Here is a 56241-nt window from a genome sequence, read left to right on the forward strand (position 1 = left end):
GACGACACGCTGTTCGCCCTCGCCCCCGGCGCGGTCGAGTTCGGCTCGAAGCGCGGTCGCAAGACCGTCAACATCGTGCCGGTCGAGGCCAAGGTCGCCGCGTAGTTCGACCTGATTTCCCCGAGCGCCGTGTGTCCGCCAACGCGGACCCACGGCGCTCGGCGTTTGTCCCCTTCTTCGTTGATCCTTTGGAAGTGAGTTCCCGTGTCCCGGTTCGTCGACCGAGTGGTTATCCACGTCGCCGCTGGCGAGGGTGGCAACGGTTGCGCGTCGGTGCACCGGGAGAAGTTCAAGCCGCTGGGCGGTCCCGACGGCGGTAACGGCGGCAAGGGCGGCGACGTCGTCCTGGTGGTCGACTCCAACGTGCACACGCTGCTGGACTTCCACTTCCGCCCCAACGCCTCCGCCACGAACGGCAAGCAGGGCCAGGGCGCGAACCGCGACGGCGCGAACGGCGAGAACCTCGAACTGCGCGTGCCGGACGGCACCGTGGTCCTGACCGAGGACGGCAAGGTCGTCGCCGACCTCGTCGGCGAGGGCACCCGGATGATCGCCGCGCGCGGCGGTCGTGGTGGCCTCGGCAACGCCCAGCTCGCGTCCAAGGCCCGCAAGGCGCCCGGTTTCGCGCTGCTGGGTGAGCCCGGCGAGCGCGGCGACTTCGTCCTCGAACTGAAGTCCGTCGCCGACGTCGGCCTGCTCGGCTTCCCCTCCGCGGGCAAGTCGTCGCTGATCTCGGTCCTCTCCGAGGCCAAGCCGAAGATCGCCGACTACCCGTTCACCACCCTGGTCCCGAACCTCGGCGTGATCACCGCGGGCGCGACCGTCTTCACGATGGCCGACGTGCCCGGTCTGATCCCCGGCGCCAGCGAGGGCAAGGGCCTCGGCCTGGACTTCCTGCGCCACATCGAGCGCTGCGCGGTCCTCGTGCACGTCGTCGACTGCGCGACGTTCGAATCGGGCCGCGACCCGCTGTCGGACATCGACGCGCTCGAAGAGGAGCTCGCGAAGTACACCCCGTCGCTGGGCGGCGACCTCACGGACCGCCCGCGCCTGGTGGTACTCAACAAGATCGACGTGCCCGAGGCCCGTGAACTCGCGGAACTGGTGCGCCCGGACATCGAGGCCCGCGGCCTCCAGGTGCTGGAGATCTCGACCGCGACCCGCGAAGGCCTGCGCGAGCTGACGTTCGCGCTCGGCGCGGTCGTCGAGCAGTACCGCGCGACCAAGCCGAAGCAGGAGTCGACCCGCATCGTGCTGCGGCCGACCGCCGTCGACGACGAGGGCTTCACCGTCCACGACGACCCGGAGACCGAGGGCGGGTTCATCGTCAAGGGCGACCGCCCCGAGCGCTGGATCCGGCAGACGGACTTCTCCAACGACGAGGCCGTCGGCTACCTCGCGGACCGCCTCGCCCGCATGGGCGTGGAAGAGGTGCTGGTCAAGCGCGGTGCCGTGCCCGGAGCCCAGGTCACCATCGGCGACCTGGTGTTCGACTGGGAGCCGACGACGCCCGCGGGCATCGCGATGACCATGACCGGCCGCGGCACCGACCTGCGGCTGGAGAGCAACGACCGGATCGGCGCGCACGAGCGCAAGGCGCTCAAGAAGGCGCGCCGCCTGCCCGGTGTGTACGACGAGGACGACTTCGAGGAGTGATGATCGGCGGCGCGGAGGTCTCGTTGGCCCGCAAGGCGGTGGCTTCGGCCACCAGGGTTGTCGTGAAGGTCGGGTCCTCCTCGTTGACGACAGCCGAGGGCGGGCTCGACCCGGCCAGGCTGGACGCCCTCGTGGACGCGCTGGCCGCTCGCCGCGCCGCGGGCAGCCAGATCGTGCTGGTCTCCTCCGGTGCCATCGCCGCCGGCCTGGCTCCGCTGGGTCTGACCCGCCGCCCGAAGGACCTCGCGACCCAGCAGGCCGCCGCCAGCGTCGGCCAACTCGCCCTGGCCCACGCGTACGGCAACTCCTTCGGCCGCTACTCCCTGACGGTCGGCCAGGTCCTGCTCACCGCCGACGACGTGGTCCGGCGCTCGCACTACCGCAATGCCCAGCGCACCTTCTCCCGCCTGCTGGCCCTCGGCGTCGTGCCCGTGGTGAACGAGAACGACACCGTTGCCACCGAGGAGATCCGCTTCGGCGACAACGACCGCCTGGCGGCCCTCGTGGCCCACCTCGTCGGCGCCGACGCGCTGTTCCTGCTGTCCGACGTGGACGCCCTGTACGACGGCGACCCCCGCCTGGCCGACGCCCGCCGAGTCACTGAGGTGGGCGGCCCGGACGACGTAGACGGCGTCCGCGCAGGCACCGGCGGCGCCCTGGGCACCGGCGGCATGGCCTCCAAGCTCGCAGCGGCCACCCTGGCCGCCTCCGCGGGCATCCCGGTGCTGCTGGCGGGCGCAACCGACGCCGCCCGCGCTCTCGGCACCCCAACCTCCGGCACCCCAACCTCCGGGACCCCAACCCCCGGCACCCCAGCCGTCGGCACCGCCTTCGCCGCCACCGGCACCCGCCTGACCGCCCGCCGCTTCTGGCTCGGCTACGCCGCCGACGCCAACGGCACCCTGGTGCTGGACGACGGCGCCGTGGCCGCGGTCGTGAACCGCAGGCGCTCGCTCCTCGCCGCGGGCATCACCGCCGTCGAGGGCACCTTCGAGGCGGGCGACGTGGTCGAGCTGGCGAACCTCACCGGCCAGGTAGTCGCCAGGGGCGTGGTGGCCTACGACGCCGCAGAACTCCCAGCCCTCATCGGCCGCTCCAGCCACGAACTGCCAGCCGAACACCGCCGCGAGGTGGTCCACGCAGACGACCTGGTCTCCCTCCACCGCCCCTGACCCATCGCACGCCCGTGGCTTCCCAGTCCGGTCTCTGACCCACCGCACGCACGTGGCTCCCCAGTCCGGTCCCTGACCCACCGCACGCACCTGGCTTCCCAGTGCGGTCCCTGACCCATCACACGCATGTGGCCCCCAAGTCCGGTCCCTGGTCCGCCACAAGTTCGCGGCTCCTACGGGCTCGGCGAGGTGCTCGCCGTTTCGGCCCCGCCACAGGCTCGTGGCCCCGCCCACAGGCTCTGGGCCGCCACACCCGTGGTCTCGCCCAGAAGCTCCACCGCCGCTCGCTGCGTCCTGATCTCGCCGCACCAGGTCACTCCCGTGCGGCCATCAGGACCCTCCAGTAAGGTGAGCGAGGACTCAGGTTCAGTAGTCGTCGTCCACGAAGGGAACGCGATGCGCGCGGACGCCCAGCGCAACCGGGCACGCATCCTGGCCGCCGCCGACGAGGTCTTCGCCGCCAAGGGTGCCTCCGCGTCGACCGAGGAGGTCGCCGCCAGGGCGGGTGTGGCCATCGGCACCGTCTTCCGGCACTTCCCGACCAAGAACGACCTGCTGACCGCGCTGATGAGCGCACTCGTGCGCGAACTCGCCCAGGAGGTCGAATCCCTGGTCCGCCAAGGAGATCCGGCCACCTCGTTGTTCACGTTCTTCGCCCACCTGGTCGAGCGCGCGTCCTCGTGCCGGACCGTGGTCGACCTGCTCGGCGTCGACGTGCGGATCTCCGACCAGCTCCAACTGCTCCGCGAAGCCGTCGGCATCCTGCTCGACCAGGCGCAGGCGGCCGGGGTCGTGCGGGCGACCGTGCTGCTGGACGAGGTGATGGCACTGCTGGCGGCCACCAGTCAGGGCGCGCTGCACTCCGGCTGGGACCCCGACCTCCGCGAGCGCACCCTGGCGATCATCTTCACCGGTTTGCGCTCAGCGCAGCTCTGACCCCTTGGTCTCCGGCAGGGTCAGGATCACCAGGAACGCGATGGCCGCACCCGCCGCCACGTAGTAGAAGTACACGTCCGACAGACCCCGGCCCGCCAGCCAGGCGATCACCAGCGGAGCGGTGCCGCCGAACAGCGCGACCGTGAGGTTGTACCAGGCACCGATCCCGAGCCCGCGCAGCTCGGTCGGGAACAGCTCGCTCATCACCGCGGGCGCGATCGACGTCATCATCGTGTACAGCCCGAGCCCCACGCAGAACACGATCAGGGGTCCGGTCAGCCCCGGCTCCAGCAACGACGACAGCGGCACGACCAACACCGCCGTGGCCGCCGACCAGAACAGCAGCTGCGGCTTGCGCCCGAACCGGTCCGACAGCGCCCCCATCGGGTACTGGAGCGCGATGAACAGCACCGTCGCGATCGACAGCGCCAGGAACACGTCCACGGCGTCGACCCCGCGGTTCTTCACCGCGAACGGCGTCAGCGCGCTGAAGAACGTGTAGTAGCAGAGCGTGGAGAGCATCGTGAACCCGACCAGCCGCCCCACCGCCTTCGGGTGCTCCTTCACCGTGGTCAACAGCGGTCGGTGGACGCGCTCCGCCTTCACCTTGTTCTGCTCGAACTGCTCCGTCTCCTCCAGGCTGCGGCGCAGCCACAGCCCCAGCAACCCCAGCAGGCCGCCGACCAGGAACGGGATCCGCCACCCGAACGATTCGAGCTGCGCCCGGTCCATCGTCCGCGCGAGCGTGAACCCGATGAGCGACGCGATCAGCACCGCCGTGCCCGTGGAGATGTAGAAGAACGACGAGTACCGCCCCCGGCGCTCGGGCGGCGCGATCTCCGCCAGGTAGGCCGACGCGTTCGACACCTCCCCACCGAGCGACAGCCCCTGCGCGATCCGGGCGAGCAGCAGCAGTATCGGCGCCAGCCAGCCCACCAGCTCGTAGGTGGGCAGCAGGCCGATCGCCGTCGACCCGCCCGCCATCAGCACGATCGTCAGGATCATCGCGGGTTTCCGGCCGCGCAGGTCCGCGAACCGCCCCAGCAGGTAGCCGCCGAGCGGGCGGAAGAAGAACGCCAGCGCGTAGGTGGCCAGCGTGTTGAGCAGCGCCAGCTCCGCGTTGCCGGACGGGAAGATCGCCGTCGCGAAGTAGATGCTGAACGTCGCGTAGATGGTCCAGTCGTACCACTCGATCGCGTTGCCGATGCTCGCCGCGATGAGCCTGCGGACCGGAAGCCGATGCCTCTGCTGCTCCACCTCCACCATCTCCGGACCTTCCCACATCAGCCCCCGGTTGAGTAGGGACCCGATCACCGCCCGTGCCCTCACGAAGACGCAACAACCCGGCATCAGAACTTGTACACCGAATGGCCTAGTGGGATTGTGGGCCGAACGGTGTCATCGGTTTGTCGATCATCCCCCCGACGCAGCTGGAGCAGCCATGCGCGCCACTTCTGAGGCCGTCCGTCACCTGGTCAGAGCCGCGGGAGCGATCGCCGTGGTGGCGACCGCCGCCGCGGTCTTCGCCGGAGGCGCTTCAGCGGCCTCCCCGGCCGGGCAGCCGGGTGACAACAACGCCACCACGTGCCAGCAGGCCAGTCTGCCGGGGGAGACGATCGCTCCCGCTCAGGTCGTGTTCTCGATCTCTGGCAACAAGTACATCACCGTGACCAGCACCGGTGCCTACGTCGTCACCGCCGTCGTGGTCAAGGGCGGCCCCGCTTACAACACGTACCTCGCCTCCGACCTCGGGCCGCTGCCGTGGGTGGACCTGCACGCGCCGATCAACGCCAGCGGCAAACCCGCCGACATCAGCCACTGGTTCCTGTGCGGCACCACCACCACGACCACCACGACGACGACCACCACCACGACCACCACGACCGGAACGACCACGACGACGTCCGGTTCGACGACGACCACGGCCGGTTCCACGACCACGCCCGGCTCGACGACCACGACCACCGGGACCAGCACGCCCACGACCGCGACGACCGCCACCACGACGACCGCGCCCGCCGTCACGACGACCACCGCGCCCGTGCTGGCCGTCCGCGGCAACGACAACCTGGCCAGCACCGGCTTTGGCTCGCTGTGGCTGCTGTTCCTCGGCGGTGGCCTCCTTCTCGTGGGCATCGCCTTCGTGGCGGTGCCGAAGCTGCGCAACCTCCTGCGCCGCTGATGGTCGGTGGCGGAGGAGGGAACCTGTGGTTCCCCCTCCTCCGTCACCCCATCGGGTGCCGGTCCGCGGCGCGGCGGCGTTCGTGTCCGCCTTCCGGTGTCGGCTACCCCTTCATCACGTGGTGGCCTGAGGCGTCCGCACTCACCGGGCCTCCGCCTCCCACCGATGTGGCACCCCGACAGGGCTCGGTCGCCAGTGCTCCGCGCCACCTCACCGGCTGACCGAGAGCCACTCCTCGAAGTGGTTCGCCACGACGTCGGTCAACCCACCGACGCTGAGACTCCCGTCGACCTCGATCACCCGCAGTCCGTGCCGCCGCGCGTTCTCCACGACCTCGCGCGCCAGCAGCCTGTCCCGTTCCACCCGGTTCGCCTGTGCTCGAACCGGGTCGCTCACCTTCGCCGTGATCCGCCCCGCCCTCGGCAGTTCACGCAGCTGCCGCTGCCGGAACGTCTCCGTCGGCACCAGGAACACCGCCTGGCTGGGCGATGCCAGCAGCGGCGCCACCAGTTCCGGCCGCAGCCCCCACCCCTCGGCGATGATCGGCCGACTGCTGGACAGCCCCCGCAGGTCGTCCAGGACCATCCCGAACCGCTCGACGAAGCTGTGCCTGCTGTTCTCGGCCAACTCCTCCGGGGTCAACCGCACCCACGCCCGGTCCGGGTCGTGCGCGCCCAGCACCTGCCACGCGTGCCGGTACGGGTACCGGTCGGCGTGTGCCAGCGCACGGTCGGCGTGGCCTCTGCTGTCGTGGAAGTCGTAGTGGTACGCGGTCAGCCCGTGACGTCGGGACAGGAGCCAGGCGACGGTCGACTTCCCCGCCCACTGCGCTCCGCCGATCCACAGGACAGTGCTCAACCCACCTGAAGGTCCCCACCTCATGGTGACGAGGGTGAGCCGCGAAAAACCAAAGATCAAGTCTTGTTTTCGCAGCTCAGCAGTGGTTTCCTGGAATAGGTGGAGAGTTGTTTTATCGGCGCCTCCCCAGATCCAGCCGTTCTCGGTTCTCCGCTACCCAGCCGTACTGCGCCCGCACCTCGTCCACGGCCCCAGCGGCCCGCAACCGCTCACCCGAGGGCCCGGAGTCCGCGACGATCCCCCGCCAACACCGGTCCTGCCACCACAGGATCGTGTCGACCAGCGCGCCCCGGTCGGCCAACCCGTACGCGTCGCTGATCAGCCGGACACCCCGCGCCGCCGCGTCGACCTCGGCTCCGGGCCCCAGCCCCAGGTACTGCCAGCAGACGTGCGCCACGTCGTGCACCCGCCGACCGGGCGCCACGTGGTCCCAGTCGATGAACGCCACCGGCCGCAGTTCACCGTCGAAGCTCCGGTACACGGTGTTCTTGGGTGAGAGGTCGTTGTGGCACACGACCTCCTCCTCGCCCGCCAGGCCCGCGGTGAGGTCGTGGAACTCCCGCACCAGCCGGGCCACCCGCACGAGGCTCTCGTCCGAGGTCACCGAGGCGGGCTGCGGCGACTCCCACGCCACGTGCCCGTCGAGGAACTCCAGGACCTCCCGACCCCGTGAGTCCACGCCGAGGAACCGGGGCGCTCCCGGCCACCCGTCGAGGTGCTCCAGCACCCGGTGGACGAACTCGCCCGCCCTCGGCCGTCGAACGGTGTCGCCGACCCGGACGACCTCGTTCACGAACCCGCCGGGCAACCGCTGCTCCACCACCTAGGCCGTCACCGCCAACGTGAACGGCAACACGGCCGACGCCCCGGCCTTGCGCACGGCCCGCGCCGCGACCGTCATCGTCCAGCCGGTGTCGATCCGGTCGTCGACCAGCAGCACCGGACCGTCCACCGTGGACAGATCAGGTGCCTGGACCCCGTTCCACAGCCCGGCGAGGCGCTGCGCGCTGTTCGCCCGGTGCGTGGCCTCACCCACCCACACCTGGCCCAGCAACGGCAACCGGCCGATCTCCGAGATGCGCGCGCCGAAGCTGCCCACCAGGCTCGGCCTGCTCCGCGAGCCGACCGTCACCACACCCACCGGCCGCTCCTCCCAGCCCCACGCGCTCAACACCTTCACGCACGCCTGGAACACGTCGTCCGGGATCGTCTGGTCCTCGGCGGCGAACAGCGCCCGCAGCCTGTTGCCCCAGCCGATGTCGGTCAGCCTTCCCAACGCCCGCCCCGGTTCCGCGGCCTCGCCTGCCGCGATCTTGCCCGACAGCGACACGCCGATCGCCGCCATCCCGGTCGGCCACTGCTTGCGCGGCGCCACGTCCACGCCGGGCCGCAGCAGCCGCTCCCGCGCGACCGTGGCCGCACCGGACGAGACCTCGGCGGACGGCCGTTCACCCGTGCAGTTGTCGCACCGTCCACACGGGCTCGCGTGCGGATCGTCCAACTGCCGCAACAGGAACTCCATGCGACAGCCCGTCGTGTCCAGGTAGTCGAGCACCGCCTGCTGCTCGACCGCCCGAGCCTCGCCGATGCGGTCGTACCGCTCCCCGTCGTAGGACCACGGCTGCCCGGTCGACTCCCACCCGCCGCGCACCCGCTTCACCGCGCCGTCGACGTCGAGCACCTTCAGCACGACCTCCAGCCGGGTCCGCGACAGCTCGACCCTCGGCTCCAGCGCCGCCGTCGACAGCACCCGACCGGCGTCGGCCAGCGCGTCGAGCACCTGCCGGACGATCCGCTCCGGCGGGAACGCCAGCGACGCGAAGTACGCCCAGATGTCCTTGTCCTCCGGACCGGGCAGCAGCAGCACCTCGGCCCGTTCCACCCCTCGGCCCGCACGGCCGATCTGCTGGTAGTAGGCGATGGGGGAGGGCGGCGCGCCCAGGTGCACCACGAACCCCAGGTCCGGCTTGTCGAACCCCATGCCCAGCGCCGACGTCGCCACCAGCGCCTTCACCCGGTTCGCGAGCAGGTCCTCCTCCGCCCGCTGCCGCTCGGCCGGATCGGTCCGCCCCGAGTACGCGGCCACCTCGTACCCGCGCTCCCGCAGGAACGCCGCCACGTCGTCGGCCGCCGCGACGGTCAGCGTGTAGATGATCCCGGACCCCGGCAGCGCCGCCAGGTGCTCGCCGAGCCAGCCGAGCCTCGCCTCGGCCGTCGGCAGCCGCAACGCCGCCAGCCGCAGGCTCTCCCGGTCCAGCGGCCCGCGCAGCACCAGCGCGTCCGACCCGGACCCCAGGCCCAACTGCTCCGCCACGTCCCGCACCACGCGGTTGTTCGCCGTCGCGGTCGTCGCCAGCACCGGCACCCCCGGCGGCAGCTCCGTCAGCAACGTGCGCAGCCGCCGGTAGTCCGGCCGGAAGTCGTGGCCCCAGTCCGAGATGCAGTGCGCCTCGTCGACCACCAGCAGCCCGGCCGACGCCGTCAACGACGGCAACACCGTGTCCCGGAAGTCCGGGTTGTTCAACCGTTCCGGTGATACCAGCAGCACGTCGACCTCACCCGACGTGACCGCGTCCTGCACCCGTTCCCACTCGTCCGTGTTCGCCGAGTTGATCGTCGCCGCCCGCACGCCCGCACGCGCCGCCGCGTCGACCTGGTTGCGCATCAACGCCAACAGCGGGGACACGATCACCGTCGGCCCCTCGCCCAGCTCCCGGAGCAGAGCCGTCGCGATGAAGTAGACCGCCGACTTGCCCCACCCAGTGCGCTGCACCACGAGCGCTCTCCGCCGCTGCGCCACCAGCGCGTGGATCGCGGTCCACTGGTCGTCGCGCAGCACCGCGTCCGGACCGGCCAGGGCCCTCAGTCGCTCGTCGGCCATCTCCCGGAGGGCGAGTTCGTCCATGTGCCAACCATGGCACGGACCACCGACAGAAACTGGTTTCAGGATCCGGGATACCCGTACGCGATCGACGTCCGATTGGTCCTAAGCTGGACGACGTGACCGCTGAACTGCGCGAAGAGGTGCACTCCGCCGCCCGCCGAGCCCGTGTCGCCTCCGAGGAACTCGTTCTGGCGACCAGGGACCGCAAGGATGCGGCGCTGCGCGAGATGGCCGCAGCCCTGCGCGAACGGTCCGAGGAGATCCTCAAGGCGAACACCGCCGACCTGGAAGCCGGTCGTGCGGCGGGCCTCACCGAGAACATGCTCGACCGCCTGGCGCTCACCGAGCAGCGGATCGACGGCGTCGCCGAGGGCCTGCTGACGGTCGCGGGCCTGGCCGACCCGGTGGGCGAGGTGCTGCGCGGCGGGCTGCTGCCGAACGGCCTCGACCTGCGGCAGGTGCGCGTCCCGCTCGGCGTCGTCGGCATGGTTTACGAGGCGCGCCCGAACGTGACCGTGGACGCGGCGGGTCTCGCCCTGAAGTCCGGCAACGCCGCGCTGCTGCGCGGGTCGTCGTCGGCGGAGAACTCGAACACCGCGCTCGTCGCCGTGCTGCGCGACGCGCTGGAGTCCGCCGGGCTGCCCGCGGACTGCGTCCAGCTGCTGCCGTGCCACGACCGGGCGTCGGTGAACCACCTCATCACTGCGCGCGGCCTCGTGGACCTGGTGATCCCCCGCGGCGGTGCGGGCCTCATCTCCACCGTCGTCGCGAACGCCACCGTGCCGACGATCGAGACCGGTGTCGGCAACTGCCACGTGTACGTGGACGCGTCGGCCGACCTCGACGACGCCGAGCGGATCGTGCTCAACTCCAAGACCCGCCGCACCAGCGTGTGCAACGCCGCCGAGTCGCTGCTGGTGCACGCGGACGTCGCGGACGTGTTCGTGCCGCGCATCGCCGGGGCGTTCCGCGCGGCGGGCGTCACCGTGCACGCCGACCCGGTGTTCACCGGCCTGTCCGGCACGGAGGTCGTGCCCGCGACGTCCGACGACTGGGACACCGAGTACCTGTCGATGGACATCGCGGCGAAGGTCGTCGGCACCATCGACGAGGCCATCGCGCACATCAACGAGCACGGCTCGGGCCACACCGAGGCGATCGTGACGTCCGACGTGAAGGCCGCCCGCCGGTTCACCACGCGGGTGGACGCGGCGGCGGTGATGGTGAACGCCTCGACCGGGTTCACCGACGGCGCCGAGTTCGGCATGGGCGCCGAGATCGGCATCTCCACCCAGAAGCTGCACGCCCGCGGCCCGATGGGCCTCTCCGAGCTGACCTCGACCAAATGGGTGGTCTGGGGCGAGGGGCACGTCCGGCCGACCTCGTGACCGCCGAACCCGCTCGCCGCCGCGACTCGGCGGCCACCCGTGCCGCGCTCCTGGACGCCGCGACGGGGCTGTTCGCCGAGCGCGGGTTCGCGCGGACGACCGTGCGCGACATCGCCGCGCGCGCGGGCGTGAACCAGGCCCTGCTGTTCCGCTACTTCGGCAGCAAGGACGCGCTGTACGCGGCCGTCATGGCCGGTCAGGGGCGGGAGCTGCTGGAGGCCGAGCAGCCGGAGCGGCTGTTGGAGACCGTGCTGCGGCGGATGCTGGAGAAGACCCCCCGACCGGGTGACCACCTGCTGTTCACAGCGCTGCGCTCCGAGGGGATCGACAGCGCCGCCGCGGAGATCCGCAAGGCGCTGGGGGACGACTACATCCGCGTGCTGAGCACGTTGACCGAGGCCGAGGACGGCGACCTGCGGGCCGAGTTGGTCCTCGCCTGGGTGATCGGCATCAGCATGGTGCGGTCCACCTCGGCGAAGGAGCCGCTGAAGAGCGCGGACCCCGAGGAGATCGTCCGGCTGGTGCTGAGCGGCGCCCGCACGCTGCTGGAGCGCACCGAGGGGTAGTACTCACCGAGACGAGTCGTTGACGGTCCGTAGCGATTTCTCTATCGTCGAAATGTAAGCAGTTGCTTACATGGCGCTTTGGGAGGAGTGCGGGGGCATGACGACGAGTCAGGAACCGAGGAACTACCCGTTCGGCGAGGCGGAACGGCTGGAACTCGACCCCACCTACGAGGTGCTGCGCCGGACGGAACCGGTGGCCAGGGTCCGACTGCCCTACGGCGGCGACGCGTGGCTGGTCACCAAGTACGACGACGTGAAGACCGTGCTCAGCGACCTGCGGTTCAGCCGAGCCGCGGTGCTCGGCCAGGACGTGCCGAGGGCCGTCCCCATGATCCAGGAGCGGCAGTCGATCCTGAGCATGGACCCGCCCGAGCACGGCAGGCTGCGCAAGCTCGTGGCCAAGGGCTTCACCATGCGGCGCACCGAGCAGCTGAGGGAGCGGGCGCAGGAGATCGTGGACGGGCTGCTCGACACGATGGAGAAGGACGGCGCGCCCGCTGACCTGGTCGAAGCGCTCAACATGCCGCTGCCGATCACGATCATCTGCGAGATGCTCGGCGTTCCCTACGACGACCGCGCCGAGTTCCGGAACTGGTCGGACCGGGCACTCGCGATCACCGCGTTCACGCCCGAGGAGATCACGGCGGGGTTCGAGAACCTCCAGTCCTACATCGCCGAGCTCGTGGCCGAACGCCGCAGGTCACCGACCGACGACGTGCTCGGCACGCTCGTGACGGCCCGTGACGAGGGGGACCGGCTCTCGGAGGAGGAACTGGTCAACTTCGGCGTGACGCTGCTGGTCGCGGGGCACGAGACCACGGCGAACCAGCTGGGCAACTTCCTCTACACGCTGCTGTCCACCCCCGAGCGGCTGGCCGAGCTGCGCGCGGACCCCGACCTGGTGCCCGCGGCGGTCGAGGAGTTGCTGCGCATCACGCCGCTCGGCGGCTCGGCGGGCTTCCCCCGCATCGCCAAGGAGGACGTCGAGCTGAGCGGCGTGACGATCCCGGCGGGCGACGCCGTGTTCGTCGGGCAGGGCGGCAACCGGGACCCGGAGGTGTTCCCGCGACCGGACGAGATCGACTTCCACCGGGAGAACAACGCGCACGTCGCGTTCGGACACGGCGTGCACCACTGCGTGGGCGCTCCGCTGGCGCGGATGGAGCTCCAGGTCGCGATCGGCACCCTGCTGAGCCGGTACCCCGCGCTGGAACTCGCGGTGCCCGCGGACGAGGTGCCGTTCAAGAAGGGCAGGCTGGTGCGCGGCCCGCGGGAACTCCTGGTGAGGTGGTAGCCCCATGACCAGGTGGCAGGTCCAGGTCGACCGCGAGGCGTGCATCGGCACGGGCATGTGCGCGTCCAGCGCCGCGGCGTACTTCCGGTTGGAGAACGGCAGGGCCACCGCCGCGCAGGACTTCGTCGAACCCGACGACCTGGTGGTGGACGCCGCCGAGTCCTGTCCGATGGAGGCGATCCTGGTGCGCGACGGTGACGGAACGGTCATCGCTCCGGAGGTCTGATCCCGAAACGGTGAAATAAGACGCCCGACCGGCGTCATGAACCCCGGTGCGGCGTCGTCACCCCGGTACGCGGCTCCGCTTCGGGGTGGGCCGCGGACGGGGAGTCCGATGTGGGCAGGCGGCCGTTCACGGGAGCGGACGGTCGCCTGCCCACCGGCACCGTAGGCTGACCAGCCATGTCGAAGCGGCGCAGACTCGGGGTCATGGGTGGGACCTTCGACCCGGTGCACCACGGCCACCTGGTGGCGGCCAGCGAGGTGCAGGCGAGGTTCGACCTCGACGAGGTGATCTTCGTCCCCACCGGGGAGCCGTGGCAGAAGACGTCCCGTGTGGTCAGCCGCGCCGAGGACCGCTACCTGATGACGGTCATCGCCACCGCGTCGAACCCCAGGTTCTCCGTCAGCCGGGTCGACATCGACCGCGGCGGGCCCACGTACACGGTGGACACGCTCACCGACCTCTCGGCCGAACACCCCGAGGCCGACCTGTTCTTCATCACCGGCGCGGACGCGCTGGAGCAGATCGTGTCGTGGCGCCGCGCGTCCGACGTGTTCGACCTCGCGCACTTCATCGGAGTCACCCGACCGGGGTACGAACTCAACGGTCAGCACCTCCCCGAGGGCGCCGTGTCCCTCGTGGAAGTGCCCGCCATGGCCATCTCGTCGACCGCCTGCCGGGCCCGCACGGCCTCCGGACTGCCCGTCTGGTACCTCGTTCCGGACGGTGTCGTGCAGTACATCTCCAAGCGCTCGCTCTACTCGGTGCCGGACTAGCTCCGCGCGCCGGTACCCTCATTAACTCGTGCGGGCGTATCCGCGCGCATCGAAGTGATGTACGACCCGGATCCTCGGGTCGCTGGTGAGGAGAGATGTGGCAGCCACCGACGAGGCACGACGGTTGGCGCTGGTCGCCGCTAGCGCGGCGGACGAGAAGAAGGCGCACGATGTGATCGTGCTCGACGTGTCGGACCAGCTCGTGATCACGGATTGCTTCGTGATCGCCTCCGCTCCCAACGAGCGGCTGGTCGGCGCGATCGTGGACAACATCGAAGACAAGATGCGGGAGGCGGGCCGCAAGCCGGTGCGCCGCGAGGGCGCGCGCGAGGGCCGGTGGGTGCTGCTGGACTTCGTGGACGTGGTGGTGCACGTGCAGCACGTCGAGGAGCGCAGCTTCTACGGCCTGGAGCGGCTGTGGAAGGACTGCCCGCAGATCGAGTTCGAAGGGTCGGCGGACGCCCCCGCAGAGGACCAGACGGCGGAGGCGTGAACACCAGATGACCTTGAACCGGCTCGTGCTGTGGCGGCACGGTGAGACGGACTACAACGCCACGGGACGCTGGCAGGGCCACCTCGACTCGGCGTTGACCGAGACGGGGTGGAACCAGGCCAGGTTCGCGGTGCCCGTGCTCACCAAGTTCGCACCCGAGCTGGTGGTCGCGTCGGATCTGCGGCGGGCGACGAACACGGCGACGGTGTTCACCGACGCCGTCGGCATCCCGCTGCGGATCGACGAACGCCTGCGCGAGACCAACCTGGGCAAGTGGCAGGGGTTGACCAACGCCGAGGTCGAGGCCGAGTGGCCGGGAATGATCGACCAGTGGCGGGCCGACCCCACGATCGCGCCGCCGGACGGCGAGACCAGGGTCGAGGTCGCGGACCGGGCCTTCGAGGTCGTGGAGGCCGTGGACCGCGAGTTCGACGGCACGGTCATGCTCTGCGCGCACGGAGGCCTGATCTCCGCGCTGACCGGCAAGCTGCTGAACCTGCCCATCGAGTCGTGGGGGCAGCTCGGCGGCATCGGCAACTGCCACTGGACGGTGTTCAGCAGGCGACCGGAAGGCGACGGCCGCTGGCGGCTGTCGTCGTACAACGCCGGGCCCACTCGTTGAGGCTGCTGGTCCTCGCCGACTCGTTGGCGTTCCACGGTCCTGACGGTCCGCTGCCCGCGGACCACGCCGGCCTGTGGCCGAACATCGCCGCCAAGGCGCTGGACGGCCACGTCGAACTCGCGGCAGGCTTCGGGTGGACGGCCCGCGACGCCTGGTGGTCGCTGACCGGCGACCCGCGCGTCTGGTCGCTGCTGCCCCGCACGGACGTCATCGTGTTCGCCGTGGGGCACATGGACACGCTGCCGTCGCCGCTGCCGACCTACCTGCGGCAGGGGCTGCGGTACCTGCGGCCCGACGGCCTGCGCCGGTGGGCCCGCACCGGCTACAAGGCCGCCCAGCCCGCGCTGTCGCGGCTGCTGGGCGGTCGTCCGGTGGCGCTGCCGCCGCACCTGACCGTGCGCTACCTGGCCGACTCGGTGGAGGCCGTGCACCGGTTGGAGCCGGGGATCAAGCCCATCGGGATGGTGCCGTCCGTGCACCGCTCCGCCGCGTACGGCGGCGTTCACACCGGTCGACCCGCCGCCGTGCGCGCCGTGAGGGCGTGGGGCGAGCGGAGCGGCGTGCCGCTGCTGGACGTGGCCGCGGTCGTCGGCGACCACGTGCGGTCGGGGCGGGGCAACCCGGACGGCATGCACTGGGGTTGGGAGGGCCACGAGCTGATGGGTTCCGCGATGGCGGATCTCGTCAGGTCCGTGGCGGTGAGCCACTCGACCGAGTGAGAGCCGTAATGTCCGGTCCCGTGCCCACCACCGTTGTCACCGACTCGACGGCCTACCTGCCGGAGGGGTTCGCCCGACGCCACCGCGTCCGCGTGGTGCCGCTGCACGTGGCGGTGGACGGCCGCAGCCGGCTGGACGGCCTCGACTTCGGCCCCGCGGAACTCGCGTCCGCGCTCGGCGAGCACCGCCGCGTGACGACGTCCCGGCCCACACCCGGCGAGCTGGCCGAGGTGTACCGCTCCGTGCTCGACGGCGGCGCGACGTCCATCGTGTCCGTGCACCTGTCCCGCGAGCTGTCGGGCACGTGGGAGGCCGCGCGGCTGGCCGCCGAGGAGGTCGACCCGGTGCGGATCCGGGTGGTCGACTCGCGCGCGACCGGCATGGGGCTCGGTTTCGCCGTGCTGTCCGCGTGCGCCGCCTCGGAGGCGGGTGAGTCCGCGGAGGCCGTGGAAGCGGCGGCGGCGGGTGTGGCCAAGCGTTTGCGCGCGTACTTCTGCGTCGAGACCCTCGACCACCTGCGCCGCGGCGGCCGGATCACCGCGACCGCCGCGCTGGTCGGCACCGCGCTGGCCGTGAAGCCCGTGCTGCACGTGGAGGACGGCCGGATCGTGCCGCTGGAGAAGGTGCGCACGATGAGCCGCGCCATCGGGCGCCTGGTGGACCTGGCCGCGCTGGCCGCCGGTCACGGGCCCGTCGGACTGGCGGTGCACCACCTCGCCGCACCCGAACGCGCGGCCGAGTTGGCGACCAGGTTGGACGAACGGATCCCCGGCTCGTCGGGCTGCCTGATCTCCGAGGTGGGAGCCGTGATCGGGGCCCACACCGGACCCGGCGTCCTGGGCGTCGTGGTCCTGCCCGGAGACATCTGATCGTCCGGAGTAGACGGAGGGCGGCGGCATGATGCCACACCCCACCGACAAAACCGGTTTCAAGATCCGAAGTTGTCCACACCCCGACCACCTGTCCACAGTCCACGAACTCCTCCTTCGCACCGGACCCCCACCTCCCTAGCGTCGAACCCGTGTTCGACCACCGCACCACCTCTGACACTTCCCGGACCCGTCTCGAAGCACTGGCCGCGCAGGCCGCGGCGGAGCCTTCCCCGAAGACGGTCGTGTTCACCAGTTCCGACGGCGCCGCCGAGCCGCCCCCGCGGTTCCGCTGGGCCCGCCGCAAGGCGGACAGACTGGTGGAGCGCTGGCTGCCCGACTCCGCGCCACCACTGCGCAAGCGCCGCGCGCTCTACGCCTCCGTCGCGGCGACCACCGGCCTGGTGGTCCTCGTGGCCGTCTGGTGGCAGTCGCCGACCCCTGAGGCGCCTCCCGACCTGCCCGTGGCCGTAGCGGCCGTCACGTCGAGCCCACCCGAGCCCCTCGTCGTCAACGTCGTGGGCGAAGTCCCCTCACCCGGCCTGGTGACCGTCACCAGCGGTGCCCGGGTAGCCGACGCGATCAACGCCGCGGGTGGCGTCAACCCCGGCGTCCGTCCCCAGGGCTTGAACCTGGCCCGCAAGGTCGTCGACGGCGAACAGGTCTCCGTCGGCACCGCACCCGTCCCCGTGCCCGCCGAACCGAGCCCCGACGAGAAGCTCGACCTGAACACCGCCACCAAGGAGCAACTGGACGGCCTGCCGGGCGTGGGGCCCGTGACCGCACAGCGGATCCTCGACCGTCGGACCAAGCGCGGCCCGTTCACCTCACTGGACCAGTTGCGCGAGATCGAGGGCATCGGCGACAACCGCCTCGTCAAGCTCCGTGAGCTGGTGCGGTTGTGACCGCCCCGCCCCGCACCGGCCCCGCACCCTCGCAGGCCGCGATCACGCCGCAGACCCGCACCCTGCGCCGGCTCCTCCGCGGCTGGCGAAACCTCACCCGTGCACTCCGGTCGTCCGGCACCCGTCCCCGTGCCGCCCTCACCACGTCCGGCTCGCCTCGTCCCCACGCGACCGGTGCTCCCGCCACGAGCCCGGAGGGCGTGCCCACCCCGTTCGTCCTCCCCGTTCCCCGCTCGCCCGTCGCTCCCGCCTCGATCCACGATCTCCCGTCGTGGCTCGCACTCCCCACCACGAGCGCCGTCGTCGGCTCGTTCCCGCGTCCTCGAACGTCCTGCGTCCGCCTGCTCGCCGCGTCCACCACGGGCCACGACCGCGTGCCCGAGCCGGCCGCACCTCCCGTTCCCCGGCAGTCCGGTTCGACCCCGCGACCCACCCCGGTCACCTCGTGCCTCCGCCTCCGGCTGGGCACGTCGTGAACCCGAGGTACCGCCTGGTCCCCGCCGCTCTCGCGGTCTGGGCGGTGGCACTGGGCGGTCTCCTGTGGAACTGGCCGATCGCCGTCCTCACCGGCGTGATCGCGTGCCTGGTGGGTGCGCTGGCGATCCACAACGACTGGTGCGCGAGGTCGTGCGCGCTGGCGCTGGTGGTCGCCGCTCCGATCGCGGCCCTCTCCATCGGCTTCAGGGTCCACCAGTCGGCCGTGCACCCCGTCCGGTCCGCGGCCACCAACTCGGAAGCGGTCGTGCTCCGCGCGGAGCTCTCCACCCGACCGCGAGGGATGCGCACCGAGGGGTTCGCCGCCAAACCCGGTGGGGTGGACGCGGTGGTCGTCCACGCCGACGTCCACCGGCTCCTCGTGGCGGGCCGAACCCACGAGCAGGGAGGGCAGGTGGTCCTCGTGGCACCTGCCACCGGCTGGCGCGATCTGCTGCCGGGCCAACAGATCACGGCTCGCGGAGTCCTGGCACCGGCGAGGCGGGGTGAGCTGACGGTGGCGGTGCTGCGGGTCCGCGGCCCTCCGCAGGACGTCGGCCCCGCTCCGGTGTGGCAGCGAGCGGCCGAGACCTTGCGCTCCGGTCTGCGCGAGGCCAGCACCACCCTCGATCCCGAACCGGCGGGCCTGCTCCCCGCCCTGGTGGTCGGAGACACGTCCGAGCTCTCCCCGCGGGTCGTGGAGGAGTTCCGCACGGCTGGCCTGGCCCACGTCCTGGCCGTCAGCGGGGCCAACCTCGCCATCCTGTGCGGCGCGGTCCTGTTGCTGCTGAGAGCTTTCCGCGTCGGCCCGCGAGGGTGCGCGGTGGGTGCCGCCCTCGCGCTGGTGGGGTTCGTGATCCTGGCGGGTCCGGAACCGAGCGTGCTGCGGGCGGCCGTGATGGGTGCGGTGGCACTGCTCGCGCTCGTGCTGGGGCGCGAACGGTCCGCGTTGCCCGCCTTGGCCACGTCGGTGATCGTGCTGGTCCTGTACGACCCGGAACTGGGGGCCGATCCGGGGTTCGCCCTGTCGGTCGTCGCCACGGCCGCGCTGGTCCTCCTCGCTCCGAGGTGGGCGGCGTCGCTGAGGGAGCGCGGAGTGCCGATCGGACTCGCCGAAGTGCTGGCGGTGCCGGTGGCCGCGAGCCTCGCTACCGCGCCGCTGGTGGTCGGCATCTCGGGCCGGATCAGCCTGGTCGCGGTGGTGGCCAACATGGTGGTCGCTCCGGTGGTCGCGCCCGCGACCGTGCTGGGGGTGCTGGCCGCGGTGGTCGCGCCGCTGCACGGTGGTGCCGCCCGGCTGCTGGTCGAGTTGGCGGGGCCGGAAGCCCGTTGGCTGATCACGGTGGGCAGACGCGCGTCGGAGGTGCCCCACGCGTCCGTCCGCTGGCCCGGTGGCTGGTGGGGTGGAGTCCTGCTGGCGGTCGTCCTCCTGGTCGTCCACGGGCTGTTCAAGGCACGGCGAACCCGTGCGCTGCTGGCCGCCGCCCTGCTGGGTGGGGTGCTGGTGCTGGTCCCCACCAGCGTCGTGACACCGGGTTGGCCGCCGGTCGGCTGGTCGGCCGTCGCGTGCGACGTGGGCCAGGGCGACGCGGTTGTGCTGGCCACGGCGGAACCCGGTCGGGCCGTACTGGTGGACACCGGTCCTGATCCGGGACCGGTCACGTCCTGCCTGCGCCGCTTGGGGGTTCGGCGCATTCCGCTGCTGGTGCTCAGCCACCTGCACGCGGACCACATCGGCGGGCTCACGGCCGTGCTCGCCGACCGCAGCGTGGGAGCGGTCGCCGTCGGACCGTCGCACGAACCGAACTGGGCATGGGAGGAGGTCCGCCGCCAGACCCGAGCGGCCGACGTGGAACTGGTCGCACTGACCGCGGGCCAACGCCTGGAGTTGCCGGGCCTGGTCCTGGAAGTGCTGGGGCCCAGGGGAAGAGCGGTCCCGGACGAAGACGACAACACCGCGATCAACGACTCGTCGCTCGTGCTGCGCGCCCACACCGAAGCCGGTCGGGTGCTGCTGACCGGTGACATCGAACTGGAGGGTCAAGCGGACCTGCTCGGTGGCCACGTCGACGTGACCGCCGAGGTGCTCAAGGTTCCCCACCACGGGTCGAGGTTCTCGGTGCCCGAGTTCCTCGCGCAGGTCAAACCCAGGATCGCCCTGGTCAGCGTTGGCGAGGGCAACCGCTACGGCCATCCGAACGGCGCCGTGCTCGACGCGCTCACCGGGCGTGGGGCGCTGGTGCTGCGCACCGACCGGGACGGCGACACCGCCGTCCTCGGTGGAGAGACCGGACCGCGCGTCGTACGACGCAAGAAGTGAGGAGAAGGACGATGAACGGAACCTGGATCCGGCTGCGCCTCGGCTGGACCGTGCCGGACGGTCGGTCCGCGCTCAGCTGGGTGCTCTGGCAGCCGGGCTACGTGCCCTCCCCGTGGCCGACGGACGAACTGAAACCGGCGTTCACCTACTACGCCTGCGACGAGTTGCGCGGCGGTGGGCGCGGCGTCGTCGCCCGTGCCACCGTCACCGCCGTGCTGCGCCCGACCGAGGTGGTGTCACCCGACGCCGCCCACGAACTCGTCGCGGAACACCTCTTCGACGACACCCTGTCGATCGACGAACTCCCGTGGCACACCAACGCCTACAACCGTTCCAAGTCAGGAGCCCCGTGGCCCCAGCGGATCATGGCGTGGCGCACCGCCACCGAGTCCGTCGGTCCCCACCTCCTCCCCGAACTCACCCGGTTTCCCCGCACGGGGTGGCTGCGCAGCGACAAGATCGGCCTGTGATCACCACAGCGGGGCGAGAGGTCGGCGGAACGTTCAGGCGGTGGTGTCCAGGAAGGGCGCGCGGCCCGTGACGTCCGGGCAGCGTCCGGGATCCACCCGGCGGCAGTTGAACGACCGGTTCACCACCCAGGTCGAGGCCGGAGCGTTCCAGTGCCGGCGGTTGCCTGCGAGACCCGCGATGCGCTGGAAGAGGCACCGACCGAGGAAAGGAGACTCTGTCGCCCGAACAGCAGCGGGTGATCAGCTGCGGGCCATGCCGGGCAAGAACGGCGCTGACACGTCTGCCGATCAGGATCGCGCTGCTGCCGCGAGGCGCGGTGGCGGCAGGGTCGTCCGGGTTGAGCAGCAAGATCCACGCCGTGGTCGGCGCGGCGGGAGGCTGCCGCCGCTCGTGCTCACGTCCTGTCGGGCTCCGGACTCCGTGCTGAACCGGCTGCGCGGCCGGTCGGCCCGCAGCCGTCCGGGTGCGGTGAGGATGGTCGGCTCGTTCGAGCCCGCGCGCTACAGCCGGCGCTGGTTGTCAGACCGCGGAACTGCGTGCGGCGGTTGAGGCAGCGCCTGACCACGTTGTGGTGCTTGTAGTTGCCGGGCTCGAAGGTGGGCGGCCTACCACCGGCCGAGCCCTGGGCGTTGTCGGCGTTCATCCGCCGACCCGCACCCGCTGCCCGTCCACGTCGGTGTCTCGGATCTCGTCCAGCAGTCGCAGCGGTTGCGGGTCGTCGCCGGCCTGGCCGGGCGTAAGGATCACCGCCAGCGGCAGGTCCGTGGTCCGCTTCCGCAACCGCTCGCGCACGGTCTTCCACGGCCCACACCGTTCGGGAAGATCACGCCAAGGCACGCAGGTGCGTTCCCGCAGGACACACCCTAGAACCGGACAGGTCTAGACCATATTTGTTAAGAACCCTTGTCAATGGCTCGCGGTAGCTCTTACTCTCCGCGACAAACCAGTGACTTGGAGGCGTCAGTGCGCGGTCGGAGCGGTGGACCCCCGAGGAGAACAGTCGTCGTACTCGTCGCGGGTGCCTTGATCATGGGAGGTGCGCAGGCCCTTCACGCCGCGCCAGTGGCGTCGTCCGAGCCGTCCGGCGTGCGGTCGGGCACCGGTGGTGAGTCGGTGACTCTGCTGACCGGTGACCGGGTGTTCCCCGGTTCGAAGGGGTCGGCCGGGTACCTGGAGCCGGGGCCTGGGCGAGAGGGGATGTGGTTCTCGACGTTCGAGAGCGACGGGCACAGCTACGTGGTGCCCGCGGACGCGGAACCGTTGCTGGCCAAGGGGGTGCTCGATCGGCGGCTGTTCGACGTGACCGAGCTGATCGCCTCCGGGTACGGGGACGGGCAGCGGGACACGGTGCCGTTGATCGTGACCTACCAGCCTGGGCAGCGGTCGTTCGCCGCCACCGCGGGCACGGCGGTGACGGTCGACCTGCCCAGCGTCAACGGTGTCGCGGTCGACGTCGAGAAGTCGGCGGGCTCCGGGTTGTGGAGCGGGTTGACCGGGGTTGGTGCGCTGGCCGGGTCCGGGATCAAGAAGGTGTGGCTGGACGGGGTGCGGACCGCGTCGCTGGATCGCAGCGTGCCGCAGATCGGGGTGCCCGCCGCGTGGGCGGCGGGCTACACCGGTGAGGGTGTGACGGTCGCGGTGCTCGACACCGGGGTCGACCAGACCCATCCGGATCTCGCGGACAGGGAGGTGGGGGAGCGGAACTTCTCGAACTCGAAGGACGCCGTCGACCACTACGGGCACGGCACGCACGTGGCGTCGATCATCGCGGGCACCGGTGCCAAGGGAGGCGGTGCGTACCGGGGTGTGGCGCACGGTGCGCGGATCCTGGACGTCAAGGTGCTCGACGACTCCGGCAGCGGTGCGGACTCGGGGATCATCGCGGGGATGCAGTGGGCGGCCGAGCAGGGTGTGGCGGTCGTGAACATGAGTCTCGGCGGGTACGACACCCCCGGGGTCGATCCGCTCGAGGAAGCGGTGAACACGCTGTCCACGACGTACGGGACGCTGTTCGTGATCGCCGCGGGCAACTCCGGGCCCAGAGCGGGTTCCATCGGGTCGCCGGGTACCGCGGACGAGGCGCTGACGGTCGGTGCGGTGGACCGCGACAACAGGATCGCGGACTTCTCCAGCCGCGGGCCCGTGGTGGGTGGCGGGGTGATCAAGCCGGACATCACGGCGCCCGGTGTGGACATCGTGGCCGCTCGGCACGCTGACGGGCGCATCGGTCCACCGGTCGTGGACGGCTACACCGCACTGTCCGGCACGTCGATGGCGACCCCGCACGTGGCGGGCGCGGCGGCGTTGCTGGCGCAGCAGTACCCGGAGCTGACGCGTGAGCAGCTCAAGGCGCGGCTCGTCGCGTCGGCCGCTCCCACCGCCGGTCTGACGCCGTTCGAGCAGGGGGCCGGGCGGGTGGACTCGGCTCGGGCGATGACGCAGGCGATCACCAGCCGGCCGAGCAGCGTCGCGTTCGGGTCGCACCAGTGGCCGCACACCGGTGAGCCCCTGATCACCAAGGAGGTGAGCTACGGCAACGACAGCGCGGTGCCGTTGACGCTCGACCTGCGGGTCGACACGACCGCACCGGATGGGGCACCCGCGCCCGTTGGGCTGTTCGCCGTCGAGCCCGCTCGGCTCACGGTGCCCGCGGGTGGCACGGCGACCGCGACGGTCGTGGCCGACGTGGGCAAGGCGCCCGCCGGTGGGCAGTTCGGTGGGGCGCTGGTCGCCGCGTCGGGCACCGCGAGCGCACGGACCGCCGTGGTGGTCGACCTGGAGCCGGAGAGCTACGACCTGGTCGTGAACGGGACCCAGCGGTCCGGTGAGAAGGCTGAGCACTTCTCGGCGTTCATGACGAACGTGGAGACGGGTGAGTTCGTGTCCCTCGCCAAGGACGCGGACGGGAAGCTGCGGCGACGGGTGCCGGTCGGCGAGTACCTGCTGTCGGGGTCCGTGCAGGGATCGGGGGCGGTGTACACGCACGACTCGTTCAGCTACCCGAAGCTGACGGTCAGCGGTCCCACCACGATCGACCTGGACGCGCGGCTGGCGAAGCCGGTCGTGCTGACGCTGCCGGACCCGACGGCGCGGTTGTCGTTGCTGGAGACGGGTTTCCAGCGGGTCCACGGGGCGAAGACCTACCAGATCGGTGGGTTCTCGTTCGGTGGAGGGACGTCGCACGTCGGTCTGGCGCACCTCGGGCCGGAGGCGCCGCCCGGCGAGGTGACCGGGAAGCTCAGCACGAGCTGGGTCGCGAAGGGCGGGGCCGAGTTCTACGGGCTCGCCTGGTACCTGAAGGGGAGGACGCACACGGGGTTGACCAAGGTGGTCGACAAGGCGGACCTGGCGACCGTGCGGGTCGACGTCGGTGCTCCGGGGCCGGGGGAGTCCGTGACGATCGGCAACGCGTCCACCGCTCACGGGCAGGGTGAGTGGGGCTGGGGTGCGATCGAGGCGTTCACCGCGCCCGGTGTGCGGACCGAGTTCTACGGCGGGGAGAACGCGGACTGGGCGCGGCGGCTCACCGTTCAGAGCCCGGAGGGCTACCGGGGTGGGCTGGACGGGCCGCCGAAGTCGTACGCGCCGCGCAAGGCGTACGAGGAGTCCTTCCACCACGCCGTTTTCGGGCCGAGCCTGACGGACAACCGCGGTCGGCCGTGGCTGTACCGCGACGACTCCGAACTGGTGGCGAACCTGCCGCTGTTCGGCGACGGGGCGGGCAACGCCGGGCAGGCGCCCGCGGTGGGCGCGCTGAAGCTCTACCGCGGCGGTGAGCTGCTGGCCGAGAGCGCCTCTCCCGGCTACGGGCGCTTCGCGCTGCCGGACGGTGCGGCGGACTACCGGCTCACCACCGACGCGGTGCGGAGCACGACTCCGTTCAGCACCAGGGTGTCGGCGGTGTGGACCTTCCGGTCCGATCGGACCGCGGAGATCGCGGCGCTGCCGATCTCGGTGATCCGCTACGCGCCGAAGCTCGACTCCGCGGGCACCGCGCCCGCCGGTCGGGTGTTCCCCGTGCCGGTATCGGTGCAGAACCAGGCCGGTGTGGTCCAGGCGCGGAAGCGGATCACGTCGGCCGAGGTGTCCTACGACAGCGGCGTCACGTGGCAGGCGGTCGCGGTGAACGGCGGCCGTGTGCTGACGCTGTCGCACCCGGAGGGCGCCAGGTCGGTGTCGTTGCGGGCCAAGGCGGCTGACCGGTCGGGAGGGAGCGTCGAGCAGACCATCATCGACGCCTACCTGCTGCGCTGACGACGGTGGGGCCGCACCCAAGCTGGGTGCGGCCCCACCGGTGTCGTGGTCAGGGGTGGTGGTTCTACGGGTGTTGTGGTCGGGCTGGGTGTGGCTCCGCCGGTGTCGCGGTCAGGTCGGGTGCGGCCCTACCGGTGTCGCGGTCAGGAGGTGGCCGTTCCGGTCAGCGCCTGGAGGCGAGCGCGTCCAGCACTGCCTGCGCCGACGGCGGCACGGTCGCCAGCGGGGCCAGGGTGTGGGAGACGGCGTCGAGGGTCTTGAGGCCGTCGCCGGTGATGAGCAGCACTGTCTCCGCGTCGGGGTCGAGCTTGCCGGTCTCGACCAGCTTCTTGGCCGTCGCGACGGTCACGCCGCCCGCGGTCTCGGCGAAGATGCCCTCGGTGCGGGCCAGCAGGCGGATGCCCTCGACGACCTCCTCGTCGGTGACGTCCTCGATGGCGCCGCCGGTGCGGCGGACGGCGTCCAGCACGTACGGGCCGTCGGCGGGCGCGCCGATCGCGAGGGAGCGGGCGATGGTGTCCGGGCGGACGGGGCGGACCACGTCGTGGCCGTTCTTGAACGCGGCGGACACGGGGGAGCAGCCGGTGGCCTGCGCGCCGAAGACCTTGTACGGGGTCTGCTCGACCAGGCCGAGTTCGCCGAACTCGCGGAAGGCCTTGTCGACCTTGGTGAGCTGCGAGCCGGACGCGATCGGCACGACGATCTGCTCGGGCAGCCGCCAGCCGAGCTGCTCGGCGACCTCGTAGCCCAGGGTCTTGGAGCCCTCGGCGTAGTACGGGCGGACGTTGACGTTCACGAACGCCCAGTCCTCGTGCTCGGCAGCCAGTTCCTGCGCCAGGCGGTTCACGTCGTCGTAGTTGCCGTCGACGGCGATCAGGGCGCCGTCGTACACGGCGGTCATGAGGATCTTGGCCTGCTCCAGCGAGGAGGGCACGAGCACGACCGACTCCCAGCCCGCGCGGGCCGCGGCGGCGGCGACGGCGTTGGCCAGGTTGCCGGTGGACGGGCAGGCGAGCACGGTGAAGCCGAGTTCACGGGCCGCGGCGAGGGCCACGCCGACCACGCGGTCCTTGAAGGAGTGCGTGGGGTTGCCGGTGTCGTCCTTCACCCACACCTTGCGCAGCCCGAGGGCCTTGGCGAGCCGGTCGGCCCGCACGAGGCGCGTGCCGCCGGGCTCGGTGTTCGGGTGGGACTGGACGGTCGACGGAACGGGCAGGAGGCCGCGGTAGCGCCAGATCGACCGGGGGCCGGATTCGATGTCCTCGCGGCGGATCCGGCCGAAGTCGTAGGCCACTTCCAGCGGCCCGAAACACTCGATGCACGCGTACTCGGCGGCGAGAGGGGTTTCGTGGCCGCACTCGCGACACGAGAGCGCGCGGGCGGGGCCGAGGTCGAACGAGGTGCTCGTGGGCACACTGACAGCAGTCATCGCGAGGTAACTCCTCATCTGTCCCGCATCGCGGGTCGGAATTGGCACCATGACCGTCGAGCGCCCGCACGCGTGCGAGTACCTGACGATCGGGTTGCCGGGGCTTCTTCGGGCCGATCCCTCTGCCCCTCTGGATGAGCGGTATTCAGTTGTGGTCCCCAAGTTACGGCACCCTCCCGCCCTTCGACCACCGGTGTCCACACTTCGGGAGTGCGCGGAGCGTGGGAGGATTCGTGCCGTGAGCGCTGCCGCTGTCGCCCCCGATCCGTTGCAACTCGTGGTCGGCGACGAGGAACTGCTGGTCGAAAGGGCGATCCGCGCGGCCCTGGACGCGGCGCGCGCCATCGACGCCCAGGCCGACCTGACCCGCGTCCGGGTGACTGACCTCACCCCGCCCGAGCTGGCCGAACTGGTCAGCCCGTCGCTGTTCGCCGAGGGGCGGGTCATCGCCCTGGAGGCGGCGCAGGAGGCGGGCAAGGAGATCGCCGACACGGTCATCGCCTACGCCAAGGCCCCCGCCGACGGCATCACGCTGGTGGTCGTGCACTCCGGCGGCGGGCGCAGCAAGGCGGCCAAGGAGCTGCCCGCCGCGCTGAAGAAGGCCGGCGCGGTGACCGTCGAGTGCCCGAAGATCACCAAGGCGTCCGAGCGCGAGGCGTTCGTGCGCAACGAGGTCCGCGCGGCGGGCGGGAAGATCGACCCCGAGGGCGTCTCGGTGCTGATCGACTCCGTCGGCACGGACCTGCGCGAGCTGGCCGCCGCCGCCTCGCAGCTGGTGGCCGACAGCGGCGGGAAGATCAACGCCGACGAGGTGCGCCGGTACCACCGCGGGCGCGCCGAGGTCACCGGCTTCGCCGTCGCGGAGAAGGCCGTGGCGGGGGACCGGGCCGGTGCGCTGGAGGCGCTGCGCTGGGCCATGCAGCTCGGGGTGCCGCACGTGCTGGTCGCGGACGCGCTGGCGGACTCGGTGCGGACCATCGCGCGGGTGTCGGCGGCCGGTCGAGCGGACCCGTTCCAGCTGGCCGGGTCGCTGGGGATGCCGCCGTGGAAGGTGAAGAAGGCCCAGGGGCAGGCGCGGGGGTGGGATTCCCCCGGATTGGCCGAGGCGATGTCGGTGGTGGCCTTGTTGAACGCCGACGTGAAGGGCGTGGCCGCCGACGCCGACTACGCGTTGGAAAGGGCCGTGCTGCGCATCGTGGCCGTGCACGGGCGCCGCTGAGCATCGTCCATCGCCCCGTGTGAGTCTTCTGCCGTGAGCAGTGGCTGGTGGGTGCCGCTGCTCACGGCGGAGGGCAGCTTCCGTGGAACGCCGAGAGGGCGCCACCCCTGGGGGTGACGCCCTCTCGGCAAGGACCCGATCGACGAATCAGATCTGGTTGGCGCGCTTCGCCAGGGCCGACTTCTTGTTGGCGGCCTGGTTGGCGTGGATGACGCCCTTGGTCGCGGCCTTGTCGAGCTTGCGGGACACGTCCTGCAGGAGCGCGGTGGCCTTGTCCTTGTCGCCGGCGTCGGCGGCCTCGCGGAACTTGCGCACCGCGGTCTTCAGGGAAGACTTGACGGACTTGTTCCGCAGCCGAGCCTTCTCGTTGGTCTTGATCCGCTTGAGCTGGGACTTGATGTTGGCCATGCTGACGCCCTCGTTCTCTTACGTTGGGGGTGTACCGCGTTGGTGTTTCGGCCCTGCCGGTGAGGGCAGGTTTCCTCCAGTGCGGAATGCCACGCGGGTACGGCCAGCAAGACTAGCAGCAGGTCGCCGACCAGCAGGAACCGGGCTGGTCAGCGGACCGTGAGCGGGGCCTCGGGAGAGGACCGCCCCGCCGTGGGCCTGCTCTCGACGAGGGACCGGTGAGGGCGTCGCGGGGATCCGCGCCAGCTGAGTTCGCGGCGGTTCAGCCCGTGGAGACGTCCAGGATCCGGAAGGGGGCACCGAGCGGGTCGCCGACCGTGGCGAAGCGGCCGAGGGCGGAGTCGGTGGGGTCGCCCACCGCGATCCCGCCGAGTTCCACGACCCGCGCGACGGCCTCGTCGACGTCCGTCACGCCGAAGTAGGTCATCCAGTGCGGGGGGATGTCGGCGGGCACCTCGTCGGTCATCGCGAACGCGCCGCCGACCGCCCGGTCGTCCACCTTGAACCGCGTGTAGCCCGCGTCGGGGGTGCTCTCCGCCTCGACGTCGAACACGTCGCGGTAGAACTCCGCCGCGCGGTCGAGGTCCCTGGCCGCCAGTTCGTTCCACACCACCGCGCCCGGCTCGTTCACGACGTACGCGCCGATGTGCGTGCCTGCCTCCCACATGCCGAACGACGCGCCGGTCGCGTCCGCCGCGATGGCGCCGCGACCCCGACCCTCCATCTCGAACACCGGCACCAGCAGGGTGCCCGCGTGCTCGGTCGTCAGCTCCACCGACTCGTCCACGTCGTCGGTGGCCAGGAAGGTCGTCCACACCACCGAGAACAGCGCGTCGCGCGGCATCTCGCGGAACCCGGCGACGGGTCGGCCGCGCAGCAGCGCCATCGTGTACCCGTCGGTCTCGTAGTCCCAGCCGAAGAGCCCCCGGTAGAAGTCCGCGGTGGTCTTCAGGTCCGTCGTCAGCTGCTCGACCCACGCGGGCGTGCCGTGCGCGTACGGCGTGGTCAGTTCGCTCATGGCCTGCCTCCCTCGATCACCCGCACAGTCTCGGGGGTGCGGAGCGGCCGCGCGACCCGTGGGGGCGCGCGGCCGGGTGGTCAGTCCTCGGGTTCCTTGCGCGGTCTGCCGCGCTTGGGCTGCTCGGCCGCCGAACCGGGCAGCCTGCCCGCCTCCTTGAGCGCGCGCCTGAGCAGGAACTCGATCTGCGCGTTGGCGCTCCGCAGCTCGTCGCCCGCCCACCTGGTCAGCGCGTCGTGCACCGCCGGGTCGAGTCTGAGCAGGACGCTCTTGCGCTCTACCACGTCGTCCTCAGGTGTACAGCGATCCCGTGTTGACCACGGGCTGGGTCGACCGGTCGCCGCACAGCACGACCAGCAGGTTGGACACCATAGCCGCCTTCCTCTCCTCGTCGAGCTGGACCACGTCGTGCTCGGCGAGCTTCTCCAGCGCCAGCTCCACCATGCCGACCGCGCCCTCCACGATCCTCGACCTGGCCGCGACCACGGCTCCCGCCTGCTGCCGCTGGAGCATCGCGTGGGCGATCTCCGGCGCGTAGGCGAGGTGCGTGAGCCGCGACTCGATCACGTGCACGCCCGCGGCCTGCACCCGTGCCGCGATCTCGATCGACAGCGTCTCGGTGATCACGTCGGCGTTCTCCCGCAGCGACAGCCCCGCCTCGTCGTGGTTGTCGTACGGGTAGCTGTTCGCGATGTGCCGCACCGCCGTCTCGGTCTGGATGCCCACGAACCGCACGAAGTCGTCGACCTCGAACAGGGCGCGGGCGGTGTCGTCCACCTGCCACACGACGACCGCGGCGATCTCGATCGGGTTGCCGTCGGCGTCGTTGACCTTCAGCGCCGACGTCTCGTGGTTGCGGATCCTGGTCGACACCTTCCTGCGCGTGGTGAACGGGTTGGCCCACCGCAGCCCGTCCGTGCGGACCGTGCCGACGTACCGCCCGAGGAACTGGAGCACCCTGGCCTCGCCCGGCGCCACGGTGAACAGCCCGCCCAGCCCGATCCCCCCGGCGACCGCGACCAGCGAGCCCGCGACGATCAGGAGCACGTTCGGGTCGTCGGGGTCGTTCACCACGCTCAGCACGATCGTCGCCGCGCCCGCGAGGGTCACGGCCAGCCCGATGAAGAACGCCGGGATCCCCGACAGCCCCAGAGCCTCGCGCTCCCGGATCGCCGGTGCGGGCATCCGCTCCACTATGTCGGTCGTCGCGTTCATCGTCCCCACCCCTTGTCCTCGTCCCGCTTGCTATTAAAGTGATATCACTTTGATAGGCCTGGTCGCAACCTCCGGCCTCGCCGCGCGTCCACCGACCATGGGCAACCTCGTCGTGCGCACCGCACGGGCCGCCGACTCGCAGGCCATCGTCGACGTCCACGTCCCGGCCCGCCGCAGCTACTACGAGGGCCACCTCCCGGAAGCGGAGCTGGCCGCGTGGGAGGAGGAGGTCCGCGCCACCGGTTACGCCGACCGGGTCGAACGGCCCGACCGGCTCTGGCTGTGCGCGGAGGACTCCGGCGTCGTGGTGGGGTTCGCGCTGGTCGTGGGGGCCGAACTGCTCCAGCTCCAGGTACGTCCCGACCACTGGGGACGGGGGGTCGGCGGCGCGCTGCACGCCGCGTGCGTCGACGTCTGGCGGGCGGCCGGGGCCGAGGTCGCGGGCCTCGACGTGTTCGAGCCGAACACCCGCGCCCGCGGCTTCTACTCCCGCCACGGGTGGTGCGAGGTGGGCCGGGGCGGCGAGCCGCCGCACGTCCGGATGGCGCTCGCCCTCTAGGGCCACGATCGGTGGCGGCACCCAGGCGTCCTGCTCAGCGCCGAACACGCGGCGAGCGCGGCACTAGGTTCGCCGCCGATCGTCGGTTACGGTGCTGGGGCCGCCGCCAGCGGACCTGTGGAGTTGGCAATGAGGCGAGTTCTACCCGTGATCCTGTCGGCCGCGGTGATCTGCGTCGGCGCGGCGGTTCCCGCGTCGGCGGCCGTGGTGAGAGTGACGAGCCTGTCGGCACTGCAAACCGCGTTGAGCAACGCGGGCCCCGGTGACCGCATCGAGCTGGCGAACGGCTCGTACACCGCGAACGCCGCCATCGCGATCACGAGGTCCGGCACCTCCGGGGCGCCGATCACCGTCGCGGCGGCCACCGTCGGCGGCGCCGAGATCAAGGGCAGCACCGGGTTCTCCTTCGCCGCGGGCCTGCACGACGTGGTGCTCCAGGGCTTCGCCCTCCGCCACGGCGGCGGCCTGTCGGTGCCCGGCGACGCCCACCACCTGCGGCTGACCCGCAACTCCGTGCAGCTCACGAGCGCGGGCAACTGGGTCACCGTGAACGGCAACGACGTCGAGGTCGACCGCAACACGTTCCAGAACCGCGGCACCGAGGGGGTGTTCCTCCAGGTCTCCGGCCCCGGCACGACGATCGCGCAGCGGACGAGGATCCACCGCAACCACTTCTACAACCACGCGTTCACCGGTTCCAACGGCGGTGAGTCCATCCGGCTCGGCTACAGCCACAAGCAGTCGCAGTCGGCGCGCGCGGTGATCGAGCTGAACCTGTTCGAGAAGGCCGACGGCGACCCCGAGGCGATCTCGGTCAAGTCGTCGGACAACGTCATCCGGCACAACACGATCCGCGACAGCACGGGCTACGTCGTGCTGCGCCACGGCAACCGCAACCTGGTCGACGGCAACGTCCTGCTCGGCTCCGGCGTCCGCTTCCACGGCAACGACCACCGGGTCGTCAACAACTACGTCCAGAACTCCGGTGACCGCGCGATCGTGTTCGGCACCGGCAGCGAGGCCGACAGCGGTCCGACCAGCACCGGTCACGACCGGCCGGACCGCGTCACGGTCGCGTTCAACACGCTGATCGGCACCGGGCAGGTGGTCGACAACGACGGTGGCGCGTTCCTGCCGAAGGACTGCGTGCTGGCCAACAACATCGTGCGCGGGACGGCGCAGACGCGGTTGGTCGACATCGCGAGCGGGTCGACGGTGCGGTACGAGGGCAACATCGTCTTCGGTGCCACGGCCGGGATCCCCCACGGCTACCGCGACGTCGACCCGAAGCTCGTCGTGGACGCGGCGGGCCTGTCGCGGCTGTCGGCGGGCAGCCCGGCGGTCGACACGGCCGCGGGCAGCTACCCGACCGTGACGACCGACTTCGACCCGCACGCCCGGACCGGCGCGCTGGACGTGGGTGCGGACGAGTTCGGCGGGTCGGTGGCGCGCAAGCCGCTGACGAGGGCGGACGTGGGTCCGTCGGCTCCCTAGCGCGGTCACCGCACTAGAGCAGGCGTTCGGCCAGCGCGACGACCGCCCGCGCGTCGCAGTCGTTCAGCAGCGCGCGCAGGTTGGCCGCCGCGCCCGCGTGCTTGAACTGCGCCTTCGCCAGTGCCGTGCCCCAGGCGAGGTCGTCGTCCTTGGCGGCGGCGAGGTTCCCCAGGTGGTTGCGGAGGATGTGCTGGTAGGCGGGCCACCTGGTGACCAGTTCGGCGATGGTCACCAGGTGGCAGGCGCGGGCGGTGTCCAGGGGAGCCAGCGCGCGCAGGTAGAACTGCCACACGTTGATGAGCCGCTTCTCCTCGCGGATCGACTGCTCGGGTTGGGCGGTCAACCGGCGGTGCAGGTAGTCGCGGACGGCCGGGTGCCGCTCGATGGCGATCACCACGGCCTCGACCACGGGGGCCGGGAGCCGGGAGCCGGTGCCGGGTTCGCCGCCGGTGGTCGCCGACGCCGTGGGCGTCGACCCGGCCGAGGGGCGGGCGGGCTCCTCGACGACGTCCGGAGCGGAGCGGTGCACCGGGCCGAGGTGCGCGTCGAGCACGCGGGTGACGTTGTCGGCGGTGGTCCGGGGCAGCCGGATCGGGAGCTGCACGAGCTTGCGGAGGAACGTCCAGCCGGGACTCGGGTCGTCCGGGTGCGCCACGACCTCGGCCTCGGCGAGCTCCCGGTAGGCGTGGTCGACGTGCGAGGCCACGACCACCGGGTCGAGGCCGAGGACGAACCTGGTGCGGGGCAACGCGTCCGAGAGGAACACGTTGATCGCCTCGAACACCTCGGCGGTGGTCCTCGGGGTGCAGCGGTCGAGGTCGTCGACGAACACGACGAGCTGGAGGCCGCGCTGCTCCAGGTCGAGCAGGAGTTCCGCCACGTCGTGCTGGACCAGGTAGAGGTAGCCGGACCTGGCGTTGTAGTACGGGTCGGCCACCGGTTGGGCGCTCGCCGCGGCCATGCTCACCGGACCCGCGAACAGCTCACCGGGCAGGAACGCCGACGCCCGGTCCCAGAGGTAGCGCTTCGCGGTGTGCAGGAGGCCGAGGACCAGCGGAGCGGCCGGAACGGTGACCAGCCAGGGCAGCGGGATCGGGAGCCTCGCCAGCTGGGCGACGATCGTGAGTCCCAGCCCGAGGACGCCGACGGTGAGGAACGGGGACCTGATCCGCTTCCACAGCTCCCGCTGGGTGTGCCGCCGGTCGATCCGGGCGGTGTTGCTGGTGAACCAGTGCCGCTCACGGCCGTCGGGGTCCGGCAGGAGCGCTTCCTCCACCGCCTTGGTGACGCACTTGGCCAAGCCTGCCCACACCTGTTCGCTGGACTGGTGGCGCCACGGGTTGAAGGTGGCCACGACGGACCCGGTGTGCGGCACGTCGTTCGTCGGACGGCCCACCGGGGGACGGCGCAGCAGGCGGTCGGCCTGCCAGACCCGGAGCCGCTCGCCGGGTCCGGTCTCGACGGTGGTGGGGAACCGGGCCTTGACGAGTTCCAGCACCGTGCTCTTGCCGGAGCCCCACGGACCCTCGACGGTGAGGACGTTCGGGCCGACGTCGGAGTCCGTCGTGGACTGGGGGCGCAGCAACTCGGCCGCGGTGCGGACGAACGCGTCGCGGCCGAGCAGGTCGACGGTGGCCGTCCGGTCGCCGAAACCGCGGGTGAGCACCGGGCCGAGGCGGGGCAGCGGCGGGTGCAGCGGGTCCCACACCTCGACGATCCCGTCCGGTCCCGCCGAGACGACGCGCTGACGGCCGTCGGCGGCCGTGAAGCTGGTCAACGCGCTGATCCGGCCCGAGGGGGCGAAGACCCCGGTCTGCGCGCCCGTGTCGGGGTCCCACACTCGGAGGGTGCCGCCGTCGCTCGCCGACACGAGCAGGTGGCCGCCGTTCGCCACCGGGATCCACTCCAGGGCGGTCACGGTGGTCGTGTGGCCGCTCAGCCGCCGGACCTTCTCGCCGGTGTCGAGGTTCCTCAGCACGAGCGCGTCGTCGACGCCGCAGGTCGCGAGGTGGTTGCCCGCCGCGGCCATCAGCCGGATCCCGGCCGGGGCGGCGAAGTGCCTCCTGCTCCCGCCCGCCTCCACGGTCAGGCCGTCCGCGTGCGCGATGACCAGTCCTCCGCCGTGGGCCGCCACCGCCGTCACGTCCGCGACGCTCGACTCGCCGACCACGTCCGGTGAGTCGACGGAGGCGGTCCGCAGCGCGCCCGCGCCGGTGACGATCGCGATCCGCCGCGCGGACGGGTGGCCGTACAGCGCCACGTCCTGGACCACGTCGTTCACCTGGACGCCGCCGAGGTACCCGGCGGTGTCCGCGTCCCACACCCGCACGCTCCGATCGGTGCTCACGGTCACCAGGTACGACGTCCCGTCCGCTCGCACCACCCTGGCGGGACCCAGGTGGCTGCCCAGCGAACCGCGGGGCGTCCCGGTCTCGGCGTTCCAGAGCGGGATCTCGCCGCTGGCGCACGCCGCCGCGAGCACGGGGACGCCGTCCGAGGCGGTGAACGCGGCCAGGCCGAGCACCACGGCACCCGTGTCGATCGACAGCACCGGGTCGGGGCCGGGGTCCGGGACGAGGGGGCTCGACGAAGGCTCCACACCACCATTGTCGCCTTCGCGGTCACACCGGGTGACGGCGTCGGCGGACCCGTGATGTTTCCGCCACGTTTCCGTCCCGCACTTCCCCGCTCCGGGTAGTGCGCGAACGCCACCCGGCGGGTCAGTATGTCGACCATGGAACGTCGAACGCGCACTTCAGCCCTGCGGCGCGGCCGTGCCGTGACGGCCCCGCGGCCGAGCAAGCTGTTCGACGACTACCTCGACCCCGACCGGCCGCACGCGGGCGCGTACGACGAGATGTTCAACTCCGACGAGGGCGTCCGGTCGGCGTACCGGGCGCTCTACGACTCGATCGCCCCGTCCGAGGTCGAGGACCTGACGGCCCGGTCGGAGGCGCTGGGGCGGGCGTTCGTCGACCAGGGCATCACGTTCTCGCTGTCCGGGCAGGAGCGGCCGTTCCCGCTGGACCTGATCCCGCGGATCCTCACGGCGTCGGAGTGGACCAAGCTCGAGCGCGGCATCGTGCAGCGGGTGCGGGCGATGGAGATGTTCCTCGCCGACATCTACGGCGACGCGCAGATCGTGCGGGACGGGGTGCTGCCGCGGCGGCTGATCACGTCCTGCGAGCACTTCCACCGGGAGGCGACGGGGATCAACCCGCCCAACGGGGTGCGCGTCCACGTGTCCGGGGTGGACCTGGTGCGCGACGAGGACGGCGTGTTCCGGGTGCTGGAGGACAACCTGCGCTGCCCGTCCGGGGTGTCGTACGTGATGGAGAACCGCCGGACGATGGCGCGGGTGTTCCCCGACCTGTTCGCGCGGCACCGGGTGCGGGCGGTCGGCGACTACGCGGTGCACCTGCTGCGGGCGCTGCGCAACGCGGCGGCGCCGAACGCGGCCGACCCGAACGTCGTCGTGCTGACGCCCGGCGTGGCGAACTCGGCGTACTTCGAGCACTCGCTGCTCGCGCGGCAGATGGGCGTGGAACTGGTCGAGGGGCGTGACCTGTTCTGCCGCGACAACCTCGTCTACCTGCGCACGACCGAGGGCGAGCGGCAGGTGGACGTGATCTACCGCCGCATCGACGACGACTTCCTCGACCCGGTGCACCTGCGGCCGGACTCCGTCCTCGGGGTCGCCGGGCTCCTCAACGCCGCCCGCGCGGGCAACGTCGTCATCGCCAACGCCGTGGGCAACGGCGTCGCGGACGACAAGCTCGTCTACACCTACATGCCGGAGATCGTGCAGTACTACCTGGGCGAGAAGCCGCTGCTGCCGAACGTGGACACGTTCCGCTGCTGGCTGCCCGACGAGTGCTCCTCCGTGCTCGACCACCTCGACGAGCTGGTCGTGAAGCCCGTCGAGGGCTCCGGCGGGTACGGGATCGTGTTCGGCCCGTACGCGACGACCAGGGAGCTGAACTCGCTGCGCAAGCGGATCAGGTCCAACCCGCGGGGCTGGATCGCGCAGCCGGTGGTGCAGCTCTCGACGGTGCCGACCAAGATCGGCGACCGGCTGGTGCCGCGGCACGTCGACCTGCGGCCGTTCGCGGTCAACGACGGCGACTCCATCTTCGTCCTGCCGGGCGGGCTGACGCGGGTGGCGCTGCCGAGGGGCAGCCTGGTCGTGAACTCCTCGCAGGGCGGCGGGTCGAAGGACACGTGGGTGCTCGCGCCGCGGTCGTCCACCGTGGAGCGCGAACTGGCGGAGCCGGGGCTCGCGGGTGCGGGGAAGGTGGCCGCCATCGCCGCCGAGCAGGGGCCGGAGCTGTCCAGCTCCCAGCAACAGCAGCAACAGCAGCAGCAGCTTTCGCACCGGACCGGGGAGGCCTGATGCTCGCTCGCAACGCGGAGTCGCTGTACTGGATCGGGCGGTACGTCGAACGCGCGGACGACACGGCCCGCATCCTCGACGTCTCGGTGCACCAGCTGCTGGAGGACGCGACCGTCGACCCCGACGCGACCAGCCGCCAGCTGCTGGCCGTGCTGGGCATCGAGCCGCCGGACGACGGCAAGGTCCTGGACGTGTGGTCGCTGACCGAGCTGGTGGCGTACTCCGGGGACAACGCCGGGTCGATCGTCGCGTCGGTCAGCAGCGCGCGGGAGAACACCAAGGGCGCCCGCGAGGTCGTGTCGAGCGAGATGTGGGAGTGCCTCAACACGATGTACAACGCGGTGCCCGAGCGGCAGCGCTACGCCCGCACGGTCGGCCCGCACGCGTTCTTCTCGTTCGTCGAGGAGCGCGCGGCGATGTTCGCCGGGCTCGCCGACTCGACGATGAGCCGCGACGACGGCTGGCGCTTCCTCGTCCTCGGCCGCTCGGTGGAGCGCGTCGACATGATCGTCCGGCTGCTGCTCTCCCGCGTCGGCGACAAGGCGTCCTCCCCCGGCTGGGTCACGGTGCTGCGCTCGGCGGGCGCGCACGACACGTACCTGCGCACCTACCGGGGCGCGCTGGACGCGGGCCGGGTCGTGCAGTTCCTGCTGCTCGACCGGCTGTTCCCGCGCTCGGTGTTCCACGCGCTGCGGCAGGCGGAGTCGTGCCTGGAGCACCTCGACCACCAGCCCAGCGTGCGGGTCGGGGCGCGCGCCGAGGCGCTGCGGCTGCTCGGCCAGGCCCGCAGCGACCTGGAGTTCCTGCGCCCCCACGACCTCCTCGACGACCTGCCGCGCAGGCTCGAGGCGCTCCAGGCGACCGTCCGCGACGTCGGCGAAGCCGTGTCGTTGCAGTACTTCCACTCCGTGCCGTGGGTGGCGTGGACCAACGCGGAGGTGACCTCGTGAGCTGGCGGGTGCGGGTGGTGCACACCACCGGGTACCGGTACGCCCTGCCGGTCACCCAGTCCTACAACGAGGCGCGGCTGACCCCGCGCGGCGACCGGCGGCAGAACGTCGTCGTCAGCCGGGTCGAGACCACGCCCGCGACCAGGTCCTACCGGTACACCGACTACTGGGGCACCGAGGTCACGTCGTTCGACCTGCACGCCCCGCACGTGGAGCTGAAGGTCGTCGCGTCGTCGGTCGTGGAGACCGGCGAGGAGAACGAGCCGATCCGCTCCGGCGGCTGGGCGGACCTGAAGGCCGACGCGCTGGTCGACCGGTACACGGAGTTCCTGGACTGGACGCCGTACGTGCCGAAGGACAAGGAGCTCGCGGCCGTCGCGCGTGACCTGCGCAGGGGCGCGACCCCGGCGGACGCGGTGCTCGCCGCGTGCCACTGGGTGCACGAGCAGCTCAAGTACCAGCCCGGCTCGACCGGCGTGCACAGCTCCGCGGTCGACGCGTGGCGCGCCCGCGAGGGCGTCTGCCAGGACTTCGCGCACCTCACGCTGGTGCTGCTGCGGGCGATGGGCGTCCCGTCGCGGTACGTCTCCGGCTACCTGCACACCAAGCCGGACGGCGCTGTGCGGGAGACCGTGCGCGGCGAGAGCCACGCGTGGGTCGAGGCCTGGACGGGAGGCTGGTGGGGGTACGACCCGACCAACGCCATCCCGGTCGGGCCGAGGCACATCTGGGTGGCCCTGGGCAGGGACTACGCCGACGTGGCACCCCTCAAGGGCACCTACTCCGGGGGCGACGCCTCGGCCCTGGACGTGACGGTGGAAGTTACCCGTTTGGCTTGAACCCCTACCGCGTCCCATCCGTAGTCAGGGGCATGCGCCTCCTTCGATCTGCTGCCGCGTCGCTGGTCGTTGTCTTCGCCGCGCTCGCCCTGCCCCTGGCCGGAACCGCGACCGGCCAGCCGGTGAACACCGAGGTCGAGCAGACCCAGTGGGGGCCGCTTGACGCAGCGGCCCGCGACATGTTGGTGAAGGTCCGCCTCGCGGGCCTCTGGGAAGGCCCGGCGGGCCAGATGGGGGTGGAGAAGTCGGCCAACCCCCTCGTGCAGGAGGCGGGTCGGCACCTGATCGAGGGGCACACCGACCTCGACGCCCGCGTGATCGAACTGGGCAAGATGCTCAACGTCCCCCTGCCCACGACGCCCAACGCCGACCAGCAGGGCTGGCTCCGCGAGATGACCGCGGCCCCCGCGGGCAGCGAGGAGTTCGACAAGATCTACGCCAACCGGCTCCGCGCCGCGCACGGCAAGGTCTACATCTTCCTGTCGCAGGTGCGCGCGGGCACCCGCAACACCCTGATCCGCGACTACGCCGACGTCTGCATGCGCACGGTGCTCGACCACATCACGGTGCTGGAGAAGACCGGCAAGGTCGACTTCACCGACACCAAGAACATCCCGATCGCGACGATCGCGCCCGCGGCGGGCGCCGCCGCCCCGCAGGTCAAAGCCGCGGTCGGCCCGGAGATGAGCATGCCGCTCATCCTGGTGATCGGCGGTGTCCTGATCGTGGTGACGCTGGTCGGGCTCAGGATGCTCCTCGGGGGCCGCGCCAAGCAGCGGTTCCGCGGCTAGCACCCCTCGGTCCAGCGGTTCGACGTCCCGCTGGGCGGATCCCCCCGCGCCTCGCCCGGCGCGGGGGGATCCGACCGGTGGACGGGGTCAGCGCCAGCCGTGGCGCGAGCGCAGGACGTCGACGACCGTGCTGAACCGCTCCGGCTCCAGCACGGAGCCCTCGCGGCGGATGTCGTGCTCGTCCAGCTCGAACACGCGGTCCAGCCGCAGGTAGGAGTGCCGCCCGTCGCGGTCCCACCGGCCGGAGCCGAGGTCGGCCCAGTCGTCCAGCTCGTGGCCGTCCGGCTCCTTGCTGGACAGCATCAGGCCGAGCAGCGAGCGCCGGTGCCTGCCCACGACCAGCAGCGGGCGGTCCTTGCCCCGCTCGGGGTCCTCCTCGAAGGGCACCCACGCCCACACGATCTCGCCCGGATCGGCCAGGCCGTCCAGGTCGGGGGAGTACTCCAGGGTGGCGGCGACAGCGGCCGAGTGCACCTCGCGGACCGCGCCCTTGAGCGGGCGGGCGTCCTCTCCATTTGCGAACACCGGCAGAGCTTATGGCCTGCGTCTCACATGAGCAGGTAAAAGCGGGTTCGCGCGCCATGAGATGATGTGGTGTCCCCCGTCCTAATGCGCGAGGAACTTGAGTGACCACGTTCGCCGACAAGACGTTCACGCCTCCGGACCTCATCCGGAACTTCTGCATCATCGCTCACATCGACCACGGCAAGTCGACCCTGGCCGATCGGATGTTGCAGATCACCGGCGTCGTCGACCCGAGGTTGATGCGCGCCCAGTACCTGGACCGCATGGACATCGAGCGCGAGCGCGGGATCACGATCAAGGCGCAGAACGTGCGCCTGCCGTGGCAGGTGGCGGACAAGCCGCACGTGCTGCACATGATCGACACGCCCGGCCACGTGGACTTCACCTACGAGGTGTCCCGAGCGCTGGAGGCCTGCGAGGGCGCCGTGCTGCTGGTGGACGCCGCGCAGGGCATCGAGGCCCAGACGCTGGCGAACCTCTACCTGGCGCTGGAGAACGACCTCGCGGTCATCCCGGTGCTGAACAAGATCGACCTCCCGGCGGCCGACCCGGACAAGTACGCCAAGGAGATCGCGCACATCATCGGGTGCGAGCCCGAGGAGGTGCTGCGGGTCTCGGCGAAGACCGGGTTCGGCGTCCAGGAGCTGCTCGACGAGGTCGTGCTGAAGGTGCCGCCGCCCGTGGGCGACGCCGACGCCCCGGCCCGCGCGATGATCTTCGACTCGGTCTACGACACCTACCGCGGCGTCGTGACCTACATCCGCGTCGTGGACGGCAAGATCACCCCGCGCGAGCGGATCAAGATGATGTCGACCGGCGCGGTGCACGAGATCCTGGAGGTCGGGATCATCTCGCCCGAGCCCAAGCCCAGCGTGGGTCTGGGCGTCGGCGAGGTGGGCTACCTGATCACCGGCGTGAAGGACGTCCGCCAGTCGAAGGTCGGCGACACCGTCACCTCCGAGCGCAAGGGCGCGACCGAGCCGCTGGCCGGCTACCGCGAGCCCCGGCCGATGGTCTACTCCGGCCTGTACCCGGTCGACGGCTCGGACTACCCGGAGCTGCGCGAGGCGCTGGACAAGCTCCAGCTCAACGACGCCGCGCTGACCTACGAGCCGGAGACGTCGGCGGCGCTGGGCTTCGGCTTCCGCTGCGGCTTCCTCGGCCTGCTGCACCTGGAGATCACCCGCGACCGGCTGGAGCGGGAGTTCGGGCTCGACCTGATCTCCACCGCGCCCAACGTGGTCTACCGCGTGGTCATGGAGGACGGCGCCGTGCACACGGTGACCAACCCGTCCGACTGGCCGGACGGCAAGATGGCCGACATCTACGAGCCGGTCACCAAGTGCACGATCATCGCGCCCAGCGACTACATCGGCGCGATCATGGAGCTGTGCCAGAGCAAGCGCGGCCAGCTCGGTGGCATGGACTACCTGTCCGAGGACCGCGTCGAGCTGCGCTACACGATGCCGCTCGGCGAGATCATCTTCGACTTCTTCGACAACCTGAAGTCCCGCACCCGCGGCTACGCGTCGCTGGACTACGAGGAGTCGGGCGAGCAGAGCTCGGAGCTGGTCAAGGTCGACATCCTGCTCCAGGGCGAGGCCGTCGACGCGTTCAGCGCCATCTGCCACAAGGACTCGGCGTACGGCTACGGCACGCGGATGGCGTCGAAGCTGCGCGAGCTGATCCCCCGCCAGCAGTTCGAGATCCCGATCCAGGCCGCCATCGGTTCACGGGTGATCGCGCGCGAGAACATCCGCGCGATCCGCAAGGACGTCCTCGCCAAGTGCTACGGCGGTGACATCACCCGCAAGCGCAAGCTGCTGGAGAAGCAGAAGGTCGGCAAGAAGCGCATGAAGATGGTCGGGCGCGTCGAGGTGCCGCAGGAGGCCTTCGTGGCGGCGCTGTCGACCGACGACGACAAGAAGAAGAAGTAGTAGTCCGAGCCCCATCGGAAGCGCCGTGCGCCACCAGCGCGCGGCGCTTTCGCGTGTCCCGCGACGACGAAGGCCACCCTCGGCAGCGTTGCCGGGGTGGCCTCTGGGTGGGACGTCGAACCTGCTGTCAGATCACGGCCCTCGGAACGGGCGCGCAGACGCGTTCGACGGTGAACGGCCTAGCCGTCAGTTCCCGGTGCGGATGATCCGCTCCATCGACTGGCTGTGCAGGATCGCCTTGATCTCGGCGGCGTCCTCGGAGTCGTGCCGGTCCAGCATGGCGTCCAGGTCCAGCCGGTCGCTCGGGGTGTTGTAGCTGGCCAACTGCCGTTCGAGGCTCTGGCGGCTCCGCCGGGCCGCGCGGCGGCTCGACAGGCTGGTGCGCAGTGTCCTGATGGCGGTGGTGGGGTGTGTCATCTCGTCCTTCGACTAGTGGTGCTCGGTCTTCGTGCACCACCCATCCTTCACCTTTTTTCGCCCTTCTGCATCGATTCCGAGGGTGATCTGTCTCGCAGGACGCCGTTACCTGTGGTATACGGCACGTTCACCCGTTCTCGTAGTAGTCCAGCAGTCGCAGGGCGGTCTCGTACTTCTCGCGCAGGCGCTCGCGCTCGGCCGGTTCGAGCAGCGCCGTCCGGTCCGGCGACAGGTTGTCGGAGATGTCCGCGCGCTTCACCGCCAGTGCGATCGGGTCGGCGGCGACCCTGGCGAGGTAGGCCGACTGGGGCTCGTCGGGGAAGTGGGTCAACGCCTCCACCGCCCGCACGACGATCGACGGGCACTCCAGTTCGACCAGTTCGTCGAGCGTGACGGTCGTGTCCTCGACGACGTCGTGCAGCACGGCCGCCATCTGCTCGGCGACACCGTCCACGTGGGTCATGACCCGCAGCGGGTGGTCGATGTAGGGGTTGCCCGACTTGTCGACCTGGCCCTCGTGCGCCCGACGGGCGAGGTTGACGGCATCCGGGAGCGTGAACGTCATGATCTTCCTCCGACCTCCACGGTCGGATGACCGTGTTGCTGTCCTGTGGCCTGCATTCCCAGTCCACCACGGGATAAACGCCCACCGGTCCGTTTCAGGCCGTTCGGCCCAACCGCCGCGGAGCTTTCGGCCCAACGCGTTCGGAAACCTTGACAGGCGCTAGTGGTCTAGTCCATTTTTCGGGTGGCCCACATCACGTGTCCGGGCCGCGGCCGCCGAGTGGATCTGGTGAGGTGCACGTGGGTACGAAGACGAGACGAGCGCTGGTCGCTGTGCTGAGCGCGCTCGTGGCCTTCGCGGGCCTTGGCTTGATCGTCGTGGGCAACGCGTCCGCGGCGAACCTGGTGGGCAACTTCGGCTTCGAGGCCGGGAACACCAGTTCGTGGACCTGTTCGGGCGGCGCCTCCGCGGTGTCCAGCCCGAAGCGCTCCGGGTCGTTCGCGCTGTCCGGCGCCCCCGCGGGGCAGGACAACGCGCGCTGCTCGCAGACCGTGACCGTGGTGCCGAACACCGCGTACAAGCTGTCCGCCTGGGTGCAGGGCAGCTACACCTACCTCGGTGCCACCGGCACGAGCACGGGTGAGAAGAGCACCTGGACGCCCGGCTCGGGCTCGTGGACGCAGCTGTCGCTGGACTTCACCAGCGCGTCGGCGACCACGGTGACCATCTACCTGCACGGCTGGTACGGCCAGCCCGCGTACTTCGCCGACGACGTCGCCGTGGACGGTCCGGGCACCCCGCCCACGACGACCTCCACCACCACGACGACCACGACGACGACCACCACCACGACCACGACGACGCCCGGCCAGCCCGGGACGTCGCTGCCGAAGCACGTGCTCACGGGCTACTGGCAGAACTTCAACAACGGCGCCAGGGTCTTGAAGATCGCCGACGTGCCCACCACCTACGACATCATCGCGGTCTCGTTCGCCGACGCGGTCCCCGGTACGCCGGGCGCGGTGACGTTCGCCCTCGACCCCGGCCTGTCCAGCGCGCTGGGCGGCTACACCGACGCGCAGTTCAAAGCGGACATCCGGACCGTGAAGGCCCGTGGCCAGAAGGTGATCCTGTCGGTCGGCGGCGAGAAGGGCACCATCGGCGTCGGTGACGCGACGGCGTCGAACAACTTCGCCACCAGCATGAACTCGCTGATCGCGAACTACGGGTTCGACGGCGTCGACATCGACCTGGAGAACGGCATCAACGCCACCCACATGGCGTCGGCGCTGCGCAAGATCCACGCGGGTGGCGGCAAGATCATCACGATGGCTCCGCAGACCATCGACATGCAGTCCACCGCGGGCGGCTACTTCCAGCTGGCGCTGGCGGTCAAGGACATCCTGACGATCGTCAACATGCAGTACTACAACTCCGGCTCGATGCTCGGCTGCGACCAGAAGGTCTACAGCCAGGGCGGGGTGGACTTCCTCACCGCGCTCGCCTGCATCCAGCTCCAGGGCGGGCTCCGCGCCGACCAGGTGGGCATCGGCCTCCCCGCGTCGACGTCGGGCGCGGGCAGCGGCTACGTCTCGCCGCAGACCGTGAACAACGCCCTGAGCTGCCTCGCCAGGGGCACGAACTGCGGCAGCTTCAAGCCGTCGACCACGTACCCGACGATCCGCGGTGCGATGACCTGGTCGATCAACTGGGACGCCAGCAACGGCTGGGCGTTCGCGAACGCCGTGGCACCGCACCTGGATTCGCTGCCGTAGCGGTTACTGTCGGGTGCATGCTGGAACGACTGGCGGTACCCGTGATCGCCGCGCCGATGGCGGGTGGCCTGTCCACCCCGAAGCTGGTCGCGGAAGTGGGGTCGGCCGGTGGCCTGGGTTTCCTGGCCGCCGGCCTGCTCACCGTCGAGGCGCTGGCAGGTCAGCTCACCGAGGTCGCCGAGCTGACCGACCGGCCCTGCGGCGTCAACCTCTTCGTGCCGGGCTCGAAGTCCACAGTGGACCTGTCGGTCTACCGCGAGCGGGTGGCCGAGCAGGCCGCGCTCGCCGGGGTCCGGCCCGGTGACCCGGTGTGGGACGACGACTCCTACGCCGCGAAGCTCGAACTGGTGCTGGCCATGCGGGTGCCGGTGGTGTCGTTCACCTTCGGCCTTCCCGACGTCGACGAGGTGCGCAGGCTGCGCGCGGCGGGCTCGTACACGGTCGTGACCGTGACGACCCCGGCCGAGGCGAGGCAGGCCGCCCAGATCGGCGCCGACGCGCTGTGCGTGCAGGGGGCGGACGCGGGCGGGCACCGCGGCACCCTCACCGACGACGGCGTCTCGCCGGGCGGCGGCGAGCTGTTCGGCACGCTCGCCGCCCTGCGGCTCGTGGCCGCCGCCGTCGACCTGCCGCTGGTCGCCGCCGGAGGGCTGGTGACCGGCGCGGACGTCGCCGCCGTCGTCACGGCCGGAGCGGTGGCCGCGCAGCTCGGCACGGCGTTCCTGCTGTGCCCCGAGGCGGGCACCGCTCCCGGCTACCGGGCGGCGCTGCGGGAGAGGAACCGCCGGACCGCCCTGACCCGCGCGTTCAGCGGCAGGCCCGCCCGAGGGCTGGTGAACCGGTTCCTCAGCGAGAACACCGCGCACGCCCCGGCCGCGTACCCGAACCTGCACCTGATGACGAAACCGATCCGCGCCACCGGTGATCCCGAACTGATGTCGCTGTGGGCGGGCCAGACCTACTCGCTGATCCAGGAGGCACCGGCCGCGGACCTGGTGCGGCGGTTGGACGACGAGGCGCGGACGGCGATCCGGAACGCCGCCGCCAGGTTCGGAGCGGAGTAGACGGTGGGCGAGCTGGCGGATGACGCGGTCGAGCTGGTCCTGGACGCCGATCCGCTGTTCGCCACCCTGCTGGGGGTCGGGGGCCGCGACGACCGGCTCCGCGACGTCAGCGAGGCGGGCGAGGCCGAGATGCGGGCTCGGGCCGTGGCGATCGGCGACCGCGCCCGAGCCGCCGCCGACCCGGACGACCCGACCCTCGCCGTCGTCCTGCACCAGGCGGACGGACTGGTGGACCGGATCGACGCGAAGCTGGTGGAGCACACCTACTCCGAGTCGTTGCTGGCCCCGGTCACCGGGCTGCTCGGCACGCTGCCGCTGGTGCGGCCGACCAGCGGTGCCGCTCAGCGCGACTACCTGGCCAGGCTCGCCGCGATCCCGGGGTTCCTCGCGCAGGTGGCCGACCGCAACCGGGCGGGCATCGCCGCCGGACGGCTCCCGCTCACGCGCCTGGTCCACTCGGCCCTGGCCAGGATCGAGCGCTACCTCGCCCACCCGCACGGCGACCCGCTGGCGAAGGTCCCGCTGGGCGACGGGCTCCTCGCCGAACGCGACCGGCTCCTCGCCGACGTGGTCCGGCCCGCGTTCGCGGACTACCGGCGGTTCGTGGTGACCGAGGTCGAGCCGCACGGCCGCTCCGACGACCGGCCGGGCCTGTGCGCGCTGCCCGGCGGCGACGCGGCGTACGCGGCCCTGGTCCGGGTGTTCACCACCACCGACCGCACCCCCGAGGAGCTGCACCGGACCGGGGTGGACCTGATCGCCCGGCTCGCCGACGAGTACGCCGCGCTGGGCTACCCGACGCTGGCCGCCGTGCGCGAGCGGATGGACACCCTGAGGTGGCGCGACGCGGAGGAGGTGCTGGCCGTCGCCCGCGGCACGATCGAGCGCGCCGAGCGCGCCGCGCCGTCGTGGTTCGGCCGCGTGCCGGTCGCGAAGTGCGTGGTGGAGCAGGTCCCCGAGGCCGACGAGCTCAACGCTCCGATGGCGTACTACATCGACCCCGCGATGGACGGGTCGCGGCCGGGCACCTACTTCGTCAACGCCCACCGGGTGCGGGAGCAGAACCGCACGACCGCCGAGTCCGTCGCCTTCCACGAAGCCGTTCCGGGGCACCACTTCCAGCTCGCGCTGCTCCAGGAGGTCGAGGGCCTGCCGCTGCTGCGCCGGGTGGCGTCGATCGAGGCGCACATCGAGGGCTGGGCGCTCTACACCGAGCGGCTCGCCGACGAGATGGGGCTCTACACCGACGACGTCGCCAGGCTGGGGATGCTCGCGAGCGACTCGATGCGGGCCGCCAGGCTGGTGGTCGACACCGGGCTGCACGCGTTCGGCTGGAGCCGCGCGCGGGTCGTGGAGTACCTGCGGGAGTTCACCGCCATGTCCGACGTGGACATCCAGTCCGAGACCGACCGGTACATCGAGATGCCGGGGCAGGCGCTCGCGTACATGGTGGGGCGCCTGGAGTTCGACCGCCTGCGCGCCGAAGCCGCCGAGCGCGCGGGGGAGCGGTTCGACCTCCGGGGGTTCCACGACCTCGTGCTCGCCAACGGCCCGCTGCCGATGGACGCGCTCGCCCGCCTGGTCGAGCGCCGGTTCCCGTGACGGAGCCCGTCCCCCCGCTGCCGTGGGACGGGGTCGAACGCGGTGCCGCCGGGCTCGGGGGGCGATTCGGGAACAAGGTCCGGCAGTCGGGTGTTGCGACCTGTCGTGAGACTCGAAGTGTGGTCGGACGTCGTGTGCCCCTGGTGCTACATCGGCAAGCGCAAGATGGAGAGCGCCCTGGAGGCGTGGGACGGCGAGCCGGTCGAGGTGCGCTGGCGCCCGTTCCAGCTCGACCCGTCGTCGCCGAACGACGGCGCTCCGATGACCGAGGCGCTGGCCGCGAAGTTCGGCGGGGCGGACGCGGTGAAGGCCGCGCACGAGCGCGTGGAGCAGGTCGCCGCGAGCGTCGGTCTGGAGTACCACCTCGGCGCGACCCGGCAGGCGAACACGCTCGACGCCCACAAGCTGATCAGCCTCGCCCACGAGCAGGGCGTCCAGGGGGCCGTGCAGGAGCGGATCTTCCGGGCGAACTTCACCGAGGGGCAGCACGTCGGCGACCCGGACGTGCTGGTGAAGCTGGCCGCCGACGCCGGCCTGACCGGGGCCGAGGAGGCGCTGCACGACGAGGCGCTGACAGCGCGGGTCCGCCAGGAGCTGGCCGAGGGCATCGGGATCGGCGTCCGCTCGGTGCCGACGTTCGTGGTCGGCAACCGCGGCGTGTCCGGCGCGCAGGACCCGTCCGTCATCCTCGAACTGCTGCGCGGGGCCTGACCACGGGCGCGCCTCCCGCGGGAGGCGCGCCCGAGAGGTCTAGCGGGTGAAGACGATCTTGCCGGAGGTCTCGCCGTCGAGCATCGACCGCAGGCCCTCCTCGGCGCGCTCCAGCGGCAGCTCCTGACCGATCCGCGGCGTCAGGTCGTTCAGCGCGCAGAACGCCAGCAGGTCGGCCAGCTCCTCCCGCGTGCCCATGGTCGAGCCGACCACGCGCAGCTGGAGGAAGAACAGCCGCTGCAACTCGGCCGCCGAGGCGTCCCCGCTGGTGGCGCCGGAGATCACCACGATGCCGCCCGGCTTGAGCGCCTTCATCGAGTGCGACCAGGTCGCCTTGCCGACGGTCTCGAACACCGCGTCCACCCGTTCGGGCAGCCGCGCGCCGGACTCGAACGAGGCGTGCGCCCCCAGCGACTCGGCGAGCGCCCGCTTCTCCTCGGTGCGCCCGGTCACCCACACCCGGAACCCGGCCGCGCGGCCCAGCTGGACCAGCGCCGTCGCCACCCCGCCGGACGCGCCCTGCACGAGCATCGTCTGGCCGGGCCGCAGCCCGGACTTCACGAACAGCATCCGGTAGGCGGTCAGCCACGCCGTGCCCATGCAGGCGGCCTCGGCGAACGACAGCCCGGCGGGCTTGGCGAGCGCGTTGCGCCTCGGGACCACGACGTGGTCGGCGAACGTGCCCTGGTGCTTCTCGGTCAGCAGGGTCCGGCCGGGGTCGAGCGTCTCGTCGCCCGACCACGCCGGGTCGCCGATCACGGAGTGCAGCACCACCTCGGTGCCGTCGTCGAGCACCCCCGCGCCGTCGCACCCCAGGATCATCGGGAACCGGTCGGCCTTGATCCCGACGCCCCGCAGCGTCCACAGGTCGTGCATGTTCAGGCTGGCCGCTCGCACCCCCACGCGCACCCAGCCCTCCGGCACCTCCGGTTCGGGACGCTCACCCACCCGCAACGCGGCAAGGGGGTCCTGCGGGCTCGGCTCGGCTGCGTAGACGGCGAACATGCAGCGAACATACCCAGCTGACCTGGGCGGCCTGCGGTGAGGCGCGTCACCGGACTAGGCTCGGTGTCGTGCTGGAGGGGATCGCGCAGTGGTGGGACGGGGTCGAGCTGTGGCTGACCCAGCTGCCCTTCGTGCTGCAATTTCCGCTGATGATGGGGCTCATGCTGCCCCTGTGCCTGGTCGTGGCCCGGCTCATCGACCGCGCGGTCGACCGCGCCTCGGCGCGCGTGACGCCCAACAAGGACGCCGAACCACCGGTCGGGGCGCTGCCGACCGACGTCCGGGAGCCCCACACGCTGCACCTCGGCGGCGGTTCGTAGGCTGGCCCGGTGACTCCTGGTAGGCGCCTCTCCGTCGCGCTCGTTGGCCTGATCGCCCTGGTCGTGTTCGGGTGGGTCTTCAAGGACCTGTCGTCGTCCTCCCCGTCCTCCGGCGGACAGCCCTCGGGCACGGTGTCCGTGAAGCCGTCCGCGCCGGGCCGGTCCACGTCGGCCGCTCCCGGCGGTGAGCAGGCGAGCCAGGAGTCCGGGCTGGCGGTCAGACCGCTGTCGAGCCTGCCCCCGGAGGCCGCGCAGACGTGGAAGCTGATCGAGCAGAACGGGCCGTTCCCGTACCCGCGCAACGACGGCGTCCAGTTCCAGAACCGCGAGAAGCGCCTGCCCGCCAAGCCCGGCGAGTACTACAAGGAGTACACGGTGCCGACCCCCGGAAGCCCGGACCGCGGAGCGCGGAGGCTGATCACGGGCACCCAGCAGGAGGTCTACTACACCTCCGACCACTACGACTCCTTCGTGATCGTGGACGTGCGGAAGTGACCGTCCAGGAGGCCGTGGAGGCGGCCCGCGACCGCGGCGCGCACCCGCACGTGCTGCGGGGCGACACCATCACCTCGCGGCACCAGGCCATCGAGGCCATCGCCGCCGCCCTGTCGTTCCCCGAGTGGTTCGGGCACAACCTGGACGCCCTCTACGACTCGCTGACCGACCTGTCGTGGCTGCCCGAGGGCGAGCACGTGCTGATCTGGCCGCGGTCGGCCGAACTGGTCCGCCACGACCCGAGGGGCGGCGAGAGCGTGAACGCCGTGCTGGACGACGCCGTGCGGCGCACCGCCGAACTCGGCGACCGCGTGCTGACGGTCGTCCGCGCGGACTGAACCGGCCTTCGCCGCCAGGCGGGGCTCGTCGTGGCGGCGCTAGCGGCCCGCCCGCCGCCACGCCACGGGCGTGACGCCGTGCGCGGTGCGGAACCGGCGGACGAAGTAGCCCGCCTCCCGGTAGCCGACCCGGCGCGCGACCTCGCCGACGGTGAGGTCCGTGTCGGCCAGCAGCCGCCGCGCCTCCCGCATCCTCCGCTCGGTGATCCACTGCTGCACCGTGCGGCCGGTGCGCCTGCCGACCACCGTGGTGAGGTGCCCGGTCGTCAGGCCGACCGCGTCCGCGACGTCCCGCAGCGAGATCGGCTCGTGGTACCGGTTCTCCACGACGTCGAAGACGGCCGCGACCAGCGGCTCCACGCCGGGGTCGCCGGGGAGGTCGACCTGGAGCCTGCCGAGCCGCACCAGCAGCAGCGTCAGGTGCGCGCGGGCGGCGTCCGCGTAGCCGTCCAGCCGCCCGGTCACCTCGGCGTCGAGGTCGGCGAGGTGCCGGGACCAGGCCTGCCGGTCGCCCGGCGGCACCCGGAACCGCTGCCCGCCGCCGCGGTGGTCACCGATGAACGGCGACAGCAGCGGGTGGGTCCGCCAGGAGACCAGCGAGGCGGAGGCCGTCGGGTCGACCGCGTCGACGGGGAAGAACACCGCCCACGCCTCGCCCCGCTCGCTCGGGTGGGTGCGGCCCGGCGCGACGACCGCGCCGGGGGCGATGACGAACGCGTCACCCGCCGCGAGTTCCCAGTCCCGGCCGTCCACGCGCAGCACGCCGTCGCCCTGCTCCACGTAGAACAGCACGAGGAAGTCGTGGGCGTGGGTGCCCAGCGAGGACGTGTGGTCCCGCAGTTCGCCGCCGGTCCAGTGCTCGACCGACACCGACGGCAGGCCCGCGGTCCGGACGTAGTCGACCAGGGGGACGCCCTGCGCCGTGCGACGCGTCGGGCGCAGAGCGCCGTCGTGATCGGAAGATAGTGCCATCAGAGCCGCACTTCATCACTTGTTGGCAGGTCAGGGCGTTGGAAGGCTAGCAGGGTCAGCCGAACTTCGTTCCTGGGAGAACACCGTGACCACAGACCGCGCCTACCTGCCCGCGATGGGCAAGCGCTCGCTGCTGCCGTTCTACGACGTGTTCAGCACGCTCCTCGGCGCCAAGGACGCCCAGTGGCAGCTCGTCGCCCAGGCCGCCCTGCCCCCTCGCGGCACCGTGCTGGAGATCGGCTGCGGCACCGGCACCGTGCTGCTGCTGGCCAAGCGCGCGGCGCCGGGTGCGACGGTGATCGGCCTCGACCCCGACCCGGACGCGCTCGCGCTCGCCCGGCGCAAGGCGGCCCGCGCCGGGGTGGACATCGGGCTCGACCGGGGTTTCGCCGACGAGCTCCCGCACGCCGACGGCAGCGTCGACCGGGTGCTGTCGGCGTTCATGCTCCACCACCTGCCCGCGGCCCAGAAGGTCGACGCGCTCCGCGAGGTCCGCCGGGTGCTGGCACCGGGCGGCAGCCTGCACCTGCTCGACTTCGACCACCAGGAGCCCGCGCCTGCGCACCGGCTGTTCTGGTCGAAGCGCGGTCACGGTCACGGGCACCCGCTCGGCGAGACCGCGGTGGCGCTGATGGCCGAGGCGGGCCTGCGCGACGCCGCGGAGGTGAGCAGGGGGAGGTCGTTCCCAGGCGGTTTCGCGCACTACCGGGCGTCTCGGTAACGGCGTGATCTCGGTCGGCGAGCGGGTCGGCGGGGCGACCAGGACAGTGTCGTCCCATGAATCCGCTTCGCCTCGCAGCGCTCCTGACCACCGCCGCCACGGTCGCCGTCCTCGGTTCCGCGCCCGCCTTCGCCGCCTCCGAACCGGGGTGCGACCACGAGCGCCCCATCACGCCGTTCGACGTCGCCGGAGGCGACAACCCGGTCGTCACGGTGACCGGCCGGGTCGTCGAACTCCGAGCGTCGAACACAACCCAGTGCGCCTGGGGGCGCATCTCCGGCGGGACGAACGGCGAGGAGGTCTGGACCGACCGCCGCAAGCCCGACGGCTCCGACTACCAGGGTTTCCTCGGCTACACCCGCATCGACCACGGGGACGGCAAGCACACCGACGCGTTCAAGAACGACAACCGGCTGATGCGCGCCTGCGGCTCCTCGCAGGGGCACATCGAGTGCACCGGCTGGTTCTAGCCCTCCTCGGTCGGAACCCAGGAGGGTGTGCGCTTCTCGACGAACGCCGCGATGCCCTCCTGGCCCTCGGGTCCGCCGAAGTGCCGCGCCGACAGCTCCAGCATGTCCGCGAACACCTCGCCCAGGTTCGACCGGCGCGGCTCCTGGAGCATCTGCTTGGTCGCCGCCAGCGCTCCCGGCGCGCCCAGCGCCAGCATGTCCGCGTAGCGCCGCACCTCGGCGTCCAGCTCGTCGGCGGGCACGGACGAGTTGATCAGCCCGATGTCCTTCGCCCTGGCCGCGCCGAACGCCTCACCGGTGAGGAACAGCTCGTGCGCGGCACGGGGGAGCAGCCGGGGCAGCACCGTCACGGAGATCACCGCGGGCACCACGCCGATGCGCACCTCGCTGAACGCGAACGTCGCGTTCTCGGCCGCCACGGCGATGTCGCAGGCCGCCACGATCCCGACCCCACCCGCCCGCGCCGGACCGGCCAGCCGGGCGACGACCGGCTTCGGACTGGTCCGGATCCGCTCCAGGATCGCCGGGAACTCGTTCACCCCCTGCTCGTTCGCGGTCGTCCCGCCCGCTTCCTTGAGGTCCATGCCGGAGCAGAACACGGTGCCCGTGTGGCTCAGCACGACCACCCGCACGGCGTCGTCGGCCGTCGCGGTCCTCAGGTGGGCGATCAGTTCGGCCCGCAGCCGGGCGGAGAGCGCGTTGCGGTTGTGGGGGGAGTCCAGCGTGATCGTCGCGATGCCGCGCCGCACCTCGTAGTGGACCAGCTCGTCTGCCATGACCCGCACTCTACGATCCCCGGCCCCGGTGCCCGTGGGGCTCGGGGTGGGGCACGCGATCGGGCGAGTCGGTTCTCGCGGTGTCGGTGCGCGGCTGCCTTTCCTCCGGGGGAGAGGAGGTGAGCCTCCAGCGCGGGTCTTGAGTGGATTGACAGCAGTCTGTCAACATGACAGGCTGCTGTCATGAAATCGACGGTGCACCTCGGGGTTTACGACACGCTCGCCGACTGGGAGTTCGGGTTCGCCACGGCGGCGATCAACACGCCCGACTGGCAGCTCTCCCCCGGTCGCCACGAGATCCGCACGGTGGGGCTGACGTTCGACACCGTCACGTCCGCGGGCGGGTTGCGGATCACGCCCGACACCGTCCTGGCCGACCTCGACCCGGCCGACAGCGCGATGCTGATCCTCCCCGGCGCGGGCCTGTGGGCGTCCGGTGCGCTCGCCCCGTTCGCCGCCGCCGCGCGCGGCTTCCTCTCCTCCGGCGTCCCGGTCGCGGCGATCTGCGGCGCCACGACCGGCCTGGCCGCCGAGGGCCTGCTCGACGACCGCGACCACACCGGCAACGCCGTCGAGGAACTGGTCCACGTGCCCGGCTACGGCGGTGCGGACCGCTTCCGGGCCGTGCGGGCGCACACCGACCGCGGGCTCATCACGGCGGGGGCGGCCGGTGCGGTCGAGTTCGCGCGCGAGATCTTCGCCGAGCTGGACCTGTACTCGCCCGAGGTCCTCCAGGCCTGGTACGGCCTGTTCAGCACCGGGGACCCGGCCTGGTTCGGGAAGCTGATGGCGGCGGCGTCGTGATCGCACCGCGGTCCGAGGCCGGTGACGTGCTGACCGACGTGGTCATGCGGACGTTCCGGCTGTACGGGGGGTTCCTGGAGGCGGCCGAGGTGATGACCAAACCGGTCGGGCTCACGGCGGCGTGGTGGCAGGTGCTCGGGGCGGTGCTGCGGGAACCGCTGTCGGTGTCCGGGATCGCGCGGGAGATGGGGCTGACCCGGCAGAGCGTGCAGCGCATCGCGGACCTGTTGGTGGACAGGGGTTTGGCCGAGTACCTGCCGAACCCGGCGCACCGGCGGGCGAAGCTGTTCCGGCCGACCGGGGCGGGGTACGCGGCCGTGGAGAGCCTGCGCGAGGCGCAGTACGCGTGGGCCAACCGGATCACGGCATCCGTTGGGGCGCAGGAGTTGCGGGTGGCGCTGGACGTGATGGACCGGCTGGTGGCGAACCTGGACGCGGACCGGGGGCGACTTCACGAGGTCGAGTGAATTTCCGACCTTCTATGACCACCGGTCCCCAAATACGCTCATGGCCATGACAACACGGTCACGTGGCGGGAGGTCTGGTGTGGACGGTATCGGTGGATCTGTTCGGGTGTCGCGGGTTCGGCTCGTGCCGGGTGTCGTGCGGGGTCTCCGGAACTCCGCACGGCACCCGACACGGTCGGATCAGCCGATGGTGGTGGTCGTCAGGATCGGGTTGGGGTCCGGGTAGCCGGTGGCCGGGGCGTCCAGCGGGATGCCGAAGGCGCTGATGCCCGCGGTGAAGGTGAGGCCCGGCGAGGTGTAGCTGCTGCCGCCCAGCTGGGTGCTGATGGCACCGGAGCCGCCCGCCACCAGGTTCAGGGTGATGGTGGGCAGTTCGAAGTCGGCGCCGCCCTTGATCGGGCCCGCGATGCTGAGCACCACGTTGTTGCCCGACAGGGCGATCGTCGGGGTGCTGCCGAGTCCGGCACCGCCGGTGGCCGTGACGGACTGGAACGTCGAGTTGGCGGGCACGGGAAGCGACAGGGTGATGGTCCTGATCTCGCGCACGGTGTAACCGGCGGCCTCGGCAGGCACCTTGTTCGGTGCCGGGTCGATGACGGCGGTGACCGCGCCACCGGGCGCGACCGTTGCCGGTGCGGTCGCGTCGATCGGTTGGTCGAGGGTGAACTCGGCGCTCTGTCCGAGCGCGGTCGCCTTCAACTTGTACGTGATCGCGTGCGGTTCGGCGGAGGCTGGTGTGCTCGTCGCGAGCAGCAGGGCCAGCGCGGCGAATACGGCTGTCTTCATGTTTCCCTCTCCCCGTTGAGGTGGGAGGGCGTCCAGCGGAAGCGGCGTGCCTTACTGACTACTTGTGAGTAGGTTTCACGTCAAGGGCCTGTCGCCTGATCGGACGAATCACGCGTATTGACGAACCTCGCTGCCCGCCAACGCCGTCGAGTAGCGGTGCAACACCAGTTCGGCCACCTCTGGATCGGCGCCCAACGGGGCCGCTACCAGGGCATCCGGTGCCAGTTCCAGCGTTCGGGAGGTGATGCGGTCCGGCAGCAGACCAGGGGCGAGGAACCACGACGCGACGGCGATGCGGGTCGCGCCGCGAGCCCTCAGGCGGGCCACGGCCGTGGGCACGTCCGGTTGGGTGGCGGAGGCGAACGCGGGTTCGACGCCCGCCCAGCCCGAGCGGGCCGCCCAGCGCGCGGCGGTCGCGGCCACGGCCGCGTTGGCGGGCGCGTGCGACGAGCCCGCGCCCGCCAGCACGATGCCGGTGGTCCGGTCGGCAGGTCGGACGCCCGCTTCGGCGAGCCTGCGCAGCGCGGCCGATTCGAGCCACGGGTCGGGACCGAGGACATCGCCGATCGTGATCGACAGCCTCGGGAACTGGCGCTGCACCTCGGCCACCGCGCCCGGCACGTCCACGCGGGCGTGGAAGGCCTTGCCCAGCAGCAGCGGCACGACGACGGCGTGCCGGTGCCCCTCGCCGTGCACGGTGCGGAGCACGTCGCCGAGCCGGGGCGCGGAGAGGTCGAGGAACGCCGGGCGGACGTCGACCGCCGGGTTGAGCACGCGGACGACGTCCAGCAGTTCCGCGACGGTCGCCGCGGACCGCGGGTCGCGGCTGCCGTGCGCGACGGCGATGAGCGGGGTCATCCGAAGGCCCCCGTCAGACCACGGGCGCGCAGCACGGCGCGTTCCAGCGGGCGGAAGAGGAGGAGTTCGATGCCGATGCCGACGAGGAGGATGAGGAAGATCGCGGCGATCACCATGGAGATGTCGTTGAGCGACTGGCCGTTGTGCAGGAACTGGCCCAGGCCGAGACCGAGCTGCGGGGAGGTCGCGATGATCTCCGCCGCCATCAGCGAGCGCCACGAGAACGCCCAGCCCTGCTTGAGACCGGCGAGGTAGCCGGGCAGCGCGGCGGGCAGCAGGATGTGCCGCGCCGACGACAGCTTGCCCGCTCCCAGCG

The 56241-nt window shown here is 71.5% G+C and carries 57 protein-coding genes and 1 riboswitch (1 of these 58 only partly in view); of the genes, 37 read left to right on the top strand and 20 right to left on the bottom strand.

Annotated elements, in window-relative coordinates; genetic code table 11:
- The 4 genes from VFZ92_RS36590 to VFZ92_RS36605 all read left to right on the top strand — a co-directional run.
- A partial coding sequence (locus tag VFZ92_RS36590; protein ID WP_330881769.1) for a 50S ribosomal protein L27 occupies positions 1-105 on the top strand: 105 nt, incomplete at its 5' end.
- A 99-nt stretch (positions 106-204) separates the two neighbouring features.
- A complete protein-coding gene (gene obgE, locus VFZ92_RS36595) occupies positions 205-1656 on the top strand; it encodes a GTPase ObgE (RefSeq protein ID WP_330881599.1) in 1452 nt (483 codons plus the stop codon).
- Complete coding sequence (gene proB, locus VFZ92_RS36600; protein WP_330881601.1) at positions 1656-2828, top strand: glutamate 5-kinase; 1173 nt, start codon at positions 1656-1658, stop codon at positions 2826-2828. The genes obgE and proB overlap by 1 nt, the downstream gene beginning before the upstream one ends.
- 396 nt (positions 2829-3224) lie before the next feature.
- Positions 3225-3764: a helix-turn-helix domain-containing protein gene (locus VFZ92_RS36605; RefSeq protein WP_330881603.1), complete on the top strand. Its 540-nt coding sequence runs from the start codon at positions 3225-3227 to the stop codon at positions 3762-3764.
- Here the strand turns inward: VFZ92_RS36605 and VFZ92_RS36610 are convergent.
- On the bottom strand, positions 3750-5030 hold the full coding sequence (locus VFZ92_RS36610; protein WP_330881605.1) for an MFS transporter: 1281 nt from the start codon (positions 5028-5030) through the stop codon (positions 3750-3752). The genes VFZ92_RS36605 and VFZ92_RS36610 overlap by 15 nt on opposite strands.
- 175 nt (positions 5031-5205) lie before the next feature.
- Here VFZ92_RS36610 and VFZ92_RS36615 point away from each other — a divergent pair, with 175 nt between their 5' ends.
- Entirely contained in the window at positions 5206-5946 is a 741-nt protein-coding gene (locus VFZ92_RS36615) for a hypothetical protein (RefSeq protein WP_330881607.1), read from the top strand.
- Positions 5947-6156: 210 nt separating this feature from the next.
- Here VFZ92_RS36615 and VFZ92_RS36620 read toward each other — a convergent pair whose 3' ends face one another.
- The 3 genes from VFZ92_RS36620 to VFZ92_RS36630 form a co-directional block, all read right to left on the bottom strand.
- Positions 6157-6804 carry a hypothetical protein gene (locus VFZ92_RS36620; protein ID WP_330881609.1) on the bottom strand — a complete coding sequence of 216 codons (648 nt, stop codon included), beginning with the start codon at positions 6802-6804 and terminating at the stop codon, positions 6157-6159.
- A 112-nt stretch (positions 6805-6916) separates the two neighbouring features.
- Entirely contained in the window at positions 6917-7624 is a 708-nt protein-coding gene (locus VFZ92_RS36625; RefSeq protein WP_330881611.1) for a phosphotransferase, read from the bottom strand.
- A 3-nt stretch (positions 7625-7627) separates the two neighbouring features.
- Positions 7628-9709: a RecQ family ATP-dependent DNA helicase gene (locus VFZ92_RS36630; protein WP_330881613.1), complete on the bottom strand. Its 2082-nt coding sequence runs from the start codon at positions 9707-9709 to the stop codon at positions 7628-7630.
- Between the two features lie 95 nt (positions 9710-9804).
- On the opposite strand from VFZ92_RS36630, the gene VFZ92_RS36635 reads away from it, so the two are divergent.
- The 12 genes from VFZ92_RS36635 to VFZ92_RS36690 all read left to right on the top strand — a co-directional run bounded on the left by VFZ92_RS36635 (position 9805) and on the right by VFZ92_RS36690 (position 20807).
- Positions 9805-11076: a glutamate-5-semialdehyde dehydrogenase gene (locus VFZ92_RS36635; RefSeq protein WP_330881615.1), complete on the top strand. Its 1272-nt coding sequence runs from the start codon at positions 9805-9807 to the stop codon at positions 11074-11076.
- A complete protein-coding gene (locus VFZ92_RS36640; RefSeq protein WP_330881616.1) occupies positions 11073-11642 on the top strand; it encodes a TetR/AcrR family transcriptional regulator in 570 nt (189 codons plus the stop codon). Before VFZ92_RS36635 ends, VFZ92_RS36640 begins: the two co-directional genes overlap by 4 nt.
- 97 nt (positions 11643-11739) lie before the next feature.
- Positions 11740-12936: a cytochrome P450 gene (locus VFZ92_RS36645; RefSeq protein WP_330881618.1), complete on the top strand. Its 1197-nt coding sequence runs from the start codon at positions 11740-11742 to the stop codon at positions 12934-12936.
- Between the two features lie 4 nt (positions 12937-12940).
- The gene (locus VFZ92_RS36650; RefSeq protein ID WP_330881620.1) at positions 12941-13162 is read left to right on the top strand and encodes a ferredoxin; all 222 of its coding nucleotides are present in this window, start codon (positions 12941-12943) and stop codon (positions 13160-13162) included.
- 176 nt (positions 13163-13338) lie between these two features.
- Complete coding sequence (gene nadD / locus VFZ92_RS36655) at positions 13339-13935, top strand: nicotinate-nucleotide adenylyltransferase (protein WP_330881623.1); 597 nt, start codon at positions 13339-13341, stop codon at positions 13933-13935.
- Between the two features lie 97 nt (positions 13936-14032).
- Complete coding sequence (gene rsfS, locus VFZ92_RS36660; protein ID WP_259621790.1) at positions 14033-14428, top strand: ribosome silencing factor; 396 nt, start codon at positions 14033-14035, stop codon at positions 14426-14428.
- 7 nt (positions 14429-14435) lie between these two features.
- Positions 14436-15050, top strand: a complete 615-nt coding sequence (locus VFZ92_RS36665; RefSeq protein ID WP_330881626.1) for a histidine phosphatase family protein — start codon at positions 14436-14438, stop codon at positions 15048-15050.
- Positions 15047-15769, top strand: coding sequence for a diglucosylglycerate octanoyltransferase (gene octT / locus VFZ92_RS36670; RefSeq protein WP_330881628.1), 723 nt, complete (start codon positions 15047-15049; stop codon positions 15767-15769). The genes VFZ92_RS36665 and octT overlap by 4 nt, the downstream gene beginning before the upstream one ends.
- Before the next feature lie 20 nt (positions 15770-15789).
- Positions 15790-16638 (top strand): DegV family protein, encoded by an 849-nt coding sequence (locus VFZ92_RS36675; protein WP_330881630.1) that lies wholly within the window; start codon positions 15790-15792, stop codon positions 16636-16638.
- A gap of 152 nt (positions 16639-16790) precedes the next feature.
- The gene (locus tag VFZ92_RS36680; protein ID WP_330881632.1) at positions 16791-17543 is read left to right on the top strand and encodes a ComEA family DNA-binding protein; all 753 of its coding nucleotides are present in this window, start codon (positions 16791-16793) and stop codon (positions 17541-17543) included.
- A 472-nt stretch (positions 17544-18015) separates the two neighbouring features.
- Complete coding sequence (locus VFZ92_RS36685; protein WP_330881633.1) at positions 18016-20337, top strand: DNA internalization-related competence protein ComEC/Rec2; 2322 nt, start codon at positions 18016-18018, stop codon at positions 20335-20337.
- 11 nt (positions 20338-20348) lie between these two features.
- Positions 20349-20807, top strand: coding sequence for a hypothetical protein (locus tag VFZ92_RS36690; protein WP_330881635.1), 459 nt, complete (start codon positions 20349-20351; stop codon positions 20805-20807).
- 640 nt (positions 20808-21447) lie between these two features.
- Here VFZ92_RS36690 and VFZ92_RS36695 read toward each other — a convergent pair.
- Positions 21448-21600: a hypothetical protein gene (locus VFZ92_RS36695; RefSeq protein ID WP_330881637.1), complete on the bottom strand. Its 153-nt coding sequence runs from the start codon at positions 21598-21600 to the stop codon at positions 21448-21450.
- A gap of 321 nt (positions 21601-21921) precedes the next feature.
- Between VFZ92_RS36695 and VFZ92_RS36700 the strand changes: the two genes are divergently transcribed.
- On the top strand, positions 21922-25062 hold the full coding sequence (locus VFZ92_RS36700) for a S8 family peptidase (RefSeq protein WP_330881638.1): 3141 nt from the start codon (positions 21922-21924) through the stop codon (positions 25060-25062).
- A 163-nt stretch (positions 25063-25225) separates the two neighbouring features.
- Here VFZ92_RS36700 and thrC read toward each other — a convergent pair whose 3' ends face one another.
- Positions 25226-26491 (bottom strand): threonine synthase, encoded by a 1266-nt coding sequence (thrC, locus tag VFZ92_RS36705; protein WP_330881639.1) that lies wholly within the window; start codon positions 26489-26491, stop codon positions 25226-25228.
- 11 nt (positions 26492-26502) lie between these two features.
- Positions 26503-26632, bottom strand: a riboswitch (SAM riboswitch).
- Between the two features lie 97 nt (positions 26633-26729).
- Between thrC and holA the strand changes: the two genes are divergently transcribed.
- Complete coding sequence (gene holA / locus VFZ92_RS36710; RefSeq protein ID WP_330881641.1) at positions 26730-27710, top strand: DNA polymerase III subunit delta; 981 nt, start codon at positions 26730-26732, stop codon at positions 27708-27710.
- A gap of 147 nt (positions 27711-27857) precedes the next feature.
- Here the strand turns inward: holA and rpsT are convergent, their stop codons facing one another.
- From rpsT to VFZ92_RS36730, 4 genes are all read right to left on the bottom strand, one after another.
- Positions 27858-28118, bottom strand: a complete 261-nt coding sequence (gene rpsT, locus VFZ92_RS36715) for a 30S ribosomal protein S20 (protein WP_330881643.1) — start codon at positions 28116-28118, stop codon at positions 27858-27860.
- Between the two features lie 262 nt (positions 28119-28380).
- Entirely contained in the window at positions 28381-29136 is a 756-nt protein-coding gene (locus VFZ92_RS36720) for a VOC family protein (RefSeq protein ID WP_330881645.1), read from the bottom strand.
- 80 nt (positions 29137-29216) lie between these two features.
- Positions 29217-29420 carry a hypothetical protein gene (locus VFZ92_RS36725; RefSeq protein ID WP_330881647.1) on the bottom strand — a complete coding sequence of 68 codons (204 nt, stop codon included), beginning with the start codon at positions 29418-29420 and terminating at the stop codon, positions 29217-29219.
- A 7-nt stretch (positions 29421-29427) separates the two neighbouring features.
- Positions 29428-30351: an SPFH domain-containing protein gene (locus VFZ92_RS36730; RefSeq protein ID WP_330881649.1), complete on the bottom strand. Its 924-nt coding sequence runs from the start codon at positions 30349-30351 to the stop codon at positions 29428-29430.
- A 97-nt stretch (positions 30352-30448) separates the two neighbouring features.
- On the opposite strand from VFZ92_RS36730, the gene VFZ92_RS36735 reads away from it, so the two are divergent.
- Positions 30449-30910, top strand: coding sequence for a GNAT family N-acetyltransferase (locus VFZ92_RS36735; protein ID WP_330881651.1), 462 nt, complete (start codon positions 30449-30451; stop codon positions 30908-30910).
- A gap of 129 nt (positions 30911-31039) precedes the next feature.
- Entirely contained in the window at positions 31040-32404 is a 1365-nt protein-coding gene (locus VFZ92_RS36740) for a polysaccharide lyase 6 family protein (protein ID WP_330881653.1), read from the top strand.
- Between the two features lie 13 nt (positions 32405-32417).
- On the opposite strand, the gene VFZ92_RS36745 is transcribed toward VFZ92_RS36740, so the two are convergent.
- Entirely contained in the window at positions 32418-35003 is a 2586-nt protein-coding gene (locus tag VFZ92_RS36745; RefSeq protein ID WP_330881655.1) for a P-loop NTPase fold protein, read from the bottom strand.
- Positions 35004-35129: 126 nt separating this feature from the next.
- Between VFZ92_RS36745 and VFZ92_RS36750 the strand changes: the two genes are divergently transcribed.
- From VFZ92_RS36750 to VFZ92_RS36765, 4 genes are read left to right on the top strand one after another with little or no spacing between them, the layout of a single operon-like run.
- Complete coding sequence (locus VFZ92_RS36750) at positions 35130-36797, top strand: circularly permuted type 2 ATP-grasp protein (RefSeq protein WP_414720105.1); 1668 nt, start codon at positions 35130-35132, stop codon at positions 36795-36797.
- Positions 36797-37747 carry an alpha-E domain-containing protein gene (locus VFZ92_RS36755; RefSeq protein ID WP_330881659.1) on the top strand — a complete coding sequence of 317 codons (951 nt, stop codon included), beginning with the start codon at positions 36797-36799 and terminating at the stop codon, positions 37745-37747. Before VFZ92_RS36750 ends, VFZ92_RS36755 begins: the two co-directional genes overlap by 1 nt.
- Positions 37744-38586, top strand: a complete 843-nt coding sequence (locus VFZ92_RS36760) for a transglutaminase family protein (protein ID WP_330881661.1) — start codon at positions 37744-37746, stop codon at positions 38584-38586. Before VFZ92_RS36755 ends, VFZ92_RS36760 begins: the two co-directional genes overlap by 4 nt.
- Positions 38587-38618: 32 nt before the next feature.
- Positions 38619-39377 carry a DUF4142 domain-containing protein gene (locus VFZ92_RS36765; protein ID WP_330881663.1) on the top strand — a complete coding sequence of 253 codons (759 nt, stop codon included), beginning with the start codon at positions 38619-38621 and terminating at the stop codon, positions 39375-39377.
- An 87-nt stretch (positions 39378-39464) separates the two neighbouring features.
- On the opposite strand, the gene VFZ92_RS36770 is transcribed toward VFZ92_RS36765, so the two are convergent.
- Positions 39465-39902, bottom strand: coding sequence for a type II toxin-antitoxin system PemK/MazF family toxin (locus tag VFZ92_RS36770; RefSeq protein ID WP_330881665.1), 438 nt, complete (start codon positions 39900-39902; stop codon positions 39465-39467).
- A 101-nt stretch (positions 39903-40003) separates the two neighbouring features.
- Here VFZ92_RS36770 and lepA point away from each other — a divergent pair, with 101 nt between their 5' ends.
- On the top strand, positions 40004-41839 hold the full coding sequence (gene lepA / locus VFZ92_RS36775) for a translation elongation factor 4 (RefSeq protein WP_330881667.1): 1836 nt from the start codon (positions 40004-40006) through the stop codon (positions 41837-41839).
- 186 nt (positions 41840-42025) lie between these two features.
- Here lepA and VFZ92_RS36780 read toward each other — a convergent pair whose 3' ends face one another.
- Together VFZ92_RS36780 and VFZ92_RS36785 are read right to left on the bottom strand one after the other, a co-directional pair.
- A complete protein-coding gene (locus VFZ92_RS36780; RefSeq protein ID WP_330881669.1) occupies positions 42026-42256 on the bottom strand; it encodes a hypothetical protein in 231 nt (76 codons plus the stop codon).
- A gap of 127 nt (positions 42257-42383) precedes the next feature.
- Positions 42384-42821 carry an HD domain-containing protein gene (locus VFZ92_RS36785; protein ID WP_330881671.1) on the bottom strand — a complete coding sequence of 146 codons (438 nt, stop codon included), beginning with the start codon at positions 42819-42821 and terminating at the stop codon, positions 42384-42386.
- Positions 42822-43060: 239 nt separating this feature from the next.
- Between VFZ92_RS36785 and VFZ92_RS36790 the strand changes: the two genes are divergently transcribed.
- From VFZ92_RS36790 to VFZ92_RS36805, 4 genes are all read left to right on the top strand, one after another.
- The gene (locus tag VFZ92_RS36790) at positions 43061-44536 is read left to right on the top strand and encodes a chitinase (protein WP_330881672.1); all 1476 of its coding nucleotides are present in this window, start codon (positions 43061-43063) and stop codon (positions 44534-44536) included.
- Positions 44537-44553: 17 nt separating this feature from the next.
- Positions 44554-45600, top strand: a complete 1047-nt coding sequence (locus VFZ92_RS36795) for an NAD(P)H-dependent flavin oxidoreductase (RefSeq protein ID WP_330881674.1) — start codon at positions 44554-44556, stop codon at positions 45598-45600.
- A gap of 3 nt (positions 45601-45603) precedes the next feature.
- The gene (locus VFZ92_RS36800) at positions 45604-47202 is read left to right on the top strand and encodes a DUF885 domain-containing protein (RefSeq protein WP_330881676.1); all 1599 of its coding nucleotides are present in this window, start codon (positions 45604-45606) and stop codon (positions 47200-47202) included.
- 105 nt (positions 47203-47307) lie between these two features.
- The gene (locus VFZ92_RS36805) at positions 47308-47913 is read left to right on the top strand and encodes a DsbA family oxidoreductase (protein ID WP_330881678.1); all 606 of its coding nucleotides are present in this window, start codon (positions 47308-47310) and stop codon (positions 47911-47913) included.
- Positions 47914-47952: 39 nt separating this feature from the next.
- On the opposite strand, the gene VFZ92_RS36810 is transcribed toward VFZ92_RS36805, so the two are convergent.
- Positions 47953-48918, bottom strand: coding sequence for a zinc-binding dehydrogenase (locus VFZ92_RS36810; protein WP_330881680.1), 966 nt, complete (start codon positions 48916-48918; stop codon positions 47953-47955).
- Between the two features lie 68 nt (positions 48919-48986).
- On the opposite strand from VFZ92_RS36810, the gene VFZ92_RS36815 reads away from it, so the two are divergent.
- From VFZ92_RS36815 to VFZ92_RS36825, 3 genes are read left to right on the top strand one after another with little or no spacing between them, the layout of a single operon-like run.
- Positions 48987-49238 carry a hypothetical protein gene (locus VFZ92_RS36815; RefSeq protein ID WP_330881682.1) on the top strand — a complete coding sequence of 84 codons (252 nt, stop codon included), beginning with the start codon at positions 48987-48989 and terminating at the stop codon, positions 49236-49238.
- A 9-nt stretch (positions 49239-49247) separates the two neighbouring features.
- Positions 49248-49733: a ribonuclease domain-containing protein gene (locus tag VFZ92_RS36820; RefSeq protein ID WP_330881684.1), complete on the top strand. Its 486-nt coding sequence runs from the start codon at positions 49248-49250 to the stop codon at positions 49731-49733.
- The gene (locus VFZ92_RS36825; protein ID WP_330881686.1) at positions 49730-50071 is read left to right on the top strand and encodes a barstar family protein; all 342 of its coding nucleotides are present in this window, start codon (positions 49730-49732) and stop codon (positions 50069-50071) included. Before VFZ92_RS36820 ends, VFZ92_RS36825 begins: the two co-directional genes overlap by 4 nt.
- Before the next feature lie 39 nt (positions 50072-50110).
- On the opposite strand, the gene VFZ92_RS36830 is transcribed toward VFZ92_RS36825, so the two are convergent.
- A complete protein-coding gene (locus tag VFZ92_RS36830) occupies positions 50111-51043 on the bottom strand; it encodes an AraC family transcriptional regulator (protein WP_330881688.1) in 933 nt (310 codons plus the stop codon).
- Positions 51044-51128: 85 nt separating this feature from the next.
- On the opposite strand from VFZ92_RS36830, the gene VFZ92_RS36835 reads away from it, so the two are divergent.
- The gene (locus VFZ92_RS36835; RefSeq protein ID WP_330881690.1) at positions 51129-51764 is read left to right on the top strand and encodes a class I SAM-dependent methyltransferase; all 636 of its coding nucleotides are present in this window, start codon (positions 51129-51131) and stop codon (positions 51762-51764) included.
- A gap of 56 nt (positions 51765-51820) precedes the next feature.
- A complete protein-coding gene (locus VFZ92_RS36840; protein ID WP_330881692.1) occupies positions 51821-52234 on the top strand; it encodes a hypothetical protein in 414 nt (137 codons plus the stop codon).
- Here VFZ92_RS36840 and VFZ92_RS36845 read toward each other — a convergent pair.
- Positions 52231-53010, bottom strand: coding sequence for an enoyl-CoA hydratase-related protein (locus tag VFZ92_RS36845; RefSeq protein ID WP_330881695.1), 780 nt, complete (start codon positions 53008-53010; stop codon positions 52231-52233). The genes VFZ92_RS36840 and VFZ92_RS36845 overlap by 4 nt on opposite strands.
- A 183-nt stretch (positions 53011-53193) precedes the next feature.
- Between VFZ92_RS36845 and VFZ92_RS36850 the strand changes: the two genes are divergently transcribed.
- Positions 53194-53814, top strand: coding sequence for a DJ-1/PfpI family protein (locus VFZ92_RS36850; protein WP_330881697.1), 621 nt, complete (start codon positions 53194-53196; stop codon positions 53812-53814).
- Positions 53811-54281: a helix-turn-helix domain-containing protein gene (locus tag VFZ92_RS36855; protein ID WP_330881699.1), complete on the top strand. Its 471-nt coding sequence runs from the start codon at positions 53811-53813 to the stop codon at positions 54279-54281. The genes VFZ92_RS36850 and VFZ92_RS36855 overlap by 4 nt, the downstream gene beginning before the upstream one ends.
- A gap of 180 nt (positions 54282-54461) precedes the next feature.
- Here VFZ92_RS36855 and VFZ92_RS36860 read toward each other — a convergent pair whose 3' ends face one another.
- The 3 genes from VFZ92_RS36860 to VFZ92_RS36870 form a co-directional block, all read right to left on the bottom strand.
- Positions 54462-55067, bottom strand: a complete 606-nt coding sequence (locus tag VFZ92_RS36860; RefSeq protein WP_330881701.1) for a cyclase — start codon at positions 55065-55067, stop codon at positions 54462-54464.
- A 108-nt stretch (positions 55068-55175) separates the two neighbouring features.
- Entirely contained in the window at positions 55176-55925 is a 750-nt protein-coding gene (locus VFZ92_RS36865; protein WP_330881703.1) for a sirohydrochlorin chelatase, read from the bottom strand.
- Positions 55922-56241 carry the 3' end of an ABC transporter permease gene (locus tag VFZ92_RS36870; RefSeq protein WP_330881705.1) on the bottom strand. It continues 580 nt past the right edge of the window, so 320 of the gene's 900 nt are visible here — the last part of the coding sequence; its start codon lies beyond the right edge, outside the window — the gene reads right to left on this strand; it ends in the stop codon at positions 55922-55924. The genes VFZ92_RS36865 and VFZ92_RS36870 overlap by 4 nt, the downstream gene beginning before the upstream one ends.

Origin of the sequence: Umezawaea sp., from assembly GCF_036375055.1 — a bacterium.
GTDB lineage: Bacteria > Actinomycetota > Actinomycetes > Mycobacteriales > Pseudonocardiaceae > Umezawaea.

Bases quoted from the DNA above. Each gene is read 5' to 3' on its own strand.
- VFZ92_RS36785 (WP_330881671.1), bottom strand. From the start codon at position 42,821: ATGACGTTCACGCTCCCGGATGCCGTCAACCTCGCCCGTCGGGCGCAC.
- VFZ92_RS36645 (WP_330881618.1), top strand. From the start codon at position 11,740: ATGACGACGAGTCAGGAACCGAGGAACTACCCGTTCGGCGAGGCGGAA.
- VFZ92_RS36850 (WP_330881697.1), top strand. From the start codon at position 53,194: ATGAAATCGACGGTGCACCTCGGGGTTTACGACACGCTCGCCGACTGG.
- VFZ92_RS36845 (WP_330881695.1), bottom strand. From the start codon at position 53,010: ATGGCAGACGAGCTGGTCCACTACGAGGTGCGGCGCGGCATCGCGACG.
- rpsT (WP_330881643.1), bottom strand. From the start codon at position 28,118: ATGGCCAACATCAAGTCCCAGCTCAAGCGGATCAAGACCAACGAGAAG.
- VFZ92_RS36840 (WP_330881692.1), top strand. From the start codon at position 51,821: ATGAATCCGCTTCGCCTCGCAGCGCTCCTGACCACCGCCGCCACGGTC.
- VFZ92_RS36795 (WP_330881674.1), top strand. From the start codon at position 44,554: ATGCTGGAACGACTGGCGGTACCCGTGATCGCCGCGCCGATGGCGGGT.
- nadD (WP_330881623.1), top strand. From the start codon at position 13,339: ATGTCGAAGCGGCGCAGACTCGGGGTCATGGGTGGGACCTTCGACCCG.
- VFZ92_RS36735 (WP_330881651.1), top strand. From the start codon at position 30,449: ATGGGCAACCTCGTCGTGCGCACCGCACGGGCCGCCGACTCGCAGGCC.
- proB (WP_330881601.1), top strand. From the start codon at position 1,656: ATGATCGGCGGCGCGGAGGTCTCGTTGGCCCGCAAGGCGGTGGCTTCG.
- VFZ92_RS36755 (WP_330881659.1), top strand. From the start codon at position 36,797: ATGCTCGCTCGCAACGCGGAGTCGCTGTACTGGATCGGGCGGTACGTC.
- VFZ92_RS36740 (WP_330881653.1), top strand. From the start codon at position 31,040: ATGAGGCGAGTTCTACCCGTGATCCTGTCGGCCGCGGTGATCTGCGTC.
- VFZ92_RS36750 (WP_414720105.1), top strand. From the start codon at position 35,130: ATGTCGACCATGGAACGTCGAACGCGCACTTCAGCCCTGCGGCGCGGC.
- VFZ92_RS36630 (WP_330881613.1), bottom strand. From the start codon at position 9,709: ATGGACGAACTCGCCCTCCGGGAGATGGCCGACGAGCGACTGAGGGCC.
- VFZ92_RS36650 (WP_330881620.1), top strand. From the start codon at position 12,941: ATGACCAGGTGGCAGGTCCAGGTCGACCGCGAGGCGTGCATCGGCACG.
- VFZ92_RS36860 (WP_330881701.1), bottom strand. From the start codon at position 55,067: ATGAAGACAGCCGTATTCGCCGCGCTGGCCCTGCTGCTCGCGACGAGC.
- VFZ92_RS36730 (WP_330881649.1), bottom strand. From the start codon at position 30,351: ATGAACGCGACGACCGACATAGTGGAGCGGATGCCCGCACCGGCGATC.
- VFZ92_RS36720 (WP_330881645.1), bottom strand. From the start codon at position 29,136: ATGAGCGAACTGACCACGCCGTACGCGCACGGCACGCCCGCGTGGGTC.
- VFZ92_RS36865 (WP_330881703.1), bottom strand. From the start codon at position 55,925: ATGACCCCGCTCATCGCCGTCGCGCACGGCAGCCGCGACCCGCGGTCC.
- thrC (WP_330881639.1), bottom strand. From the start codon at position 26,491: ATGACTGCTGTCAGTGTGCCCACGAGCACCTCGTTCGACCTCGGCCCC.
- VFZ92_RS36665 (WP_330881626.1), top strand. From the start codon at position 14,436: ATGACCTTGAACCGGCTCGTGCTGTGGCGGCACGGTGAGACGGACTAC.
- VFZ92_RS36690 (WP_330881635.1), top strand. From the start codon at position 20,349: ATGAACGGAACCTGGATCCGGCTGCGCCTCGGCTGGACCGTGCCGGAC.
- VFZ92_RS36765 (WP_330881663.1), top strand. From the start codon at position 38,619: ATGCGCCTCCTTCGATCTGCTGCCGCGTCGCTGGTCGTTGTCTTCGCC.
- VFZ92_RS36810 (WP_330881680.1), bottom strand. From the start codon at position 48,918: ATGTTCGCCGTCTACGCAGCCGAGCCGAGCCCGCAGGACCCCCTTGCC.
- VFZ92_RS36615 (WP_330881607.1), top strand. From the start codon at position 5,206: ATGCGCGCCACTTCTGAGGCCGTCCGTCACCTGGTCAGAGCCGCGGGA.
- VFZ92_RS36830 (WP_330881688.1), bottom strand. From the start codon at position 51,043: ATGGCACTATCTTCCGATCACGACGGCGCTCTGCGCCCGACGCGTCGC.
- VFZ92_RS36605 (WP_330881603.1), top strand. From the start codon at position 3,225: ATGCGCGCGGACGCCCAGCGCAACCGGGCACGCATCCTGGCCGCCGCC.
- VFZ92_RS36780 (WP_330881669.1), bottom strand. From the start codon at position 42,256: ATGACACACCCCACCACCGCCATCAGGACACTGCGCACCAGCCTGTCG.
- VFZ92_RS36610 (WP_330881605.1), bottom strand. From the start codon at position 5,030: ATGGTGGAGGTGGAGCAGCAGAGGCATCGGCTTCCGGTCCGCAGGCTC.